This window comes from Janthinobacterium kumbetense, assembly GCF_023703445.1.
GTDB classification, from domain to species: domain Bacteria; phylum Pseudomonadota; class Gammaproteobacteria; order Burkholderiales; family Burkholderiaceae_D; genus Janthinobacterium; species Janthinobacterium kumbetense.
The window spans coordinates 57672-114482 of sequence record NZ_JAMQGR010000010.1 but is presented as its reverse complement, the minus strand read 5'-3'; the positions used below and the strand labels follow the sequence as shown (position 1 = coordinate 114482).

The window sequence follows — 56811 nt, the reverse complement described above, 5'->3', positions numbered from 1 at the left end:
AACTGTTTGTGTATGGTCGCGTGGAGTTCGACCCATCGGCGCCGTCGCCGAAGCGCTATCCGGCGCGCCAGACCCTGGAAGCGTCGCAAGCCGTGGCGCGCCTGCATGGCCTGGACACCAAACGCACCGTGTACGTGCAGCAGAATCCTGACGTGATCGACCAGGGCGTGTTCCATAACGACGTCATCGCCGTCGGCAATGGCAATGTGCTGTTCTATCACGAGCAGGCGTTTGCCGATGAAGAGGCAAGCCTGTCGCAGCTGCACCGCGCCGTCGCCGCCACGGGGGCCGATTTGCAGGCGCTGCGCGTGGACACGGGCCAGGTGCCGATCGCGGACGCCGTCAGCAGCTATCTGTTCAACAGCCAGCTATTGACGAAAGAGGGCGGCAAGATGGCGCTGGTAATACCGCAGGAGTGCCAGGAAAACCGCGCCGTGTCGCGCTACCTGGATGGCCTGGTGGCCAGCGGTGGTCCCATCGATGAACTGATACATTTCGATCTGCGCCAGAGCATGCGCAACGGCGGCGGGCCCGCCTGCCTGCGTTTGCGCGTGGCGCTGACGGAAACCGAAGCGCGCGCCATGCACCAGGGCGTGATCATGACGGAAACGCTGTACCATCGGCTGGTGCAGTGGGTGGAAAAACACTACCGCGACCATCTGGAACCGGGCGACCTGGCCGATCCGCAACTGGCGCTGGAAGTGCATGCGGCGCTTGAAGAATTGACGATCATCCTCAACTTACCGGGATTGTACGACTTGTAGGCGATAGAAAACACACAGAAAAATCCGAGACAGACTATCCGTAGCACAGACAGAATTGGACGGGCGACCCCCGTCTCTTGACACCGCTGCCGCCCAGCCACAAGCCCGAACGACAGCGTTGGACATTCACATTACCGTAATGGAGATGCAAGATGAATCACACGCCACAAGATTTGCGTACACAAACGCTGGAGTTGATTAACGCGGCTGGCAAGGCAGGCAAGGCGGCAGCGCCTGTCGTGCAACTGGTGCAGGCATGGCTCGACTCGCTCGACGCCGAAGACCTGGCCGACATCGCGCCGGACAGTCTGGCGCCCGTGCTGGTCGACGGCTTCACGCAAGCGGCCAAACGTACCGGCAATGGCTGCCAGATCGCCACCCTGCGCTATGCGGATGGCCGTGGCGGCATGGCGAGCGCCTTGCTGATCCTGAACGAAGACATGCCCTATCTGGTCGACTCCATCGTCATGGCCATGCGCCGCCAGCACCTGGCCGTGCGCGGTGTGATGAACACCGTGCTGCCCGTGCGCCGCGCCGCCGACGGCAGCGTGGAAGCGGTGCGCCAGCCGGGCGACCCGCTCGAATCGTATGTGCTGGTGCTGCTCGACGAAGAGCTGGCGCCGGAAGCTCTGGCCGCGCTGGTCGCCGCCCTGGAGACGGTCGCGCGTGACGCCGCGGTGGTGCGCCGCGATAGCGCCGCCATGAGCGAGCGCCTGGCCGCCGTCGCCACGACTGCCGCCCAGCATGGCGAAGAAGGCGCGGAAGTGGCCGCCTTCCTGGAATGGGCACGCAGCGGCGGCTTTGAAGTGTTCGGCTACGCCTACTACCGCGTCAAGCCGGGCGTGCGCGAACTCGAACGCGACATCCCGAGCCGCGTCGGCGTGCTGCAGGATACGGCGCACCCGGTCTACGGCACCTGCCTGGCGAATATCCCGGGCGACTTCGACACCCTGGCCAAGCGCGACTCGGCGCTGTCCATCGTCAAGGCTGACGTGGCAGGCACTTTGCATCGCGACCAGCAGCTCGACTTCATCGGCGTGCGCGACATGGATGCGCAAGGCGCGATCCTGGGCGAGCATTGCTTCGTCGGCCTGTTCACCCGCGCCGGCAATTCCACTCCGCTGGCGGCACTGCCATTTGCGCGCGGCCGCGTGGCCAAGGTATTGAGCCTGGCCGGCGTGCGCCAGCAAGGCTTCCGTGCCGAGAAATTCCGCGAAATCCTCGAATCCCTGCCGCGCACGGAAGCGCTGGAAGCGGACCTCGATTGGCTGGCGCAAGTGTGCGGCGCCGTCGTCTCGCTGTACAAGCAGCCGCGTACCAAGGTCTTCGCGCGCCGCGACGTGTATGCGCGCCACCTGAACGTGCTGGTCTACCTGCCGCGTGAGCGCTACAGCGCCAGCGTGGCATCGAGCCTCGCAAAAGCCCTGCAAGCCAGTTCCGGCGCCACGCATGTGAGCACGCAGACCCTGGTGGCCGACGGCCCCCTGGCGCGCGTCTACCTGATCGCCCACGCCGCGCGCTACCCGCTGGACCTGGAAACGGATATCGAACAGCCGTTGCTGGGCGTGCTCGATGGCTGGCATAACGGCTTTGCGGCCGTGGCCGACGCCGTGCCCGACGTGGCACTGCGCACCAGCCTGCGTAAACTGTGCGCTACTTTGCCGCTCGATTACGTGGCCGCCACCGCGCCCGCCATCGCCTTCCGCGACCTCGACACCATCCTGCGCAATACCGACCCGGCGCACGTGGCCGTGCGCATCGAAACGGGCGCCGTTACGACCATCCGTTTGTACTCGGCCAACAAGGTGCCGCCGCTGTCGACCATCCTGCCGGCCCTGCATAATGCGGGCGTGGCGATCGACCGCGAACAGGCGTATTCGGTTTCGCTGTCCGACGGCACGCGCTATTTCGTCACCAGCCTGACGGTCGATGCCGCCAGCGCGGCGAAACTGGCGCAGCCATCCGTCGTCGCTGTGGCGCAGGAATTGTTTGCCGCCCTGTTCAACGACACGGCCGAAGATGGCCGCCTGAACGGCCTGGTCATCGAAGGCGGCTTGTCGACGCGTGAAGTGCAACTGGTGCGCGCCTACACCAGCTACTGGCGCCAGACGGGCAGCCGCTTCTCGGTGCGCTACATTGCCGAAAGCCTGCGCAAGCAGCCGGCCCAGGTCAAAGCCCTGGTCGACGCTTTCCTGCAGCGCTTCGATCCTGCGCTGTCCGACGCGCAGCATGCGGCCGCCCTGGAGGCCATCGCTATCATCAAGGCCGGCCTGCCCTCCGTGAACCATGCGGACACCGAGGAAATCCTCGGCGCGCTGGCCGACTTGATCAGCGCCACGCTGCGCACCAGCTACTTCCAGAACAATCAAGCCGGCGACAAGATCATCTTCAAGTTCGACACCAGCAGCCTGGCGCTGGTGCCGGAACCGCGTCCTTACCGCGAGATTTTCGTCTTCTCGCGCCGTTTCGAAGGCGTGCACCTGCGCGGCGGCCCGGTCGCCCGTGGCGGCTTGCGCTGGTCCGACCGCATGGAAGACTACCGCACCGAAGTGCTGGGCCTGGTCAAGGCGCAGATGGTGAAGAATGCCGTCATCGTGCCGGCCGGCGCGAAGGGCGGTTTTGTCTGCAAGATGATGCCGAAGGACGCCGTGCGCGAAACCATCGCGGCCGAAGGCGAAGCCGTCTACCGCCTGTTCATTTCCAGCCTGCTGGAAGTGACGGACAACCGCTCGCTTGGCAATATCGTGCCGCCGGTCGATACCGTGTGCTTCGACGAAGCCGACCCGTATCTGGTGGTGGCCGCCGACAAGGGCACGGCCACGTTCTCGGACATCGCCAACGGCATCGCCGTGCAGCGCGGTTTCTGGCTCGGCGACGCGTTCGCTTCGGGCGGCTCGAACGGCTACGACCACAAGAAGCTGGGCATCACGGCCAAGGGCGCATTCGAAGCCGTGAAGCGCCACTTCTATGAAATGGACCACGACCTGAACACCACCCCGATCACCATGGTCGGCGTGGGCGACATGTCGGGCGACGTGTTCGGCAATGGCGTGCTGCTGTCGCGCCAGCTGAAACTGGTGGCCGCGTTCGACCACCGTCACATTTTCCTCGACCCGACACCGGACGTCGCCGTCTCGTTCGATGAACGCGCGCGCCTGTTCGCCTTGCCGCGCTCCTCGTGGGACGACTACAACAAGGACTTGATCTCGGCAGGCGGCGGCGTGTATCCGCGCTCCGCCCGCACGATCGAACTGTCGCCGCAAATCCGCGCCGCACTCGATATCGCCGAAACCTCGCTGCCGCCGGAAGAACTGATGCACCGCATCCTGAAGTCGCCCGTGGACCTGTTCTACAACGGCGGCATCGGTACCTACATCAAGGCTTCCACCGAGACGCACGCACAGGTGAAGGACCGCGCGAATGACCATATCCGCGTCAGCGGCAATGAGCTGCGCGTGAAAGTCGTGGCCGAAGGCGGCAACCTGGGTGCGACGCAGGCCGGCCGCATCGAATTCGCGCTGGCGGGCGGACGCATCTTTACCGATGCGATCGACAACTCGGCCGGCGTGGATTGCTCGGACCATGAAGTGAACGTGAAAATCTGGCTGGACGTGGAAGTCAATGCGGGCAAGCTGACGGAAGCCGACCGCAATCGCGAGCTGTATGCGATGACGGACGACGTCGAGCGCCTGGTCTTGCGCGACAACACGCAGCAGACGCATTTGCTGGTGCGCGAATTGCAGGCGCAAAGCGAAAGCGCCGTGCAGGATGGCTATGCCGCGCTGATCGCCAGCCTGGAAGAAGAGGGCGCCCTGTCGCGCGAACTGGAGCAACTGCCGTCGGTGGCCGAACTGGCGCGTCGCAAGGCCGACGGCCGTGGCTTGACCACGCCGGAACTGGCCGTGGTGATCGCCAACGTGAAGAACCGCTTCAAGCGCATCCTCTCAAGCCTGCCGTTGACCGGTGAAACCTGGGCCGAGCCAGTCCTGAAACCGTACTTCCCATCCTTGCTGGTGGAAACCCGTTCGGCGCTCGACCACCCGCTGGCCAATGCCATCCTGGCGACCGTGCTGGCCAATGAAGTGATCAACCGCTGCGGTCCGCTGATGATCCGCAACCTGGCGGCGGAACACGGCGTGGACGAGTCCAGCGTGATCCTGGCCTGGGGCCAGGCTTGGGTGGCGCTGAACCTGGCGCCCGTGTTCGACGCGCTTGATGCGGACGCGCTGACGATCCCACGCGACGTGTCGATCAAGGTCGATGCGCAAACGCGCGTGCTGCAGCAGACGATGATCGCCGGCGTGCTGTCGGTGCCTGCCGAACAGTTGCGCGGCGCCGGCCTGGCCGAACTCACGCGCCTGTTTGGCGCGGAATCGAAGCGCGACCTGCTGAAAGCCGTCGGCATCAAGTCGGAAGCGGCGCTGGTGCCGGGCTTGACGCCAGCCTTCGTGCAGGCGTGGGATGCGGTCGATGCGCTGGAAGTCGTCGCCGGCTTCCTGTTCCCGGCCCTGTCCGTGCCGCGTCCTGCGGCGATGGACCTGGCGGCCTTCCTGCAAGTGGGCCTGGCCCTGCGCAGCCAGGCGGGTATCGGCACGCTGGAGCGTGGCCTGAAGCTGGCCGCGCAAGGCAAGTCGCAGGAGCAGTTGCGCAACTACGCGCAGCAAGCGCTGCGCCGCACGCAACAGCGTCTGCTGACGCAGGTGCTGGCGCGCGCCGAGCAAGGCAATGCAGGCCAGGCCGTCGATGCGGTGACGGGCGCGCTGGGCCTGTCGGCCTATGTGGCGGCGACGGAACTGGAGCAAGCCATGCTGGACGTGTGGACCTTGTCGGAAGCCGTGAATAAAATCACGGCGAAACCCACAGCGGAAGCGGCGGTGTAATGACGCAAGCAGTAACGCAGGTAGTAACCCAGGTAGTAGTGGGCGCTGGCGGCTTGCCGCCAGCCGTGCAGGCGCTGGCGCAGGCCGATTTCAGCGGCGTGGCGCAGCTGTTCGCCAACGCCGGTTTCACGGTGGCCTTGCCGGCGCCCGGCATGCTGCAAGTCGTCAAGCCGCAGGCCGATGCGGGACGCGCCAGCGTGGCCGTCTCGGTGGGCGTGCATGGCGACGAAACGGGGCCGATCGAAGTGCTGGCGCATCTGCTCGACGCCCTGTCGCGCGATGCGTCGACGCTGGCCGTCGATTTGCTCGTTTGCGTGGGCAATGTCGATGCGATCCGGGCCGGCAAGCGTTTCATCGACGCCGACCTGAATCGCATGTTCCGCCCCGTGCGGGGAAGCCTGGCGCAGGCGGCGGAAAGCGCGCGCGCCGATGAAATGATCGCTGCGACAGCAGCGTTCTTTGACGCGGCGGGCCCCGTGCGCTGGCACCTGGACTTGCACACAGCCATCCGGCCTTCCGTGTACCCCACGTTTGCCATCGTGCCCGACCTGGTGGCCGACGACGCCAAGGCACAGCTGATCGACTGGCTGGGCCAGGCGGCCATCGGCGCCATCATCATGAACCCGCAGTCGGCCGGCACCTACAGTTATTACTCGGCCGAGCATTTCGGCGCGGCTGCCAGCACGGTGGAGCTGGGCCGCGTGGGTACCCTGGGGCAGAACGATTTGTCCCTGTTCGACGATGTGTCGCGGGCGCTCGATGGCTTGCTGCGCGGCTTGCCTGCGCAGCCCGTCAAGGCGCAACCGCACGTGTTCAAGGTGGCGCAGGAAATCATCAAGCACAGCGATGAATTCCGCATGGCGTTTGATCGCAGCACGCAGAATTTCACCTCCCTGCCGCAGCACGCCGTGATCGCCAGCGATGGCGACCATGTCTACACGGTGCAGCATGCGGAAGAGCTGGTGGTGTTTCCGAACCCGGACGTGCGCGTGGGCTTGCGCGCGGGCTTGATGGTGGTGCGTACCTCCTGATCGTCCCGCCATCACGCAGCATCAGGCGCCAGCCGGGGAAACCCGCCTGGCGCTTTTTTGCTAAAAAGATGCTGCACAGAAATAATTATCCATTAGGCAATCAACTGGTTTAAAATATTTTCCCTTTTGCAATTTATTGGACCGTTCATGTTGAAACGCCTGCTGACAGCCCTGCTGTGCCTGACCCTCTCCGGCCTGACGGCTGCCGCCCCCGCCGATGAGAAGGCTTCTGCGCCGGAAATGACGGCCGAACAATTCCTCGCCCAGTTGCACCTGCAGCGCGGCAAGATCACCTTGCCTGGCGGCATCGCCACCCTGGACTTGCCCGCCAACTTCCGTTATCTGTCGCCGACGGACGCCGAACGCGTGCTGGTCGATGCCTGGGGCAATCCACCGGGCATGGTATCGCTGGGCATGATCGTGCCCGCCAAGACCAGCGTGCTCGAGCGCGACAGCTGGGGTGTCATCGTCACGTATGAAAAGGAAGGGCATATCAAGGATGACGATGCGGACAGCATCAAGTACGACGAATTGCTCAAGGATATGCAGGCGTCCGTGCTGGAAAACAATGCGGAGCGCAAGAAGCAGGGCTATCCCGGCATCCATTTGATGGGCTGGGCGGAAAAACCCAGCTATGCCAAGGATACGCACAAGCTGTACTGGGCCAAGGACTTGATGGTCGATGGCGGCGAACACTCGCTCAACTACAACGTGCGCGTGTTGGGCCGCGAAGGCGTGTTGAACCTGAACGCGATCGCCAGCATGCAGCAGATCGAGGCGATCAAGAAAGAGATGCAGCAAGTGACGGCGTTCACGGAATTTACCGAGGGTAACCGCTACACGGATTTTGACAGCAAGACGGACAAGGTGGCCGAATATGGCCTGGCGGCGCTGGTGGCGGGCGGCGTGGCCAGCAAGCTGGGCCTGTTTGGCAAACTGCTGGCGCTGTTGCTGGCCTTCAAGAAAGTGCTGATCCTGGCCGTGGTGGGCGGCGGTGCGGCCATCGTCAAATTTTTCGGCGGCAAGCGCAAGGAGAAGCAGGCGCCGCAGCCGCAGCCAGTACCGCAGCCGGAAGCGGCGGAACAGCCCGGCCATGCGTCGGATGGCAAGGTAAACCTGGACAAGTAATAGCAACTGGGCCGCTCGGTGCGCTGGCGCACAGGAGTGGCGTTGCGCGCGCTGCCGGAAGACGGCGCCTCGGGTACACTGGCTCATCGTTCATTCTCAGGAGTCCGCCATGTCCGTGTCCATGTATCAGGCAACCATTCCCGTCTTCATCCGCGGCTTGCGGGTCGTTTCGGCCTTGCTGGAAAAGGCGCAAGCCCATGTGGAGGAAGATGGCATCGTGCCCGAGATTTTATTGGGCGCGCAGCTGGCGCCCGACATGCTGGATCTGACGGCGCAGGTGCAGCGCGCCAGCGACACGTCGAAGATGTCGGTCGAGCGCCTGAGCGGCGTGCCGGCGCCGAAGTTCGAGGATAACGAAGCGTCATTCGAGCAGCTGCAGGAGCGCATCGCCAACACCATCGCCTACATCGACAGCGTGAATGCGGGCCAGATGGCGGGCAGTGCGCAGAAGGAAGTGGTGCTGAACTGGACCGACGAGGGCAGGAAATTCTCGGGCGACAATTACCTGCTCAGCTTTGCTTTGCCGAATTTTTATTTCCACGTCTCCATGGTCCACGCCATCCTGAGAAACAATGGCGTGGCCGTGGGCAAGCTCGATTATCTGGGACCGTACGATTAACGCTGTGGCTGCTGCTGAACCTGATTCTGCACCGCGTTGCCCAGCATGCCGCCGCCGATCACGCCGGCCACCGTCGCCAGCGCCTTGCCGCGACCGCCACCGACCTGATTGCCGATCAAGCCGCCGATGACGGCGCCCGTGCCGATGCCCACGTAGTTCGGTTGTGCCGGCGCCGGTGCAGGCATTGGCTGCGGCTGGCGTACGGGTTCGCGGTAAGCCGTGTCGCGGTAGCCATCATTGTTATCGTTGTAGGCAGGACGCGCCTGCGCCACTTGCGTGTGGTGCACGACGCGCTTGTGCACGACGGGCGCCGGGGCTGGTGCCGGGGCGGCTTGCGCCACGACAGGCGCGGCGAGCGGGGCCGTCACAGGCGCTGCCAGGGCCGCGGCGCTGGCCGGCGTCATGGCGGCCACATCGGCAGGGATGGCTGGCGTGGCAGGCACATTGGCCCGCGAATTGGGCAGGATGCCGGCGATGGACGCCGCGCCCACCAGGCACAGGACGGTCACGGAAATGGCGGCGCCGGCCATCAAGGGGTGGATGCGGCTGGCGGTAGTTGTCGTGTTCATGTGTTCTCCTGGGGGTGGTAATGCCGGTGTTGTTGATGTGTCCAGATTAGCGTCCTCGTCTGCGCAAGGCTAGCCCTTGCGCTGTATCAAACGTAAGCAGGTGTAAGCCGCGCTTTCCAAAGCACAGTAGAATCGGTGCATTCCCCTTTCCGGAGTCCGCCATGAGCCAGTTATTCACGCCATATGCACTGGGGCCGCTGCTCGTGGCCAACCGTATCGCCATCGCACCCATGTGCCAGTACTCGGCCGACAACGGCAACGCCACCGACTGGCACATGATCCACCTGGGCCACCTGGCCCTGTCCGGGGCGGGCTTGCTGATGACGGAAGCGACGGCCGTCTCGCCCGAGGGACGCATCTCGGCCGAAGACCTGGGCCTGTGGTCGGACGCGAACCAGGCGGCGCTGGCCAACGTGGTGCAGGCGATCCGCCGCCACGCGCCGATTCCACTGGTGGTGCAGCTGGGCCACGCGGGACGCAAGGCGTCGAGCCGCGCGCCCTGGCAGGGCGGCGCCTGCGTGCACCTGGCCGAGGGCGGCTGGCAAACGGTGGCGCCGTCCGCCATCGCCCATGCACCCGGCGAAACCGTGCCCATCGCCCTCGATGAGATGGGTTTGTTGCAGATCAAGGGCGCGTTTGTCGCGGCCGCCCAGCGCGTGCATGCGCTCGGCATCGAAGGCATCGAACTGCATGCGGCGCACGGTTATCTGCTGCACCAGTTCCTCTCGCCCCTGTCCAATCACCGTACCGACGTGTATGGCGGCAGCCTGGAAAACCGCATGCGCTTTCCGCTGGAAGTATATGAAGCCGTGCGCGCCGCCGTGCCCGACAGCGTGGCCGTGGGCGTGCGCCTTTCCGCCACCGACTGGGTCGATGGCGGCTGGGAAATAGAACAAAGCGTGCGCTTCGCGCAGGAACTCAAGCAACTGGGCGCCGACTTCATCCACGTCTCCAGCGGTGGCATTTCGCCGCAGCAGCAAATTCCCGTGAGTCCCGGCTACCAGGTGGCGTTTGCCGAGCGCATCAAGCGCGACAGCGGCTTGCCCACCATCAGCGTGGGCTTGATCACGGAAGCGCAGCAGGCGGAAGACATCGTTGCGCAAGGTCAATCCGACATGGTGGCGCTGGCGCGCGCCATCCTGTTCGACCCGCGCTGGCCCTGGCATGCGGCGGCCCAGCTGGGCGCGCAAGTGCAGGCGCCACCGCAGTACTGGCGCTCGCAGCCGCGCGAGTACAAGCACCTGTTCGGCGACACGACCCTGGGGCAGCGCTAACAGGCTTGCTCTGCTACACTGACGCATCTTCCCCATTTCTCCAGGACACTTCGACATGCGCCATTGATACTGCCGTGCTGTGCACGGCCTCGCCCTTCCCGCCACAGCGCCTTTGCGCCGCGCGGGTTCGCCAGCCCTGTCTGCACGTACAAGGAGTATCCATGCCCGCATTACTACAACTCGACCGTCTTTCCTTTGTGCTGCCCGATGGCCGCACCCTGTTTTCCGATTTGCAATTCGCGTTTGCCCCGCAACGTATCGGCCTCGTCGGCGATAACGGCGTGGGCAAGAGCGTGCTGGCGCGCCTGCTGGCATGCCAGGCGCAGCCGTCTTCTGGCGCCGTGCGCTGTGACGGCGCCGTGCATTACGTGGCGCAGGAACTCGATCCGCAGCGCTATCCCACCGTGGCGGCCCTCGCCGGCGTGAGCAGCTTGCTGGCGGCGCTGGCGCGCATCGCCGAAGGCAGCATCGACGAGGCCGACTACGCCCTGGTGGGAGACCGCTGGGATGCCCATGCGCGCTTGCGCCAGGCGCTCGACGCGCTTGATTTATCTCATATCGATGCCGACACGCCGACGGCTGGCCTGAGCGGTGGCGAGCGCCAGCGCATCGCCCTGCAGGGCGCCTGGCTGTCGCAGGCGGACTGGCTGGTCCTCGATGAGCCGAGCAACCACCTTGATGTCCATCAACGTGCCCGCCTGGTGGCGCAGATGGCGCGCTGGCCGGGCGGCTTGCTGCTGATCAGCCATGACCGCGGCTTGTTGCAGCACGTCGATGAAATTGTCGAGGTGTCGCCGCAGGGCTTGCGCAGTTATGGAGGCAATTACGCCATGTTTGCGCAGCAGCGTGCGCTGGAGCAGGCTGGCTACGCCGCCGCCCTGCAAGCGGAAAAGGCCGGCGCCAGGCGCGAACAGCGCGAGGCGCAGCAGCAGGCAGAACGCCAGCAGAAACGGGTGACGCGCGGTGAGCGCGAGGGCCGCGAAGGCAATCAAAGCAAGCTGCTGCTGGACGCAAAAAAGGAGAAAAGCCAGGATAGCCAGGGCAGGCTGCGCGTGCGTGCGCAAGAGGCGCAGCAGGCGCGCCAGCAAAGGGTGATGGACGCCAGCGCCCGCTGCGCGCCCGAGGCCGAACGGCTGCTGCTGGCGCCCGGGAGTGGCGTGCCGAACGGGAAACTGATCCTGGAGCTGCGCGAATTGGTCTTGCCGCATGGCCAGACGCACGCCATCAACCTGGTGCTGAGCGGCCCGCGCCGCCTGGCCGTGACGGGAGGCAATGGCAGCGGCAAGTCGACCCTGCTGCGCGTGATCGCGGGACAGCTGGCGCCCGCCAGCGGCGCGCTGCGCTGCCATGCGCAGGTGGCCTGGCTGGACCAGCATGCTGGGCTGCAAGACGGCGAGTGGAGCGCCGTGCAACGCTTGCAGGAACGCAACAGCCTTGTGCCGGAAGGCGAGCTGCGCACGCGGCTGGCGCTGCTGGGCATTGCCGGCGCGCGCGCCACCATGCCCAGCCGTTTGCTGAGCGGGGGCGAGCGCATGAAGGTGGCGCTGGCGGCCGAACTGTATGCGCAGACGCCGCCGCAATTGCTGCTGTTAGATGAGCCCGACAATCATCTGGACCTGGCCAGCCTGCAGGCGCTGGAGCAGATGCTGCTGCAATATCAGGGGGCGTTACTTGTGGTTTCGCACGACCAGGCATTTTTGCAGGCGATAAACCTTGACCCGGAGGGCTTGACATTGCACAAGTGACAATTGAATGAAAAAATACACGCTCGATGCCTGGAGAGCATGCTTCATGAACCGATGCTGAATTTTGTTTGATTGTCGGTATAATCCACTGAATAACCGGGCCTATTTGTGAACTAAAACTGCTGGTTCACCAATATGATGACGTTTAATCTGGCACTGTTGTCGGTCACTGCCGCGCTGCCAGGGCGTCATCCTCCGTGCCCTGCCGTGCATGAATTTTGGTTTCGCTTATATTGTTTTCTTGGAGAAATAGCATGTCGTTTTACGAAAAACTCAAAGCCCTCAACATCGAATTGCCAGTCGTTGCCGCCCCAGCTGCCGCTTACGTGATGCATGCCCGCACGGGCAACACCGTCTTCCTGTCCGGCCACTTGGCCAAGAAGGATGGCAAGGTCTGGGTGGGGCAACTGGGCAAGGACGTCACCACGGAAGAAGGCAAGATCGCCGCGCGCGGCATCGCCATCGAACTGATCGCCACCTTGCAAGACGCATGCGGCGGCGACTTGAACAAGGTCAAGCGCATCGTCAAGGTTATGAGCCTGGTCAATTCCACTTCCGAATTCACGGAACAGCACCTGGTGACCAATGGCGCCTCGGAACTGTTCGTCGAAGTCTTCGGCGACAGCGGCAAGCACGCCCGCTCCGCCTTCGGCGTGGCGCAAATCCCGCTGGGCGCTTGCGTCGAGATCGAACTGATCGCCGAACTGGCCTGATCAGCTGAGCATGCCGGCGCTTGCCGCCGGCTCGCCTTTTCCTCCTTTCCAGCAAGAGCGGAACCGCCATTGGGGTGGAGGGATCGGTGTATTCAAGAAAAAAACGGAGACACGTAATGAAAACGAGTGAACAAGGCTTGCACCGCGGCCTGGGCGAGCGGCAGATTCGCCTGATGGCGCTGGGCGCCGCGATTGGCGTGGGCCTGTTTTTGGGTTCCGGCAATGCGATCAAGATGGCCGGTCCCGGCATCATGCTGTCGTACATCATCGGTGGCGCGGTCATCTTCATGATCATGCGCGCGCTGGGCGAAATGGCCGTGCACAATCCCGTGGCAGGTTCCTTCAGCCGCTATGCCCAGGATTACCTGGGTCCCCTGCAAGGCTATCTGACGGGCTGGAACTACTGGTTCCTGTGGCTGGTCACCTGCGTGGCGGAAATCACCGCCGTCGCCATCTACATGGGCATCTGGTTCCCCGACGTGCCGCGCTGGATCTGGGCCCTGGCGGCCCTCGGCTCCATGGGCGCGATCAACTTGCTGGCCGTGAAAGCCTACGGCGAGTTCGAATTCTGGTTTGCCCTGATCAAGGTGGTCACCATCATCCTGATGATTGTTGGCGGCACGGGCATGATCATCTTCGGTTTCGGCAATGGCGGCGTGGCCATCGGCATTTCCAACCTGTGGACGCATGGCGGCTTCTTCCCGAATGGCGCGCAGGGCGTGCTGATGTCGCTGCAGATGGTGATGTTTGCCTACCTGGGCGTGGAAATGATCGGCCTGACGGCCGGCGAAGCGGCGAACCCGAAGAAATCGATTCCCGACGCCATCAATTCGGTGTTCTGGCGCATCCTGATTTTCTATGTCGGCGCACTGTTCGTCATCCTGTCGATTTACCCATGGAATGAAATCGGCACCACCGGCAGCCCCTTCGTCATGACGTTCGAACGCCTGGGCATCAAGACGGCCGCCGGCATCATCAACTTCGTCGTGCTGACGGCAGCCTTGTCGTCGTGCAATGGCGGTATCTTCAGCACGGGCCGCATGCTGTACAACCTGGCGCTGCAAGGCCAGGCGCCGAAGGCGTTTGCGGAAACGACGGCCAGCGGCGTGCCGCGCCGCGCCATCCTGGTATCCGTGTTTGCCCTGCTGCTGGGCGTGCTGCTGAACTACCTGGTGCCGGAAAAAGTGTTTATCTGGGTCACCTCGATTTCCACCTTCGGCGCTGTCTGGACCTGGGGCGTGATCCTCGTCACGCAAATTCAGTTCCGCAAGACCTTGACGCCGCTGGAAATCAAGAACCTGGCCTTCCGCATGCCGTTCGCGCCCTACGGTTCCTGGATTTCGCTGGCTTTCCTGGCGCTGGTGATCGGCCTGATGGCGTATTTCCCCGATACGCGCATCGCCCTGATGGTGGGACCGGCCTGGCTGATCCTGCTGACGGTGCTGTACTACGCGCTGGGCCTGGCGCCGAAAGACCGCCGCGACGACGTGCCGCAAGGCTACGAAGCGGGCTGGCCGCCGGCCGACGTGCCGCACGGCAAGAAGTAATCCAGCCTAGTTGAGCTGAATCAAAAGCGCGCCCCTGCACTTGCAGCGGCGCGCTTTTTCTTTCATATTGGCCATTCCATGCAGCACTAGCGCCAGTGCGCGTTTGATGGCGCACGCCTGGCGTTGTTTCCTTGCATCAAAGTTCTGTTTAGCTGAACCGATGAAAGCCCTATAATCGCTTAGTTTTGAAAATGGACGCGATCTTTCCGGTTTTTTCCAGGTAAGTAATCGCCAGGAAATTATTGTGAATTTATAGCAAACAGAAGTGGATGCGATGCAAGGCGCCCGGCGCGACGCAGTGCGAGCACTGCTAGCGATGGGCAACGCAGCAGCGCGCCACTTATGGAAGCTAGAAAACACAAGAATTTATTGGGGGTTACTTAAGGCCGGGGCGCCGTTTTTAAGTGTTTTTACCCGTCATGCGAAAATACGTATGCCTCATAAAGGAAGTCTAGTGAGCCAAACCCTGGTCCAGAAACTTTGCCGCACCAAGCCGATCGATACCACGGTCGAATATGGTGAAGGCCTCAGCAGCAGTGGCTTGAGCCGGTCCATCGGCCTGTTTTCCCTCACCATGATCGGCGTGGGCGCCACCATCGGCACGGGCATTTTCTTTACCATGGTCGAAGCCGTCCCCAAGGCGGGCCCTTCGGTCGTCCTGTCTTTCCTGATCGCCGCCATCACGGCCGGCCTGACGGCCCTGTGCTATGCGGAGCTGTCGTTCCGCATTCCCGCCTCCGGCTCTTCGTATTCGTTTGCCTACGCCACCGTGGGCGAGTTCCTGGCCTTCATCATGGCCGCCTGTCTGCTGCTCGAATACGGCTTGGCGGGCAGTGCCGTGGCCATCGGCTGGTCGTCCTACCTGAATAATTTCCTGGAAAATGCCTTCGGCTGGCACATTCCCGAGATGCTGCGCACGCCGATGATCGTTTCCGGCCCGCATGGCATGGAGTTTCATGCCGGCCACATCAACTTGCCGCCCATCTTCCTGATCTGCATGTGCGGCTTTTTGCTGCTGCGCGGCGCCAAGGAATCGGCCCTGATGAACGCCATCATGGTGATCATCAAGCTGGCGATCCTCGTGTTTTTCATCGTTATCGCGTTTTCCGGCTTCAATGCCGACAATTTCTTCCCCTTCTTCAATGCCGACAATAGCAAGGGCTTTGCCGGCATGACGGGCGTGACGGCGGCGGCCGGCACCGTCTTCTTCTCCTTCATCGGCCTCGATACGGTGGCGACGGCCGGCGACGAAGTGAAAAATCCTACGCGCAATGTGCCGCGCGGCATTCTCGGCGCCTTGCTCATCGTCACCGTGTTTTATTTGCTGGTGGCCGTGGCCGCCCTGGGCGCGCAACAGGCGAAATTGTTCGAAGGCCAGGAAGCGGGCCTGGCGGTGATCCTGCAAAACGTCACGGGCAAGACCTGGCCCGCGCTGGTGTTGTCGGCCGGCGCCGTCATTTCCGTCTTCAGCGTGACCCTGGTGACGATCTACGGCCAGACGCGCATCCTGTTTGCCGTCAGCCGCGACGGTCTGATCCCGAAGTCGTTCCAGAAGATTCACCCGCGCACCCTGGTGCCGGTGAGCAATACCATCATCGTTTGTCTGGTGGTGGCCGTGGTGGCCGGTTCCGTCGATGCCACGTACCTGTGGGACATGGTCAGCATCGGTACCTTGACAGCCTTCATGGTGGTGTCGATTGCCGTGCCCGTGCTGCGCCACAAGCAGGGCGCGAACCGCATCGAAGGCTTCAGCGTGCCGTTCGGGCCATATGTGATTCCCGGCCTCAGCGTGCTCGCTTGCCTGTACATCATGCGCGATTTGCCGCATACGACGTTTGTCGTGTTCAGTGTGTGGATGGCGGTAACGGTAGCCATTTATTTCCTGTACAGCATGCGGCATTCGCACCTGGGCAAGAAGGCCCGCTAATGCAGTCTGTTCCATCCGAAACCGCCGCTCTTGCCGGCGGTTTTTTTTATTTCTAACCGGAATTTACATGATGAAAATAACTGATCTGGCCGCTTGCGGCTTGCTGGCAAGCAGCCTTCTGGGCACCCTGGCACAGGCCGCTCCTGCCACCGAACCGGCCTTGCGCGATTACCGTGCCGTCGCCCTGTCGGCCAATGGCCAGCGCATCGCCGCCATCGAATCGAGCAGGGCGGGCGAACAGCCGCAGCGTCCGCACGCGGTCATCGTCGTGCGCGACGCCGCCAACGGCGCCATCGTGCAGCAATTCGATCCGTGCGCCGTGTGTTCCTACGATAAGCCCAGCTGGTCGCCCGATGGCAGGCAGCTGGCTTTTGTCGGCTACGACGCCAAGGCGGGCACGGCGCAGCTGTACCTGGCCACGATGACACAGGCGCAAGCCCAGGTATTGACGAGCATCAAAGGTGTGGCCAGTACGGCGCGCTGGTCGCCGGATGGCAAGCAGCTGGCCCTGCTCGCGACGGTGGGCGCGCGCAAGCTGGCCGGCGCCGTGGAAGCGGGTGCGCGCCAGGTGGGCGAAGTGGGCAGCGAAGACGATGCCCAGCGCATCGCCGTCGTGCCGGCCAGCGGCGGCGAGCCGCGTCTGCTGTCCCCAGGCGACACCTATGTGTATGAATACAGCTGGACGCCCGATGGCCGCGGCTTTGTCGCCACCAGCGCGCAAGGCAATGGCGACAGCAACTGGTGGGTCGCCAAGCTCAGCCATATTGATGCGGCCACGGGCGCCTTGCGCGTGATCGCGTCGCCGGCCATGCAGCTGAACCTGCCATCGGTCTCGCCGGACGGCAAGACGGTGGTTTTCATCGGCGGCCTGATGAGCGATTTCGGCTCCATCGGCGGCGATATCTACACCGTACCGCTGGCCGGCGGCACGCCGCGCAATCTCACGCCAGACTATCGCGGCACCTTCAATGGCGTCGTCTGGCGCGGCGCCGGCTTGCTGGCAACGGCCCTGATCGATTCGCAGCTGGCGCTGGTGCCCGTCGATGCGCAAAGCGGCCCGGCCCGGCCTGTGCTGCTCGGTGAGCTCAGCAGCAGCGGCAGCGATGGCCGCCTGTCGTTCAGCGCCGATGGCCGTCACGCCGCTGCCGCCCAGGAAGATTTTACGCACGCCAGCTACCTGGTGGCGGGACCGGTGGGGCAGTTGAAAAAGATTACGCGCGACAATGACGGTTTTGCGCCGCAACTGACGGTGCAGAACGTGGGCTGGAACAACGAGCAATACAAGGTGCAAGGCTGGCTGCTGGGGCCGTTGAAGGCGGATGCAGGCAAGCGCTACCCGATGGTCGTCAATGTGCATGGCGGCCCGGGCGCCGCCGCTTCGCCCCGTTACGTGGGAGCGAGCACCCTGATCCATGAATTGACGCAAAAGGGTTATTTCGTCTTCCTGCCCAATCCGCGCGGCAGCTTTGGCCAGGGCCAGGCCTTTACGCGCGCCAACATGGCCGACTTCGGCGGCGGCGACTGGCGCGACATCCTGGCCGGCATTGATGCCGCGCAAAAAGTGGCGCCCATCGACGGGGACCGCCTGGGCCTGATCGGCCATTCGTATGGCGGCTTCATGACCATGTGGGGCGTCACGCACAGCGACCGCTTCAAGGCGGCCGTGGCGGGCGCGGGCGTGTCGAACTGGATCAGCTATTACGGCCAGAACGGCATCAACCAGTGGATGATCCCGTTCTTTGGCGCCTCCGCGTATGACAATCCCGCCGTCTACCGCAAGGCTTCACCCATCGAATCGATCAAGGCGGCCAAGACGCCGACCCTGATCTACGTGGGCGAGCGTGACGTGGAAACGCCGGCGGCCCAGTCGCTGGAATTCTGGCACGGCTTGCGCGCCATGGGCGTGCCGTCCAGCCTGTTCATCTACGATGGCGAAGGCCATTCCTTCCGCAAGCCCGAGCATCAGCGCGACTTGCAGAAGCGCACCATCGGCTGGTTTGAGCAGTATCTGAAGTAAGTTGCGCCGGCTTAGCGCGGCGCTACAATATGCACGATCGCCGCGCTATGTATCACGATCTTGTCCGCATCTGCCTGTAACAAGCGGATACGGCGCTGCACCAGAGGCCAGCCCGACCAGGTCACGTCGCTGACGGGCGGCGCGGCAGGCACTGCCAGCGGGGCGCTGATGGCGGCCTGGTTGTCGAGCTGTTCCAGCGCGCGCGACAGGGTCAGACACACTTGCGTATGGCTGTGGCCAAGCAGGGCGTTGACGGGCGCGACGGGCAGCTGGCTGGCATGCCGGCCCAGGATCGAGCGCAGCGCCGCCACGTGGGCGACCAATAAATAATTTTGCACGATGAACAGGTTGATGTCTTCCACGGCCCGCTGCTTGCTGGCCGGTTCATCGAGCATGCGCACCAGCGCCGAGCTGAGTGCGGCCAGGCTGTCCATCAGGCGCTTGCGCTCGATGCGGTAGGCGAAGTCGTCGAAACATTTCCCCTGCAGCAGCGCGAAGCTGGCCTGCATATAGCTCACATTCACATTCAGCACCTGGCGCACCAGCCGTGGCAGGCTCTGGTATTCCCAGTTGGCCAGCACGAAGCTGAACACGGTCGCCACTGCCGCGCCGATCAGGGTGTCGATCAGGCGCTCGCTGACGAGGTTCGGGTTGCTGGGCGCCACTAGGTGCATTTGCAGCAGAATCATCAGGCTCACGGCGATGGCCGTGTAGCGGTAGCGCAAATAGATGAAGGTGGGCGTGGCCACGATGGAGAGGAACAGGATGGCCATCAGCACGATATTGCTGTGCACGAAGCGGATCACGATGGCCGTGATGATGCAGCCGATGATGGTGCCGATGATGCGGTCGGCGCGGCGCTGGCGCGTCATGCTGAACGTGGGGCGCAAGATGATGACGATGGTCAATACGATCCAGTAGCTGTGCGCCGCATATGGCAGCCAGTGTCCGATCAGCAATCCCACCGAGATGGCCATCGAGACGCGCAGGGCGAAGCGGAACACGGGCGAGTCCAGGCGCAGGTTCGACAGCAGGGTTTTCAGTTCGTATTTCTGCTGCGACAGGAACGGCGCCATGTCCGCGCCGCTCCAGAACGGCACGTTGTCATACACTTTCTGGCTGGCCAGGTGCAATTCCGCGATCATTTTCAGAATGGCGCGGATCTTGTTGCGCTGCGCGCGCAGGGTGGCCAGCGCTTCCTGCGCAGCATCGCCTTTTGCATGCAGGCGGGCAATTTCCTCTTCGATATCGGCCCATTCCTTGTCGTAACTGATCTGCGCATACGAGGCACGCTTGCGCGTGACGGCGTAGGCCACGGCTTCGATGTCGCGCGCCGCCTTGTAGGCCAGGTCGTGCAAGGATTTCAGCACGTCGGAGTCCGCCAGGTGCTGGCGCAGCAGCGCGTAATCCGTGTGCGTGGAGAGTATCAGTTCGTACAGATCCAGCATGCACACGTGCACCTGCACGACGATAGCATCCTTGCTGTTCTTGTGGCTGCGCAAAATCAAGTCGCGCGATGCCTGCTGGCGGTCGGCCAGGATGCTTTGATGGCGCACAAGTTTGTTGAACTGTTCCGTCAGGTTAAAACGCGTGTCGTAGAAATCGGCCTTGATGTCGATGTAGGCGGCCAGTTCGAACAGGGCTTCGGCCAGCACTTGCTGCTTGATGCGGTGGCGCAAGACCCAGGCGATGGCCATGGCGTACGCCAGATAGATGAGGCCGCCGAGCATGAACAGGCCCGCATGGTGGAACGATTGCTGCCACGTCATCTGGTGCTCCATCGACATGGTCATGATGAACAGGGCGGCCAGCTGCAAGGGCATGGATTTCTTGCCGTACACCACCATCATGCTGGCGAGGAAACTCACAAGCACGAGCACCGTCATCAACAGCCACTGCACGGGGCCGCACAAGCTGATCAGCAAGGTGACGGCACTGCACAGCAGCACAGAAGCGAGCATTTCATTGAACTTGTGGCGCAGCGGGCTGGGCATGTCCATCAGGGTTGTGCACAGGGCGCCGATGCACACCGTCATGGCGGTGGCGCTGTCGCTGATTTCCTGGGTCAGCAAGGCCAGGCCGACGAGACCGATGGCCACGCGCAAGCCCAGGTAAAAATAATGGCTGTAAATAAAGGTGCGCAGGTTCAGTGCGTAGTGCATGGGATTACCTTGTGGGCAGGGCACAGAAAGAGGCGCCGCACCGGGGTCTCCGATGCGGCGCCAGGATGTTGCAGTCGCTACAGCCTTGATTTACATCAGGGCAATTACGGGATATCTACGCCATTCTGGCTCGGCAAAGCGCTGGCAGTGTGCAAAGATGAAATTCAGCACGGCTTCCTGATTGCTCAGCAGGGCGGGATTCGCTGCTTTCCACTCAGCAAACTTGGCGGCCAGCGCCGGCTCGTCGCGCAGCAGCTCGGATGCCATGTCTTCGAACACGTAATCGGAAAACGCTTCTTTCTTCTCCAGCACGCTGTTGAAGAAACCCCAGCGGAAGAAGCTGTCGTGCGCCTGCGGCTCCAGGGTTTCCACGGCGTAGCGGGCGTTGTCCTGGTCCAGGCTGACGACATAATCGCCTGCCTGCACGGTGAACTGGCCCGTGCGCGTTTCCAGTTCCACATTGTCGTGGAACATGTGGCCTTCGTAGGCCGTGGCCCGCGTGCCGACGTCGGTGATATGGTAGTAGCGCGCCGTTAGCGTCTGTTCGGTGGTGATGCGGTGCATTTCGACGCCGTTCCAGCGCAGCCGTTCGATGACTTCGCGCCACGCTTGCGGCACGATATAGGCTTTCGGCGCGGCCACGGTGACGTCCGCATCGAAGCGGTTGTAATACTTGATATCGCGTTCCCACGGCTGCGAGCGGTCGTAGGACAGGCGCTGGTAGTCGCCCAGCAGACTCGGCGTGTATTGCGCCGCATAGCCCTTGAAGGGGAAGGTCGACGGCTGTTCTTCATTCATGGTCCAGTGGATCGGCCATGCGGCTTGCGTGCGTCCGGCCGCCTTCGCTTGCGCGCGCAGCTGCTTGATCTGTTCGCCATGTTTGACCGTGAACGCCATGGTGATGTCGAGCAGGGCGCGCATGGAAGCGTAGCGGTCGGCAAACGGTTTCAACATGTGCGTTTCCGGCATGAAACCGATGACGTGATGCAAGGCCGCAAAGCCCGTCGAGAAACGGGGCACTTCGAGGAATTCGGCGATGCCGTGGTCGGGGCTATCCTTGACGGGGTTCACGTACGGGCAGGTGGGCCAGCCGGCTTGTTCCATCTGCGCAAAGATGTGCGGCAGCATGGTGTCTTGCAGGAAGGGACCGAGGCCATTGCCCAGCTTATCCGTCTGCGTGTGGATCAAGGTCATCGTGTACGGATAGTCGGCGCCGTTCGACGTGTGCGTGTCGACCATCACGTCCGGGTCCCAGCTGGCCAGCAGGCGGTTGAACACCTGCGCGTTCAGGCTGTCGCACTTGATGAAATCGCGGTTCAAGTCCAGGTGGCGGCTGTTGCCGCGGAAACCGAATTGCTCCGGGCCATCCTGGTTCACCCGCGACGTGTTGGCGCGGTTCAGGCTGCCATCGACGTTGTAGATCGGAATGAACAGCAATACCGTGCTGCCCAGCGCCGCCAGGCGCTCCGGCTGCGTGCAGAGGTCGCGCACGATGGCCATGCAGGCGTCGATGCCTTCCGGTTCGCCCGGGTGGATGCCGTTATTGTTGAAGAACACGGTGCGGCCTGCGCGCTTGATTTGCTCGCGGTCAAACACGCCGTCCGCGCTGACGACGCCAGCGTGGATGGGCACGCCCGAGTCGGACAGGCCGATCTGTTCGAAGTGCAGCACCTGCGGATAGCGTGCGGCAAGATCTTGATAGAAGGTGATGCATTCCAGCCAGGTCGTGGTCTGGTTGTGGTTACCGAGTTCGTAGGTCGTGCGCAAGTCTGGTGGCATAGCGGTCTGAGTCTGGGAGGGGGAAGGCGCGCTGGGTAAGTACGCCCGCTAGGGGCCAATTGTAGCACCGGCGCTCCTGCCTTGAGGCGCCGCAGGGGCTCGTTGCCATACTTGTGTTATGAATACGTTTCACGCGCAAGGGGAGGCGGCATGGGCAAGGCGGCGATGGCAGCGATGGCGGCGCTGGTGTGGGGGATAGGCCTGGCGGCGCAGGCGGCGCCATTGCGCTTGCCTGCGGGCAAGGAACCGGTGGCGCAGGGCGGATCCGTCACGGCCGTTGCGCAGGGCGCGTTGATACGCTACCGGGGCTGGTTGCTGGCCATCGATGGCGCCGTGCCGGAAGAGCGGCCTGACATCGTGCTGACGTCGGCGGATGCGCGCCACGCGCCGCTGCTGCAGATCGGCGCCACGCAGCGCACCTTGCCCCTGTGGTCGGCCTTCGAGCTCGTCAAGGGAAGCGCGCGCCTGCGCATCACGGCATTGCCGGGGCTTGAAGCGCTTCCCGCGCTGCTGCTGGACTTTGGCGAGAGCGATTACCGCATCGTGATTCCCGCCGCCCCCATCGAACGGCAAGCCTATCCGTTGCTGGCGCAGCGCTTTCCCGGCGCCGACCTGGCCCTGCTGCTGCAGGATGGCCGGCGGGTTATGTTGCCGCTGGGAAGTAGCAGCGCGCAAGTGTTTGGCGCAGAGCAAGCCGTGCCTTACCGTTTTACCAAAGTAAAACGTTAGGCGAAAAAAAGCCACTCCCGCAGGAGTGGCTCAGGCTAAAGCGCCCGTTGCCGGGTTATTGCTTTTTGTTATTCAGCGCCCATTTCTTTCAGCAGGTTATCCGCGTGGTCGATGTGTTTCATGTTCCACAACATGTAGCGCAGGTCGACCTGGATCGAACGGGTGTTGGCCTTGTTGTAGTCCCAATCGGAAATGATCGAGTCCAAGGTGCCATCGAAGGCCAGACCGATGAATTCGCCTTTCGAGTTCAGCGCAGCCGAACCGGAATTGCCGCCGGTGATGTCCAGGGTCGCCAGGTAGTCGACCGGCACGGTTTTCAGCTTCGGATCGACGAATTTACCGAAGTCCTTGGCTTTGATCGCGGCCAGTTGATTTGCCGGTGCATTGAACTCGCCCTGGCCCGTGGCTTTGGCCACGACGCCATTGACGGTGGTGAACGCGGTCCAGGTGGTGCCGTCGGCGCCATGGTCACGGCCGGCAACGCGGCCGAAGGTGACGCGCAGGGTGCTGTTGGCGTCAGGATAGACGGCTTGGCCTTTGCTCTTCATGAAGGCAATTTTTGCTTTCATGTAGTTGGCGTAGGCTTGCTGGATCTTGCCTGCCAGTTCTTCGTCTTCCGCTTCGTTTTTCAGCGAATCCGGATACATGGCGACGGCTGCCTGGATGAAGCTGTCCTTGCTGGCCTGGAATTCGGCTGGCGTGCGTTTCAGCCATGCTGCGCGCTCGGCCTTGTCGGCCAGCTTGCTGCCCGCATACAGTTTGTCCAGGGCGGCGGACAGGTCGGCTTGCGACATGCCGTCCTTGATGCCGATGGCGGCGTCAAAGCTGGCGCGGCGCTGTGCTGCCGGTTGCGCGGCGTACTTGGCCAGGCTGTTCAGTACCAGCGCCTTGTCGACTTTTTCATCGTAGGTGCGCTCGACCGACGTGATGCCCGCTTCCAGGCGTGGCAAGTCGCGCGACTGGTAGCCGGACTTGCGTTCCGTATCGGCCTTGGTGCTTTCGTTGGACAGGCGGTACAGGCTGCGTGCCGTGTTCAGCAGGCGTGGCTGTGCGTAGCCCAGGAAGAAATCGCGCTTGGTGTCGGCATCGCGCTCGGCGATCAGCTTTTCCACTTGCTCGATGTCGCCGGCAAATTCCGCCTTGCGGGCAGCATTCGCGTTGACCCAGGTTTTCAGGGCTTCATGTTCTGCCGTCTTGCGTGCCAGGAAGTCGCTGCCCGCGTACGAATCGAGCATGCCTTGGCGGTTCTTGTAGTAATTGTTCACGCCAGCCACCTGGCCCGCGTATTTCAGGGCAACATCCTTGTTGTCCTTGGTTTCGCGCGCGATGATGGCCAGGGTTTCGCCCGACGCTTTCACGAAGGCCGGGTAGTTCCAGTCAAACGTGAACGCCACTTCCGATGGCAGGCGGTGACGGTTGGTACGGCCAGGGTAGCCCAGCGCCATCACGAAATCGCCTTCTTTCAAGCCATCCTTGGCCAGTTTCAGCACGTGTTTTGGCTGGTACGGCACGTTGTCCTTGCTGAAGTCGGCAGCTTTGCCGTCTTTGCTGACATAGGCGCGGTAGAAACCGTAGTCGCCCGTGTGGCGTGGCCACATCCAGTTGTCGGTGTCGCCGCCGAACTTGCCCACGCCGGCAGGAGGCGCGTGCACCAGGCGCACGTCGCGGATTTCCAGTTGCTTGATCAGGTAGAACTCCAGGCCGCCGTAGTAGCTCGACACGGTGCAGCGGAAACCGGCTTCTTTTTCGCATTCGGCGACCAGTTTCTTCTGGTTTTTCTCGATCGCGTCGATGCGTGCCTTGCCTTGCAGCTTGGCCACGTCGGCGGTGATGATCTTGTCGCTGACATTGGTCACGGCGGAGGTGACGAAGATGCGGCTGCCTGGGGCGGCCGGCAATTCTTCAGCGAACGTCTTGGCCAGGAAACCGTTGGCCAGCAAATCGCGCTCCTTGGTCGAATTGACCGCTACGCTGTTGTAGACGCAATGGTGGTTGGTGGCAACCAGGCCTTGCGGCGAGACGAACGAGGCCGAGCAACCGCCCAGGCTGACGATGGCGCCCATCGGGAACTCGGTCAGTTTGGTCAGGGTGGTCGGATCGAGTTTCAGTCCGGCCGCTTTCAGTTCCTTGGCTACTTGTGGCAGCTGTTGGGGCATCCACATGCCTTCGTCGGCGTGTGCGAAGTTGCTCAGGATAGCGAGCGCGATTAAAGATTTTTTCATTCGAGTTCTAGTCTTTTACATGAAGGGAAGTCGGAACCAACGTGTACCCAGTGTTTTTTCTCAGCGGGCGACCTAGAGTATCCGCACCGAACTCGCACTAGTCAATCACATTTTCCCGGCGGCATGTTTGTAGTTGCTTGTTTAAATAGCACTATTTTCGACACTGCAGGGGGAGAAAGCGGCTGCCAGCGGGCATTTTCCCGTGCCGCGGCTGTGGTATTGTCCATACAATTGTCCTGGCAGCAATAAAAATGGCCGGGCGCCTGCGCGGCCCGGCCATTTGCGGATGCGCTGCTTTTGGTCTGCTTAGCGTATTTTGCCGCGGCGCAAAAGATTCACGATGCCCAGCAGGATCACGGCGCCCAGGAACGAGACGAGCAGCGACGACAGGCTGAAATTGTCGCTGTTGATGGTACCCGTGCCGAACAGGGGCGCCAGCAGCCAGCCGCCCAGGAAGGCGCCGACGATACCGACGACGATATTGAGGAAGATGCCCTGTTGCGCATCCGTTTTCATGACCATGCTGGCCAGCCAGCCGATGACACCGCCAATAACGATCCAGATAATGAAATTCATGTAATCCTCCGCGCGATGGATGAGTGGTTGTGCCAGAGCGGTGCGGCCTGCACGTCATGGCAAATTGATACTGATGCCGCACGATAGAAAAGTCCAGCGGATTCGCATGGCGCATGCAAAAGCCCGCCTGGCTGCGGGCAGCGAGGCGGGCTTGTCATGCGGCAAGGCAGTGTTTAATCGGCCTTGATGGCTTCCACCTGGATGGCCAGCTTGACTTCGGGCGAGAACGCCGGCATGCCGTAGTTCAAGCCAAAGTCGCTGCGCTTGAATTCTGCCGTGGCATCGGCACCGCACACTTCACGCTTGTAGCGCGGGTGCATGATGCACTTGAACTTGCTCACGTTCAATTTGACGGGCTTGGTCACGCCCAGCAGGGTCAGTTCGCCATCGACTTCCACCAGTTGCTCGCCGTTGAACTTGAACGACTTGCTCTTGTAGGTGATTTCAGGGAATTTCTCGACGTTGAACATGTCCGCTTTCTTCGCGTGCGTGTTCATGGCGTCCAGGCCGAAGTCGATCGAATCGGCATCGATGACGAGGTCCAGGCTGCCCGCCTTGGCGGCGCGGTCCAGGGTGACCGTCCCCTTGGTCTTGTTGAACTTGCCACGCCACACGGACATGCCCATGTGATCGGCTTCGAAGCTGGGGAAGGTGTGCGTCGGGTCGAGGTTGTAGGTGTCGGTAGCGGCCATGGCCGAACCGGCGCCGGCGGCTGCCAGCACGGCGATCATCAAGTGCTTAAGTTTCATCAATATCCTAAAGAGAACCGGTTGGTGGTGTGATTTTAATCAGTAACGGTTGAAAAACGTTCAGGGCAAGGCAAGAGCAACGCAGCCATGGACGTTTTCTCAGGTGTTACTGCGCGGCGACGTGGAACTTGATGGTGACCTCATCGGCAACCATGCTCGTGTCTTTCCACTCGCCTTCGCCGATGTTGTAGGTCAGGCGCTTGATCGGCAGGGCGCCGTCGAATGCATATTTGCCGCCGTCGGCTTTCACCGTCAGGGGGAAGGTCACGTCGGTGGTCTTGCCTTTGATGCTCAGCTTGCCGCTGACCGTCAGCTTGCCCGCGCCGGCGGCCTTGATGCTGCTCGAGACGAAGGTGGCTTTCGGAAACTGGGCCGCGTTAAACCATTCTTTCTTGGCCACTTCCTTGTTGTATTCCGGGTCGCCGATATCGATGCTGGCCGTCTCGATTTCCACCGATGCTTTCGACGCATCCGGCGTGGCCGGGTTGTAATCGATGGCGATATTGAATTTCTTGAACTTCGCTTCCACGGGCACGTTCATTTGCTTGAACACGGCCGACACGCTGGTCTTGGCGGGATCGACTTTCAGCAGGGTGGCGGCGGTGGCGGCCACGGACAGGCCCAGCAGGGAAGCGAGGACGATGCGTTGGGTGGTTTTCATCTTATTTTTCCTGGAGTTTCAGTGAGCAAAGCAGATTAAGAAGGGCTTGGAACGCCGGACAAAACCGCAAATCGCGACGCGCAGCAGGTTTGGTTCGACGTTCCTATGGCAGCATGCGTTTCAGTACGCCATCGCGGTCGATGAACTGGTGCTTCAGCGCCGCCAGCACATGGGCGGCCACGGCGGCGGCCATCGTCATGTTCAGAACATAATGAATCTCTTTTAAAAGTGGCTTAAGTTCCGGATTCGGCGCCATGATGACGGGCAGCTGGAACAGGCCCAGATAGACCACGGGAACGCCGGCGGCCAGGGTGTACAGGTAGCCGGAGACGGGCACGGCGAAGATCAGGATATACAGCAGCACGTGCATGGCGTCGGCCGCCTTCTTTTGCCAGGCCACCATGCTGGCAGGGTGTGGTGGCGGCACGTTGGCCTTGCGCCATAACAGGCGGATGGCGGCGATGGCCAGCACGGTCACGCCCAGCCACTTATGCCACGAGAAATATTTGAGTTTGGTGGGCGTCAGGCCGGGAATGTCGACCATGACCAGGCCCATGACGAAGGCGCTGATGATCAGCAGGGCGGTCAGCCAGTGCAGGATGATGGCGGTGGTGGTGTAGCGTTGCATCGACGGCTTTCTTGAAAGTAGTACGTGTTAGGACTAATTCGGCCTAATATACCAAAGAAAAGCAAATTGCGCTGCGTGCTGCAGATTCTACAAGAAAGATTGCCGGAAAAACCGCGGGGCGGGCAGCATTTGTGTGCTGGCCGCCCCGCGGGAGTGGGATCGTGAGGATCCCCATGTGGAAACTGCTTAGATGGCTTTGGCCAATTGCGCGGCGATACCGATGTAGTTAGCCGGCGTCATGGTCAGGAGCACGTCCTTGGCATCCTGCGGAATGGCCAGGCCATTGACGAAGGTTTGCAGCGCTTCTTTCGAGATGCCCTTGCCGCGCGTCAGCTCTTTCAGCTGCTCGTACGGGTTTTCGATGCCATAGCGGCGCATCACGGTTTGCACGGGCTCGGCCAGCACTTCCCACGTCGCGTCCAGGTCTTGCGCCAGGCGCGCATGGTTCACTTCCAGCTTGTTCAAGCCGCGCAGGCAGCTGTCATAGGCCAGCAGGGTGTAACCGAGGCCCACGCCGATATTGCGCAGCACGGTCGAATCGGTCAGGTCGCGCTGCATGCGCGAGACGGGCAGTTTTTCCGACAGGTGTTTCAGCACGGCGTTGGCCAGGCCCAGGTTGCCTTCCGAGTTTTCGAAGTCGATCGGGTTGACCTTGTGCGGCATGGTCGAGGAACCGATTTCGCCCGCTTTCAGTTTTTGCTTGAAGTAGCCCAGCGACACGTACGTCCAGATGTCGCGGTTCAGGTCGAGCAAGATCGTGTTGGCGCGCGCGAAGGCGTCGAACAGCTCGGCCATGTAGTCGTGCGGCTCGATCTGGATGGTGTACGGATTGAACACCAGGCCCAGGCGCTGTTCGATGACGGCCTTGGAGAAAGCCGGCCAGTCGAAGCCGGGGTAGGCGGACAGGTGGGCGTTGTAGTTGCCGACGGCGCCATTCATCTTGCCGAGGATTTCCACTTGCTCGATGCGTTTTACGGCGCGCTGCAGGCGGGCCACGACGTTGGCAAATTCCTTGCCCAGGGTGGTCGGGCTGGCCGTCTGGCCGTGCGTGCGCGACAGCATCGGCACGTCCGCATTGTCGTGCGCGATTTGCGTCAGCTTTGCCACCAGGCCGTTCAAGGCCGGCAGCATCACGCCATCGCGGGCCGCTTTCAGCATCATGCCGTGCGAAGTGTTGTTGATGTCTTCCGAGGTGCAGGCGAAATGGATGAATTCCGACGCCGCCACCAGTTCCGGCACGTCTGCCACTTGTTCCTTCAGCCAGTACTCGACGGCCTTGACATCATGGTTGGTGACCGCTTCGATGGCCTTGATGCGGGCCGCGTCGGCTTCCGAGAAGTCGGCTGCCATCTTGTCGAGCAGGGCGCTCGCTTCGGCCGAAAACGGCTTGATTTCGGCGAAACCGGCTTGCGACAGCGCTTGCAGCCAGGAGATTTCCACTTTCACGCGGTGGTGCATGAAACCGGCTTCGGACAGGATCGGGCGCAGCAGATCGGTCTTGCTGGCGTAGCGGCCATCGAGCGGAGACAGGGCCGACAGCGTGGAATACGGAGTAGTAGAAGTCATGAGAGCGGACGCAAGTTAAAGAAACGGTTGGCGTGTGGCGCGCGGGGAGGGCAGGGCTATTGCAATACAGCAACACTGACGGCGCCACAGTAAAGGGCGATTTTACCACCGCTGGCCGCTGGCCAGCCGTCCGTTGGCCGCCGGCGCAGCGCAATCTGGCCGAATCCGGCGCCGATGCGGCGTGCCTGCCACACACGAGGGGCCGCCGGGCGCGTGCTGCCAAACAGCGCTGCCGCCGATGCTATACTGCTTGCTGCTCCCTTACCTTAAAGTACCTATGAAACTGATCGGTTCCCTCGCCAGCCCGTATGTCCGCAAAGCCCGCATCGTGCTGGCGGAAAAAAAGCTCGACTATGTCTTCGAGCTGGAAAACGTGTGGGTGCCGGAAACCCGCATCGCCCAGGCCAATCCCTTGGGCAAGGTGCCCTGCCTGGTGATGGAGGATGGCAGCACCTTGATCGATTCGAAAGTCATCGTCGAATACCTCGACACGCTCACGCCCGTGTGCAAGCTGCTGCCGGCCGGCGGCAACGGCCGCGAGCGGGCCGATATCAAGAACTGGGAAGCGCTGGCCGACGGCATTCTCGACGCGGGCGTGCTGGTGCGCCTGGAGCGCACGCAGCGCCCGCCCGAGCAGCAAAGCGCGGCCTGGATCGCGCGCCAGCTGGACAAAGTCACCCTGGGCCTGGCGGCGCTGGAAGCGCGCCTGGGCGAGAGCGCATATTGCGCCGGCAAGAACTACACGCTGGCCGACGTGGCCGTGGGCTGCACCCTGGGCTGGCTCAGCTTCCGCTTCCCGGAAATCGACTGGCGCGCCGATCACCCCGCGCTGGCGCGCCTGTTCGACAAATTGTCCGAACGCCCATCGTTCAAGGATACCGTGCCGCAGTAAAGGCGCGGACGTAAAAAAACCGGCGATTGCCGGTTTTTTTATCTGCCTCGAAGAAAAATTACTCTTCAATCGCCATCTGGCTTTGCAGGTAGTTCTGGATGCCGACTTTGGCGATCAGGTCGATCTGCGTTTCCAGCCAGTCGATATGTTCTTCCGTATCTTCCAGGATCATCAGGAACAAGTCGCGCGAGACGTAGTCGCCCGCTTTTTCGCTGATGGCGATGCCTTCCTTGACGGTGGCGTGCGCGGCGCGTTCCAGCTTCAAGTCGCATTCCAGCATTTCCGGCGTGTTCTCGCCGATCAGCAGCTTGTGCAGCGCTTGCAGGTTCGGCAGGCCGTCGAGCATCAGGATGCGGTCGATCAGCTTGTCGGCGTGTTTCATTTCGCCGATCGATTCTTCGTATTCCTTCTTGCCCAGCTTCTCCAGGCCCCAGTGCTTGTACATGCGCGCATGCAGGAAGTACTGGTTGATGGCCGACAGTTCGTTGGTGAGCTGTGCGTTGAGCATGCGGATGACTTCTTTATCGCCCTTCATGGGATTTCCTTTGTTCTGTGTCGCGTTCGATGATGAAACCGGAGGCTGCTGGCGTTCACTGCCGGGTGGCGCTGGCTGCCTGGTGGCGCGCAGGTTGCCGGTTTCGCTATGCCCGCATGATAGCGCAAAATATGGGCGATTTCGGGCGGTAAACGGCATTTTTCCGTCTTTTTAACGTAAATATCGTGCGAATAAAACCCATTCTCAAATGGATTGGCACATTTTTCCGTTTTTTATTTGCTAAGGAAAATGATGGCCATTCTCATTCGCGTTCCTGGCGCTTTTTTGCTGCTGCTGGCGCGCCTGCATGGCCGCGCTGAAAAGGCGGGAAATGTTGCTCCGTTCTTGCTTTTGTGTCTTCTTGGCCGCTGCCGGCGATGCGATAATCAGGCAGCGATATTTACTGAAAAAGGATAGCAAGATGATGCTGCATATACCCGGCGTGCTGACGCCGGAACAGGTCACGCAGTTTCGCCAGCGCCTGGCGCAGACGGACTGGGTCGACGGGCGCGCCAGCGTCGGGGCGCAAGGCGCGCAAGTCAAGCGCAACCGCCAGCTGGCGGAAGGTTCGCCGCTGGCGCTGGAACTGGGCGAGATCGTCAGCCGCGCGCTGATGGCCAATCCCCTGTTCTTTTCAGCCGTGCTGCCGCTGCGCATCCTGCCGCCGTTCTTCAACAGCTATGCGGGCGGCGAGCACTACGGCTTGCATATCGACGGCGCCATCCGCACGCCGAAAAACGGCATGCAATCGATGCGCGCCGACGTCTCGTCGACCGTGTTCCTGAGCGAGCCGGACGAGTACGAAGGCGGCGAGCTGGTGGTGGTCGACGCGTATGGCACGCATGAAGTGAAATTGCCGGCCGGCGACGTGATCGTGTATCCGTCGAGCAGCGTGCATCAGGTACTGCCCGTCACCAGCGGCGAGCGCATCTGCTCCTTCCTGTGGACGCAAAGCATGGTGCGCGAGGATTGGAAGCGCAGCATGCTGTTTGAGCTCGATCAAAACATCCAGAGCGTGCGCGGAGAACACGGCGATTCGCCGGCGACGGTGGGCTTGACGGGGCATTATCACAACCTGCTCAGGATGTGGGCGGAGATGTAGCGCGCAAAAAAAAGTCTGCCTGGCCCGGGGATGTAGGCTGGCAGACTGAAACAAGCAGTTGCTTGACTGGTACAGAAAACAGGGCGCAAAAAAGCAAGCAGGGCACAGGGTGCGGTGCTTGCGGGCTGGCAGCGGCGCAAGGGCCGCCGGAAGGCTAGCTCAGTTGGAAGGTCAGCGGTACTAACACGTACACGGGAACAGGCTTGCCGTTTTCGATCATCGGCTTGAACAGCGCGCGCTGGGCTGCCTGGCGGCCCGCTTCATCGAGGTTGCCGTAGCCGGTCGATTTATGGATCAGGATTTGCTCGGGCAAGCCCTTTTCATTGATCAGGATGCGCAACACCACGGTGCCGCTCTCGCCCAGGCGGCGCGACAGATTCGGGTAGATCAGTTGCGGCGCCTTGATGTATTCGACGCTGCTGACGGTGCGCGGCGTCGACGGCGCCGGTGGCGTCGGCGACGGTGTCGATGGCGCTGTCGGCGCGGCGGTGGCAACCGGTGCCGCTTCGGCGCGCGTCGGCTGCGGCGGCGTGATCGTCGGTTCGCTCGGCGCCACGGCGATCAGCGGCAGCGGCGGGATCACGGCGCGCGGCACGGGGGCGCTCAATTCCACGGTTTTCGGTACGGACGGTGCTGGCGGCTTGGGCGGCGCCGGCGGGGCGATGATGCTGATGGTGGTGATGGTCGGCATGGCCGCCGTGACCACACGGCTCAGCAGGCCGCTCTGGATGGCGTAAAAGCCGGCGATGTGCAGGACGACGATGGCCATCAGCGGCGCGAATTTGTTGCGCTTCTTGTCGAAGTCGGCAAATTGCTGCACGGCCTGCACCGTTACGGGCGGGGGCATCATCGTCATGGCGTTCATCGCTTTCTTTAGTTTGTCAGTACAGCTCGCATCAATACGGTTTCTTGCAGCGCCACGGTGGCGTTCAGGTGATCGTTCAGCACTTCCCGCGCGCAGGTGTGGCATTTGCCGCAGCAGGTGGCCACGCCCAGGTCGCGGCGCAGTTCGGCCATGCTGGACAGGCCAAGATCGACGGCTTGACGGATTTCACGATCAGATATGTTGTTGCAGACACATACAATCATTGATACACCTTCTGGCTAGAGGATGAGCAGACACTAGTGCTGGAAAGCATTGTTGCTAGTGTTTTAATGAGAATCATTATCATTACGTTTCATTGTCGCGCAAAGCGGGGGACAATGCAAGTGATTTTGATCAAGTGTGCGGCAATTGGCGGCCTGGCGCCGCAGCTTCACAGGCCATGTTTCCGAATGACGCAGCCCTTGATGGGGGCGGCTCTCCGGGCTAAATAAAAACTATTCGCATTCATGTTTATAATGCTGGTATTGTCTCGGACGGTCACCGTCTGGACAGATTGAATGGCCGCTTGTCGGTAATGCGCAACAGTTGCGTTTTACCTCACAAACCTGGAACCGGTGCAAGGCGCCTTGCGCCGTCGCCGGTATCAGGTGTTCTTAATTTGAACGGAATTTGCTCATGACTCTAGTTCCACCCATGATGACGCTCGATGCGCTGGCAGTCGGCCAGAGCGGCACGGTGTTGCATATCACGCCCCACACGGCAGGACAGACGGAGGACGGCGTCGACCTGGCCCGCCGCCTGATGGAGCTGGGGTTCGTTCCCGGCGAACGAATCCGCATGCTCAAGCGCGGCATTCCCGGCGGCGATCCGCTGGCCATCAAGGTCGGCAATGCCACGTTCGCACTGCGCCGCTTCGAAGCGGCGCTGATTACGATTCAACCGCTGCTTCAACCGGAATGACCATGGGTGCTGTCGAAACTATCGTGGATGCAGGCGTGCACAAGCCGCCGCATCAGCCACAAATTGCCTTGCTGGGCAATCCGAACTGCGGCAAGACCGCCCTGTTCAACCGTTTGACGGGCGCGCGCCAGAAAGTGGCGAACTACGCCGGCGTGACCATCGAGCGCAAGGAAGGCCATTTCACCTCGCCAGCCGGCAAGCCCGTGCGCCTGCTCGATCTGCCGGGCGCCTACAGCCTGTCGGCCACCACGCCCGATGAAGCCATCACGCGCGACGTGGTGGGCGGCTTGCGCCGCGGCGACCCGCGTCCGGACGCCATCATCTGCGTGGTCGACGCCACCAACCTGCGCCTGAATCTGCGCCTGGTGCTGGAAGTCAAGCGCCTGGGCCTGCCCATGCTGCTGGCGCTGAACATGACGGACGTGGCGCGCAAGCGCGGCATGCTGATCGACACGGTGAAACTGTCGCAGGAACTGGGCATGCCCGTGGTGGAAACCGTGGCGGTGCAGCACGATGGCGAAAAAGCCTTGCTGAACGCCATCGACGCCATGCTGCCGCTGCCGGCCGTGGAAGCGAAACCGCTGGCGGCCATCGATGCCGTCACCGTCGAAGAAACCCAGCGCGAAGTGCGCCGCATCCTGTCCGCCGTCAGCAATGACACGAGCGACAAGGGCAACCTGACGGAAAAGATCGACGACGTGGTGCTGCACCCCGTGTTCGGTCCCATCATCCTGGCCGTGCTGATGTTCCTGATCTTCCAGGCCGTGTTTGCCTGGGCCGCCACGCCGATGGAAATGATCACCGATGGCGTGGGCCACCTGGGCGCCGTACTGACGGCGAACATGCCAGACGGTCACCTGAAAAGCTTGCTGGTGGAAGGCATCATCGGCGGCGTCGGCAGCGTGCTGGTGTTCCTGCCGCAGATACTGATCCTGTTCTTCTTCATCCTGAGCCTGGAAGACTGCGGCTACCTGCCGCGCGCCGCCTTCCTGCTGGATCGCCTGATGGGCGGCGTGGGCCTGTCCGGCCGCGCCTTCATCCCGCTGCTGTCGAGCTTTGCCTGCGCCATTCCCGGCGTGATGGCGGCGCGTACCATCCAGAATCCGCGCGACCGTCTGGTCACCATCATGATCGCGCCGCTGATGACGTGTTCGGCGCGCCTGCCCGTGTATGCGCTGATCATCGCCGCCTTCATCCCGGAACGCCAGGTATGGGGCTATCTGAGCCTGCAAGGCCTGGTGCTGTTCGTGCTGTACTTCGCCGGCATCATCTCGGCCATGGCCGTGGCCTGGGTCATGAAGCGCGGCATGGGCGTGCGCGGCAACCAGCCGCTGATGCTGGAATTGCCCGCCTATCACTGGCCGCACTTGCGCAACCTGGCCGTCAGCCTGTGGGAGCGCGCGAAGATCTTCCTCACGCGCGTCGGTACCATCATCCTGAGCCTGATGATCATCCTGTGGTTCCTCAGCACCTTCCCCGGCGCGCCGGATAACGCCATCCACCCGCCGATCTACTACAGCCTGGCCGGCATCCTGGGCCGCGGCCTGGAAGTGATCTTCGCGCCCATCGGCTTCAATTGGCAGATCTGCATCGCGCTGGTGCCGGGCATGGCGGCGCGCGAAGTGGCCGTGGGCGCCCTGGGTACCGTGTATGCGCTGTCGCAAACGGGCGACGCGCTGGCCACCACCCTGGAGCCGCTGATCGCCCATTCGTGGTCGCTGGCGACCGCGCTGTCCTTGCTGGCCTGGTATGTGTTCGCGCCGCAGTGCCTGTCGACGCTCTCCGTGGTCAAGCGCGAGACGGGCGGCTGGCGCTATCCGCTGCTGATGGCCGGCTACATGTTTGCCCTGGCGTATGCCGCCTCGTTCATCACGTACCGTGTCGCCCTGATGCTGGGCGCTTAGGAGAAAACCATGTGGCAAACCCTCATCGTCGCCCTGATCGTCGCAGCCGCGCTGTTGCATTTTTCAACCAAGTACCTGCCGGCGGGCGTGCGCCGCGCCATCGTGCGGGGCCTCGTGCGCTGCGGCCTCGATGAAGCGAAGATGTCGACCTTCTTCAAGGTGGCGCCGGGCTGCGGCAGCGGTTGCGGTTCCTGCGGCTCGTGCGACAGCCCGCCGCCGCCGTCAAGCGCGCCGCCAGCCGATGGCAGCAGCAAGCGCGTGATACTGATGCAGGTGCAGCGCTAATTGCAGTGTAGCCACGGGCGCGCCCGTGGGCTACACTGGGCTTTCCGCATGGCAAGGAGTGGCAATGGCGATACTGTTGATCTTCATGTTTTTGTTTGCGGTCGCCACCTGGCTGCTGGCCAGCCGGCGCGGCCGCCACGGGGGACTGTGGTTCGGCATCGGCCTGTTTCTCGGACCGTTTGCCTTGCTGGCGGTGGCGGCCTTGCCGCCGGTGCCGGCGCGCTGACCTTGTATGATTAAAACCCGCAAGCGCGGGTTTTTTTTACGCCTGCGCATCCGCGTGGCGCAGCCGGTACTGGCGCGGCGAGCAAGCCATGACGCGCTTGAAGGCGTGGCTGAAGGCGCTGTCGGAATCGTAGCCCAGCGCCTGCGCGATCAAGGTGACGGGTGCGCTGCCGCCCTTCAGGCGCCGCGTGGCCAGGCGCATGCGCCAGCGCAGCAGATAGTCGAGCGGCGTTACGCCCACCCGCTTCTTGAAGTGCAAGGCAAAGGCGGAGCGCGACTGCCCCGCGACGGCAGCCAGCTGCGACAAGGTCCAGCGCCGCGCCGGTTGCGCGTGCATGGCCTCGATGGCGGCGCGCAGCCGTGGATCGGCCAGCGCGAACAGCCAGCCCACCGGGTGCGAGGCCTGCGCTTCAAGATACTGGCGCAGCATTTGCAGCAGCATCATGTGGCCAAGGTGGCGCGTCATCAGCGCCGCGCCGGGCGCCGTCGCCTGCAGTTCCTGCGCCAGCCGTTGCAAGGCCCAGTGCAGCACGCTGGCCTGGTCCGTATCGCCGCGCACGTGCAGCAGCGGCGGCAGGCAGTCGAGCAGGATGGCCGCCTCGTCGCCAAAGTGGAAGCGCCCGCCGATGAGGAAGAAATCGTGCTGCGGCGCGCCGTGGCGGGCCACGCCCTGCTGCGTATGCCGGTACACTTCCAGCGCTGGCGCGGCCGGCAAGCCGGGCGTGCTGGCCAGGGTGAACGCGCGTCCCGGCGCCAGCAGGAAGCAGTCGCCCGTCTGCAGCTGCACGGGAGCGTCGATACCCGCGACCGTCAGCCAGCAAGCGCCTTCGATCACGGCGTTGAACTTGATGCCGTCCGGCGGCGGAAAATCGATGGCCCACTCGCCTCCCGCCTTCAGGCCGGCAAAGTAGGAGCTGCGCGTATCAAACAGCGAGAGTACATCGGAGAGCAAATCCATGGTGGCGGCAATTCTGGACGATAGCGATAGTATTACGGATTTTACGCCATTCACCGTCCAGAACTGCTCGCGCAAAATACGCATGTCGCCAGCCATCCCGCGCTGGCCACCCACATGCAGAGGCAGACATGACATACGGCGATCACAGGCAAATTCCCCTTCATTCCGGCTTCGGCGCGGCCACGACCGCCAGCGAGGTGCTGGCTGGCCGCGACCTGTCCGGCGTGCACGCCATCGTCACGGGCGGCGCGTCGGGCCTGGGGCTGGAAACGGTGCGCGTGCTGGCTGGCGCCGGCGCCAGGGTGCTGGTGCCGGCGCGCGACCAGCATCAGGCGCAAGCGGCCCTGGCCGGCATGGCCGGCGTGGAGGTCGCGGCGCTCGACCTGTTCGATCCGCAATCGATCGACGCATTCGCGGCCGCCTTCCTTGCCACCGGCCGCCCCCTGCACCTGCTGGTGAACGGCGCCGGCATCATGGCCACGCCCTTGCTGCGCGATGCGCGCGGCTACGAGGCGCAGTTCGCGACGAATCACCTGGGGCATTTCCAGTTGACGGCGCGCCTGTGGCCCGCCTTGCGGCAGGCGCAGGGCGCGCGCGTCGTGTGCGTGTCGTCGCTGGGACACCGGCAGGCGGGCGTCGACCTGGACGACCCGCATTTCCTGCGCCAGCCGTACGACAAATGGCGCGCGTATGCGCAGTCGAAAAGCGCCAATGCGCTGTTTGCCGTGGAGCTGGACCGACGTGGTGCGGCGCACGGCGTGCGCGCCTACTCGCTGCATCCGGGCGCCATCCTGACGCCGCTGGTGCGCCACCTGGACCAGGATGATTTGCGCAGGGTGGGAGCGCTCGATGAGACCGGCCAGGTGAATCCGCCGCCGCAGTCGGGTTTCAAGAATGTGGCGCAGGGAGCGGCCACCACCGTCTGGTGCGCCACCAGCGCGCAGCTTGAGGGCATTGGCGGCGTGTATTGCGAGGATGGCGATATCGCCCCCTTGGTGGAGGACGACAGCATGGGGCCGGGCGTGCGGCGCTGGGCCATCGACCCCGGGCAGGCGCGCCGGCTATGGACACTGAGCGAACAGATGACGGGCGTGCGCTTCGATTGCGACGCGGCATAAAAAATGCCGGGCAAGGCCCGGCATGTGCAGGAGGGGGCGTGGCTTTACGCCTTGCCCGCCAGTTTTTCCACCACGGGCACCAGCGCGGCCGGGCGGCAGCCGAAGGCGGCCAGGCGGCCTTGCGCCTTCGGCGCCAGGTCCAGGTCATACGGCAGGCGGCCCGCCACCAGCCACAGTTTATCCTGCGGCAGGGCGTCGACGAGGCGGCGCTGGCCATCGACGAACATGGCGTTATATGTTTGCAGCACGATCTGCTGCGCGCCTTGCGCAAAGGCGATGGCCGCATTGACTTCGTCGTCCAGCGCCTCGGCCGACAAGGCGTACTCGCGCACGTCCAGGCCCGCTTCGAGCAGCGCCGGCAGCATCGAACTGCGCGCTTCCTTGTTGCGGCCCAGCGCCACTTCGTCGATTTCGCTGCGCGAACGCACTTCCACCGTCAGCAGGGTCACGGGCAGGCTGGCGTCGAGCGGGCGGTAGTCGCCCTGCACGCGCAATGCCGCTTTTTGCAGCAGCTGCGACAGGGCCATGGCGGCCGGCTGCATCAGCGCCGGCGGCGTGAGCGGGCGGGCGCGCCAGTCGCGCACGGCGCGGTTGCGCTTGAGTTCAGCCACGCGGGCACAGGCCGCGTCGATGCGGGAGAGCGCAATGTCGCCGCGCTCCACGGCGGCGATGACGGCGTCGATGGCGGCAGTCTGCTGCGCTTCGCGGTGCGAAATGAGGACGATGTCGGCGCCTGCCTGCAGGGTGGCGATGGCGCCCTGGGCGATGCCGATGCCGTCGGCGATGGCTGCCATTTCCAGGCAGTCGGTAATGACGACGCCCTGGTATTTCAACTCGCCGCGCAGCAGGTCCGTCAGCACGCCTTTCGACAGGGTGGCCGGCACGCTGGTGTCGGACTCGAAGGCGGGGAAGACCACGTGCGCCGTCATGATGGCGTCCACGCCGCCGGCAATGGCCGCGCGGAAGGGCGCCAGTTCCACGGCGCGCAGGCGTTCCTTGTCGTGCGGTACCAGGGCCATGGCGTAATGCGTGTCGATGGCCGTGTCGCCGTGGCCGGGGAAGTGCTTGGCGGTGACGGCCATGCCGCTGGCGCGCTGGCCGCGCATGGCCGCCATGCCGTAGTCGATGACGGTGGCGGCATCCTCGCCATACGCGCGCACGCCGATGACGGGGTTGTTGCGGTTGTTGTTCACGTCCAGCACGGGGGCGAGCAGCAGGTTGATGCCCACCTGGCGCATTTCATCGCCGCTGATCTGGTTCATGCGTTCGCAATCGTCGATGGAGCCGGCCGCCTGGAAAGCCATCGCGGCGGGAATCGGCGTGACGCCCTGCTCGATGCGCATCACCATGCCGCCTTCCTGGTCGATGGAGATCAGCAGCGGAATGTCGGATACTTCCGCGTTGATCTCCTGCAGTTCGCGGCACAGGGCGGACACTTGCGCTGGCGTGTGCACGTTGCGGCGGAACAGGATCACGCCGCCTACCTTTTTGTCGCGTATCAAGGTCTTGATATGCTCGTCCGCCTGCAGGGCGTCGAAGCCCACCATGAATAGCTGTCCTACTTTCTCGCGCAAACCCTGCTCCATGCTGCAACTCCTCCGGTATTCATTCTGATGACGACAAGTCCGTATTGTGGCCCGCGGCGGCGCAATGGAGCGCTCACCGGAAAGCTGCCTTGGTTTTGACCTTATTTTGGTATTGTATTGGATTTGGGTTTTTGCGCAAGTGGTTATTAAGTGGTATTGCTCCACTTGCGCAAGGACGGGTTCAATCCAGGCGCTGGAACGATGCCGATTGCGCCTTCGGCCAGTACAGGCCGAATACGGGCGGCAGCTGCGGCAGCTGGCTCGGGTCGAGCAGCTGGCCCGCTTCGAGGAAGGGCAGCAGGGCCGAGGCCAGTTTCACCTGGTTCGGCGAGATGCGCCGCACCAGGTGGTGCGGGCGCAGTTCCTGCGGATGCGCCAGGCCGGCGGCGGCGATCAGTTCGGCCAGCGCCTTCATGGTGTTCTGGTGAAAGTGCGCCACGCGGGAGATCTTGTCCGATACCACCAGCGCGCGCTGGCGCTGCGGGTCTTGCGTGGCCACGCCGGTGGGGCAGCGGTCCGTGTGGCAGCTTTGCGACTGGATGCAGCCCAGGGCGAACATGAAGCCGCGCGCCGAATTGCACCAGTCGGCGCCCAGCGCCAGCAGGCGGGCGATGTCGAAGGCCGTGATGATCTTGCCCGAGCAGCCGATCTTGATCCTGTTGCGCAGGTTGGCGCCCACCAGTGTGTTATGCACGAGCACCAGCGCTTCCTGCAGCGGCGTGCCCACATGATCCGTGAATTCCAGGGGCGCGGCGCCCGTGCCGCCTTCGCTGCCGTCGACGACGATGAAGTCGGGCGTGATGCCCGTTTCCAGCATGGCTTTGACGATGGCGAAGAATTCCCACGGGTGGCCGATGGCCAGCTTGAAGCCCGTCGGCTTGCCGCCGGAGAGCGTGCGCAGGCGGTCGATAAAGTGCAGCATTTCCAGCGGCGTGGAAAAGGCGCTGTGCGCGGCCGGCGAGACGCAATCCTCGCCCACCATCACGCCGCGCGTGGTGGCGATCTCGATCGTCACTTTCGGCCCGGGCAGCACGCCGCCGTGGCCCGGCTTGGCGCCCTGCGACATTTTCAGCTCGATCATTTTCACCTGCTCGGAGCTGGCGTTGGCGATGAAGCGTTCCTCGGAAAACGTGCCGTCCTGGTTGCGGCAGCCGAAGTAGCCGGAGCCGATTTCCCACACCAGGTCGCCGCCGTTTTCGCGGTGGTAGGGGCTGATGCTGCCTTCGCCCGTGTCGTGCATGAAGCCGCCGCTGCGCGCGCCGCCGTTCAGGGCCAGGATGGCGTTGGCCGACAGGGCGCCAAAGCTCATCGCCGAGATGTTGAAGACGCTGGCCGAATACGGTTTGGCGCGCGGGCAGTCCGGATGGTTGCCGATGTCGATGCGGAAGTCGTGGCCAGTCACCTTGGCGGGGGCGATGGAATGGTTGATCCATTCATAGCCCGCTTCGTACACGTCGAGCTGGGTGCCGAACGGGCGCTTGTCCGTCTGCTCCTTGGCGCGCTGGTAGACGATGCTGCGCTGGCTGCGCGAGAACGGCGTCGCTTCGCTGTCGCTTTCCAGAAAATACTGGCGGATTTCGGGGCGGATGCTCTCAAAAAAGAAGCGGAAATGCGCGAGGATGGGGTAATTGCGGCGCAGGGCGCGCTTCGTTTGCAGCAGGTCGCTGATGCCGACCAGGGTCAGCGCGCCGGCCAGCACGGGCAGCCAGTAGTGATCGTAGTAAAACAGGGACAGGACAAAGATGGCTGCCGTCGCAATGAAGGTCAGGTAGCGAAATGGTACTAGGTGCATGGGCACTCCGGTGAAGTCAGGCTGATATTGCTGAGTGTACCGGTGATTTGTAGATCTTGCTGACTGGCAAAGTGTACTGTCAGAGTGACGCTATCCATACGTGCGATACCTGACAAAACCGTAGCGAGCGGCAGCGATTTGTGGCCGAGAAGCGCAACCGTACTTTAGTACGGTGAGCATCGCCGGCCGCAAAGCGCGACGCGCAGTAGGTTTGGTCAGGTGTTTACCGTTGTGCGGCGCGGATGCGCTCGACCCGTTCGGCGCTGGCCGGATGGCTCGACAGATACGGCGTGCCGTGGTCCAGCTTGCCCAGGGCGACAAACACTTGCGCCAGGTGTTCCAGCGGGATGCCGTTCTGGCGCAGCATGGCGATCGCGTAGTCGTCCGCATCGCGTTCCACGTCGCGCGAATACTTCAAGTCCAGCAGCAGCGGCGGCAGGGTCGCCACCACCGTCGACACGTCGCCGAACAGCAGCGCGGCGCCGGCGCCCACGGCCGAGGTCTGGATGATGCGCCGCGTCAGGTGGCGCTGCTGCAAGTGTCCCAGTTCATGCGCCAGCACGCCCATGATGGCCTGGTCGTCCGGCAGCAGTTCGATCATTTCATCGGTCAGCACGATGTCGCCGGACGGCAGGGCAAACGCGTTCGGGCCGATCTTGCTCTTGCGAAACACGATGCGGTGCTCGGGCGTGCTGTCGCCGGGCGTGGCCAGGCGCGCGAACTGGGCGCGCAAGGCTTGCTGGCGCGCGCCATCGAGCTGGCTGGGCGCGAATACATGGCGGTCCAGCATGTCGAGCACGCCCTGGCCCAGCTGCCGTTCGACCGACTGCGGCAGGGCATACGCGATGCCCTTGGCCGCCAGCGGCAGCAGGTATTGATAGCTGAGCCACAGGGCCACGATGGTGGCCACCGTGGCCAGCAGGGCGCCGCGCCAGCTTTGCTGCAGCCGCACCACCCAGCCGTCGCGGTGGCCCGTGTCGTGCAGCAGGCTGTTGAAGGCTGCCTGGTCGGCGATTTCCAGGTAGGCGCCGTCGGCAAAGCTGACCTTGCGCACGGCGTGGCTGCTGCGTTCGGACACGTGCAGTTCGCCCAGCGGGCAGCTGCGCTCGATGTCGCCGGCCAGCACGGCCTGGCCATCGCGCACGCTGAGCGTCACGTGGTACAGGCGCGAGGTCTGGCCGTCGAAATAGCGCGCGGGCACGGGGGCCGCACCCGGCGCGTGGTGATCGAGCGTCATGCTACAGCGACAGGTCGAAGTCCAGCAGGTCGACCACGCCTTCGCCCGTGGCCGATACTTGCTGGCCCGTGGCGGCGACAAATTCGTCCAGGTTGCCGTGCACCAGCATGGACGTCGCTTCCAGGCGGTACTTCAGCCAGCGCACATGGGCGAATGGCGTAAACAGGCCCAGGGTGACGACGATGCCCAGCAGGTTGCTCAGCATGACGAAGGTGGTGCGGCCCCACGTCAGCTGCGACTGGAACTGGTGCTGCTGCAGGCGCGTGTGGTTCCAGATCAGGTTCTGGATCATGGTCAGGAACAGCGGCAGCACGGTGAACGCCCACAGGTACAGGGCGCCGATGGCAAACAGCAGGCTGCCAACCTTGGTCTTGTCATTCGCATTGGCCGCAAACGAGGCGAACACGCTGCCGAAGACGACGAAAATCAGGACCAGCAAGCCGCCCAGCAGCAGGGCGAAGAACAGCAAATAGGTCTTGTAGAAGCTGCCGACCGTGGCGTCAAAGCTGAAATGGGTGGCGCCGAAACGGCTTTGCGTGTGCTGGAAGCGCTTCAGGCGCTGGTGCAGGAAAGGCGTCATCAGGCCGCCCGTGAAGGTATTCAGGATGGGCAGCCACAGGAAGTACTTGTAGGCTTCCTTGGCGCTGCCGCCAAAGCCGAAGCGGATGCCGCGGTAGCTGGTGTTGTACAGCTTGAATTGCAGGCTTTTCCAGACCAGCCAGGGCAGGATGGCGGCCAGCAGCACGAACATCAGCAAGCCCACGATGGGCGAGACCTGGAAGGCGATGTTGTAGCCGGCGATCAGCACCACGGCGGCGATGCGGCCTTTCAGGATGGCGACGGCGTTGCCGTGGTATTCGAAGCTGCCGCCCGCCAGGTGGGTGCTCGAATAAAAGTAGCGATTGCGGCGCACCTTGGCCCAGGCGGAATAAATGCCCAGGGTGACGATGCTCAGCAGCAGGTTGACGATCCAGATACGGAAGTATTCGCTGCCGGTGGCACTGAAGGTGATGGCTTCTTGTCGGGGAGTAGTGTTGTTTGCGTCGAAATCCACAGGGGTTTCCTTACTTATTGGAAACAAAACAAGATAAGGGATTATTGAAAAGTTATCAATTGAAAATACTGTTTTTCGCAATATTTTCGTCGATTCGCTTGCGCTGACCCGATCCGGCCATCCCCGGCTATACTGGAACTCAACCATTGTTACCGGGAAAACCATGATCGTCGTCCACCATCTGAACAATTCGCGCTCGCAGCACGTGCTCTGGCTGCTCGAGGAACTGGGCCTCGACTACGAGGTCAAGCGCTATCAGCGCGACCCGAAGACCATGCTGGCACCCGCTTCGCTGAAGGCCGTGCATCCGCTGGGCAAGTCGCCCGTGATCACGGACGGCGCCAACACCATCGCCGAATCGGGCGCCATCATCGACTACCTGGTCGAGCGCTACGGCAATGGCCGATTGATCCCGGCGGCGGGCACGCCGGACAAGCTGCGCTGGACCTACTGGCTGCATTTCGCGGAAGGCTCGGCCATGCCGCCGCTGCTGCTGAAGCTGGTGTTCGACAAGGTCGAGTCGTCGCCGATGCCGTTTTTCGTCAAACCCATCGCGCGCGGCATCGCCAGTAAGGTCAAGAGCAGCTTCATCATGCCCAATATCAACAGCCAGCTGGCCTATATGGAAGCGGAGCTGGAAAAAACCAAATGGTTTGCCGGCAATGAATTCACGGCGGCCGACATCCAGATGAGCTTTCCGCTGGAAGCGGCGGCCATGCGCGGCGGACTCGACGAGCGCCTGCCCAAGCTGACGGCCTTCCTGCAGCGCATCCATGCACGCCCGGCCTACCAGCGCGCGCTGGAAAAAGGCGGGCCCTACGATTTCGTCAAATAAGCGGCATTCAAGGCCGATATGCGGGGAACCATACGGTAAAATGCCCGATTCAACCTGTATCCACTTACCGCATGGCCAGACTCCTCGCTATCGACGGCTTGAATATCGTACGCCGCGTCTACGAAGCCAGTCCTGAACCCGATTCCGACCTGAAGGCGGAGATCGCGCTGCGCCATGCGCTGTCGTCGTTCCGCACCCTCATCAACGACCACGAGCCGACGCATATCCTGCCGGCCTTCGACTTTGGCGGCCCCACCTGGCGCCACGCCCTGTATGCCGGTTACCGCGAGGGGCGCCAGCCCATGCCGCAGGTGCTGCGCGACGCCTTGCCCGGCTTTTACGCCACGCTGGCCAGCTTCGGCATGCACGTGGTCAGCATTCCCGAGGTCGAGGCCGATGACGTGATCGGCACGGCCGTCATGCGCTGGCTGCACGAGGGGCGCGGCGCGGCCGTCATCGCCACCACCGACAAGGATTTGCACGGCTTGATCGCCCACGGCGCGCTCGTGTGGGACCATTTCAAGGGCGTCTGGCACGACCACGCCTGGGTCGAGAAAAAGTTCGGCGTGCCGCCGGAACTGCTGCCCGACCTGCTGGCGCTGATGGGCGACGTCACCGACAGCATCCCCGGCGTGTCGAAGATTGGCCTGAAGACGGGCGCGAAACTGTTGCGCGCCTACGGCAATATCGATGCCGTGATGGCCGGCGCGGGCATTTTGCCGGGCGCGCTGGGCGAAAGCCTGCGAAAAGAGCGGGAAATACTGTATCTTTCAAGAAAGTTAGTGGCGCTGAAAACGGATGTCACGTTAGGCGTGACCTGGAACAAGCTCGTGTGGGAAAAATAGAGCTCTTTTGGCCAGAACACGGAATAAATCAAGCAAGGAAAGTAATCATGATGTTAAAGACAGTCCTGATCGATAGCAGCGCCGTGGCGCGCGGCCTGCTGAACACGGTCCTGACCGATGGCGGCTACGATGTCTGCGGGCAGACGCATACCAGCGCGCTGGGGCTGGCGCTGCTGGTCAAGCACCACCCGCATTTCGTGTGCATCGCGCGCGAGCAGGTGGAAGACGGGAGCAACGTGGTGCAGACCATCCGCGCCCAGTATCCGAAGACGCTCATTTTCATGGTTTCGGGCGGCATCGACGCCGCCTCGCTGCAGGCGGCCCACGCCATGGGCGTGTCGGGCTTCATCGTGAAACCGTTCATGGCCGACACGGTCCTGAAAACCGTGCGCAATACGGTCATTGCCATGGTGCGCAAGCAGCAGGCACTCGCTGCCGCCGCGCAAGGCAATTCCTAGACGCCGCTCAGGCCTGTGGCGCTGGCGATGATGCCGCCGCCAAGGCACACGTCGCCGTCATACAGCACGGCCGACTGGCCTGGCGTGACGGCCCATTGCGCCTGGTCAAATGCCAGGCTGAACAGTTCATTCCCGTCCGGCAGCAGCTGGCAAGCCACGTCGGCCTGGCGGTAGCGCGTCTTGGCGCTCAAGGCGCCCGCCTGCGGCGCGCTGCCTGCCACCCAGCTGGCCTGGTCTGCCGTCAGGGATGGCGACAGCAGCCACGGGTGGTCATGGCCCTGCACCACCCACAGCGTGTTGTTGGCGATATCCTTGCGCGCCACATACCAGGCGTCGCTGCTGCCGTCCGCGTTCTGGTACGACTTCACGCCGCCGATGCCGATGCCCTTGCGCTGGCCCAGCGTATAAAAACTCAGTCCCACGTGTTCGCCCACGGTCTTGCCGTCGGCCGTCTTCATGGGGCCAGGCTTGTACGACAGGTAGCGGTTCAAGAATTCGCGGAACGGGCGTTCGCCGATGAAGCAGATGCCCGTCGAATCCTTCTTTTGCGCGTTCGGCAGGGCCAGTTTCTCGGCGATCTGGCGCACTTGCGTCTTCGGGATTTCACCGAGCGGGAACAAGGTCTTGGACAGCTGCGCCTGGTTCAAACGGTGCAGGAAGTAGCTTTGATCCTTGCTGGCGTCGACGGCTTTCAGCAGCTCGTAGCGGCCCGCATCGGTGGGTGCCTGGCGCACGCGCGCATAGTGGCCGGTGGCGATCAGGTCGGCGCCCAGGGTCATGGCGTGGTCGAGGAAGGCCTTGAACTTGATTTCGGCGTTGCACAGCACGTCCGGGTTCGGCGTGCGGCCGGCCTGGTATTCGCGCAAAAAATCGGCGAACACGCGGTCCTTGTATTCGGAGGCGAAATTGACGGCTTCGATATCGACGCCGATGACGTCGGCCACGCTGGCCGCGTCGATCCAGTCCTGGCGCGTGGAGCAGTATTCCGAATCGTCGTCATCTTCCCAGTTTTTCATGAACAGGCCGATGACTTCATAGCCTTGTTCCTTCAGCATCCATGCCGCGACCGAGGAATCGACCCCGCCCGACATGCCGATAACGACTTTCTTCTTGCTCATCTTGCTTTCCAGTTACTTTAATAATATGGCAATGCGTGTAGCTATGCGCTATTGAAAACGGACGCATGCGTGTGCAGCAGGGCCAGCGGCGCGCGCCGGCCAGCCAGGTATTCGTCCACGCACTGCAGCACCAGCGGGCTGCGGTGGCGTTCCTGGCACGCCGCCAGCTCGTCGCGCGTCATCCACAGGGTGCGGATGATGCCTTCGTCCAGCGGGCGGTCATGCTCGGCGCCGGCCGTGCCGCAAAAGGTGAAGCGCAAATAGGTCACGTCCTCGCCCGTGCGCAGTGACTGATAGCGCGACATGTACATGCCGACCAGTGCCGTGGGGATGAAATCGTAGGCCGCTTCTTCCAGCGTTTCGCGGATCACCGCCTGTTCCAGCGACTCGAACGGGTCGAGGTGACCGGCCGGCTGGTTGAGCTTGATGCCTTCGCTGGTCTCTTCTTCAATCAGTAAAAACAGGCCGTCGCGCTCGACGATGGCGGCAACGGTGACAGAGGGTTTCCAGATTCTCGGCATGATTCCATCCTTGAAAGAGCCGACATTTTATCTTGTTCTGCGCGCGCGGTTTGAACCCGGCCTTCTGTTGCGCGGACATATTGATAAATGACAACGTTTTAGCAAATAGCGGTGGGAGGTACTTACGTCTTTCCCGGGGAGCGCACTAGCATGGGGGCTTAGTCGCCAAGATGGCAGGAAACGCCCGCTAATATAGGCTTTCCCTGTGGCCAAAACAAGCGCGCACGCACGCTCGACTGTGGTGAGATTGACACACCTTTCCCACAATATGGGCGCCGCGCCGCATGGTGAAACGAATCGTGGGATGCTGGTGAAATTAGTGTCGTACGACTAAAAGTTGCTGGTTCACAAACGTTTAACGCGCTGCTTTCCGTGTTAGATTCTAGTCAGTTTATCAATTAGCGGAGGCATCATGAGGATAGGCATACCGGCCGAAACACGGCCTGGTGAAACACGGGTGGCAGCAACGCCCGAGACAGTCAAGAAGCTGGCAGCCAAACATCAGATCGTCGTGCAATCGGGAGCGGGCCTGCAAGCGTCGATTCCCGACGACGCGTATGCCGCCGCCGGCGCGCAGATCGGCACCGCCCAGGAAGCCTATGGCTGCGCCATCGTGCTCAAGGTGCGCGCGCCCGATGCCGATGAACGGGCCCTGATGGCCAGCGGCACGGTGCTGATCGGCATGTTGAACCCGTTTGACGCGGACAATATCGCCGCCATGGCCACGGCCGGCCTGTCCGCCTTCGCCCTGGAAGCCGTGCCGCGCATCACGCGCGCGCAGTCGATGGACGTGCTGTCGTCGCAGGCGAATATCGCCGGCTACAAGGCCGTGCTGGTGGCGGCCAACACTTACCAGCGCTTCATGCCGATGCTGATGACGGCGGCCGGCACCGTCAAGGCGGCCCGCGTGCTGATCATGGGCGTGGGCGTGGCAGGGTTGCAGGCGATCGCCACGGCCAAGCGCTTGGGCGCCGTCATCGAGGCGTCCGACGTGCGCCCGCCCGTCAAGGAACAAGTGGAGTCGCTGGGTGCCAAGTTCCTCGACGTGCCTTTCCTCACGGATGAAGAAAAAGAGATCGCCAAGGGTTCGGGCGGCTATGCGCGCGCCATGCCGGCCGACTGGATGCGGCGCCAGGCCGAACTGGTGCATGAACGGGCGAAACTGGCCGATATCATCATCACCACGGCGCTGATTCCCGGCCGCGCCGCGCCCGTGCTCATTTCCGAAGAAACGGTGAAAGCCATGAAACCCGGTTCCGTCATCGTCGACCTGGCCGTGGAGCAGGGCGGCAATTGCCCGCTCTCGGAACTGGGCAAGACGGTGCTCAAGCACGGCGTCTACATCGTGGGCGAACCGAACCTCTCGACCCTGGTGGCGGCCGACGCTTCGGCCCTGTATGCGCGCAACGTGCTGGACTTCTTGAAGCTCATCATCGACAAGGACGACCAGTTGCTGATCGACCGCGAGGATGAAATCATCAAGGCCAGCCTGGTGTGTGCGGGCAGCGAAATCTTACGTAAATAAGTTACAAAAACAACGCGGCACCGGGAGAGAACCACATCATGGAAATCAGTCACACCATCATTAACCTGATCATCTTCGTGCTGGCCATTTATGTCGGCTACCACGTCGTCTGGACCGTCACGCCGGCGCTGCATACGCCGCTGATGGCCGTCACCAATGCCATTTCCGCCATCATCATCGTCGGCGCCATGCTGGCGGCCGGCCTGACGCAAGGCCCGCTGGCGCAGGCGGCCGGCACCCTGGCCGTGGCCCTGGCCGCCGTCAACGTGTTTGGCGGCTTCCTCGTCACGCAGCGCATGCTCGAGATGTTCCGTAAAAAAGAACCGAAAGCCAAGCAAGGAGCAAAAGAATGAGTCACGCCATGAGCTTCGTCACCCTGAACCTGGTGACGATGATGTACCTGATCGCCTCGGTGTGCTTCATCCAGGCCTTGAAAGGCCTGTCGTCGCCCTCGACGGCGCGCCGCGGCAATGCCTTCGGCATGAGCGGCATGGCCATTGCCGCCGTCACCACCGTGGCGCTGATCCTGAAACTGAAGGAGCAGCAAGCGGGCGGCATGGGCCTGACCCTCGTCATCATCGGCATCGTCACGGGCGGCGCCATCGGCGCCTACCTGGCGAAAACCGTGGAAATGACGAAGATGCCGGAACTGGTGGCGGCCATGCATTCGCTGATCGGCCTGGCGGCCGTGTGCATCGCCGTGGCGGCCGTCTCCGAGCCATGGGCCTTCAATATCGCCAAACAGGGCGAGGCGCTGCCCATCGGTAACCGCTTCGAGCTGTTCATCGGCACCTTTGTCGGCGCCATCACCTTCTCCGGTTCGGTGATCGCCTTCGGCAAGCTGTCGGGCAAATACAAGTTTCGCCTGTTCCAGGGCGCGCCCGTCAGCTTCAAGGGCCAGCACATGCTCAACCTGGTGCTGGCGCTGGTGATGATCGCGCTGGGCCTGGTGTTCTGCTTTGCCGACGGCGCCGAGCCGGCCTGGACGCCGTTCATCGTCATGGCCGTCATCGCCTTTGCGCTGGGCGTGCTGATCATCATTCCCATCGGCGGCGCCGACATGCCGGTGGTGGTGTCCATGCTCAACAGCTACTCGGGCTGGGCCGCGGCCGGCATCGGTTTTTCGCTGAATAACTCGATGCTGATCATCGCCGGTTCGCTCGTCGGCTCGTCCGGCGCGATCCTGTCGTACATCATGTGCAAGGCCATGAACCGCTCGTTCTTCAACGTCATCCTCGGCGGCTTCGGCGGCGATGCGCCGGCCGCCGGCGTGGCGGGCGTGCAGGAACAGCGTCCCGTGAAATCGGGTTCGGCCGACGACGCCGCCTTCATCATGGGCAATGCGGAAACCGTCATCATCGTGCCCGGCTACGGCCTGGCCGTGGCGCGCGCGCAGCACTCGCTGAAAGAACTGGTGGAAAAGCTCACGCACAAGGGTGTCACCGTCAAGTATGCGATTCACCCCGTGGCGGGGCGCATGCCGGGCCACATGAACGTGCTGCTGGCCGAGGCGGAAGTGCCGTACGACCAGGTCTTCGAGATGGAAGACATCAACGGCGAATTCGGCCAGACGGACGTGGTGCTGGTGCTGGGCGCGAACGACGTGGTCAACCCGGCGGCGAAAGACCCGAAATCGTCGATCGCCGGCATGCCGATCCTGGAAGCCTACAAGGCCAAGAGCATCATCGTCAACAAGCGCTCGATGGCGTCCGGCTATGCGGGCCTGGACAACGATTTGTTCTATCAGGCGAACACGATGATGGTGTTTGGCGACGCCAAGAAGGTGATCGAGGATATGGTGAAGGCAATCGAGTAAGGCAATGCCTTGGTCAACTGAAGATGGCCCGCCTTGCGCGGGCCGTTTTTATTGGCCGGCCGCTGCCGCGACGACCTGGTTGCGTCCCTGGTGCTTGGCGACATACAGGGCCTTGTCGGCATCCGACATGGCCGCGTCCAGGCTGGCGCCTTGCACCAGCGGCGCCACGCCGATACTGATGGTGACGTGCAGCGGGGAACCGTCGGGCAGCACGGTGACCGCCGCCGCCACGGCTGCGCGGATGCGTTCGGCCACCTGGTGTGCCTGCTGCAGGCTGGCGTCGGGGAACAGCAGGCCGAACTCCTCGCCGCCGAGGCGCGCCGCCACGTCGGTGATGCGTCCCGTGTCGCGCAGCGCCTGCGCCACCGTGCGCAGCACGGCGTCGCCCACGGCATGGCCATAGCGGTCGTTGATCTTCTTGAAGTGGTCGAGGTCGGCCACGCCCACGCTCAGGGCGGCGCCGCTGCGTGCCGCGCGCGCCATCGCCTGCTCGGCTTGCGCTTCATAGGCGCGGCGGTTCGGCAGCGACGTCAGCGCATCGTGCAGCGCCTGCTGTTCCAGCTGCGCCAGCAGGCTGGCGTTTTTCGCCGCCAGTTCGCGCCGTTCGCGCACGTCGAGCAAAAAGGCGCCGAAATAGCGCATGCCGTCGACCACGCCCAGGTCCATCGCCTTCATTTCGATGGGGATCATTTGCGTGTCGCGGTGGCGGATGGCGAATTCGCGTATCTTGCCCAGCACGCTGGAGGTGCGCGAGCTGCGGATGTAGTTGAGCACGTGGTTGTCGTGCTGCGCGCCGACGGCGTCGGGCAGCAGGCCGTTCAGGGTCTGGCCCAGCAATTCCCCGCTGGCATAGCCCGACAGCGTTTGCATGGCGCCATTGATATAGCGGATGCGGCACTGCTCGTCGATGATGATGACGGCGTCGAGGGCGTCTTCCAGCAGGCGGGAAAAGAGGACTTCGGGAAGAGCGGCAGGCGGTGCTGCGGGCAATGCATCTGTCATGGAACGGTCGCCAAAAGCCAGGTGACAGCCATTGTCGCATCCGCGGGCCGTTTACTCCATGCCGGATCGCCCGCCTGTTTCTTTTTCGCCCGTGCCCTTTCCTTATTGCTAAGACTCAGCGGCGGCCGTACATCATCAGCTCGGCCAGCGTCTTGCGCGCAGGGGGAAATGCGTCCAGCAGGCCCAGCGACAGGCCCAGCAAGCCTTGCGTGGGCGCGTTGCCCGTGAAGATGCGCGCCATGGTGTCGGTGACGCGCACGGTCAGCCCCCGGTCTGCCTGGCGCAGGCTGGCGTAGCGTTCCAGCCCGGCCGGGCTGCGGTCCTGCGCCAGCACGCGGGCCAGCACGGCGGCGTCGCGCAAGCCCAGGTTCAGCCCCTGTCCCGCCACCGGATGCAGGGTTTGCGCCGCATTGCCGATGGCGACCGTGCGCGCCGTGCCGCCCGCCTGCGCGTTCAGGCCCAGCGGATAGGCCAGGCGCGGCGTCGTGTGGGTAAAGCGTCCCAGGCGGCTGCCGAAGGCGGCGCCCAGGCGCGCCAGGAAGGCTGCCTCGTCGAGCGCCAGCAACTGTTCCGCGCGCGTGGGCGGCACGCACCAGACCAGCGCGTAGCCATCGTCCTGCGGCAGCAGGGCCAGCGGCCCTTCGTCGGTGAAGCGCTCGTACGCGCGGTGGGCGACGGGATCGCTGGTGCGCACGTGGGCAATGATGGCGCTTTGACCATAATCGCGGCTGACGGCGCGTTCCGGCTGCTGGCCGAACAGACCGCCCTCGGCCTGCACCAGCAGGCTGGCGCGCAAGCTGGACGCGGCGCCCTCCTGCTCCAGCTGCACGCTGACGCCATCGGCGTCTTCCACGCTGCCCGTGACCAGGGCCGGGCGCAGGCTGGCCACGCCCAGGCGTTCGCACACGTCGGCCAGCGCGCTGACGACGGCGCCGTAACGGGCCACATAGCCGAGCGCCTCGACGCCATGCTCGCCGCGGTCCATCAGGCTGCGCCCGAACTTGCCGCGCCGCGAAACGTGGATCTGGTGAATCGGGGTCGCCGCCACGGGCCAGGCGCCCGCTTCCTCGAGAATCTGGCGGCTGCCGTGCGACAGGGCGATGGTGCGCGGGTCGCGCCTAGCTTGGTCGAGGGATTTGGCGTCGAGCATGGCGATGCCGGCGGCGCGGCAGCCCCGCTGCACCAGCAGGGCGGCCAGCGCCATGCCGACGGGGCCGGCGCCGCAGATGGCGAGATCGAAAGTGGACGGTGTATGCATGCGGCGGCGTTAATCCTGTGACATCAGTTGTTCGATTTCAGCGACACCCTTGGGCGCCGTGCTGAAGACTTCGTGGCCTTGCGGCGTGACCAGCACATCGTCTTCGATGCGGATGCCGGTATGCCAGAACTGCTCCGGCACGCCCGCGCCGGGACGCACATAGATGCCCGGTTCCACCGTCAGCACCATGCCCGCTTCGAGCGGGCGCCATGGCTTGCCGGGCGCGTCCGTGTCGCGGTAGGCCCCCACGTCGTGCACGTCCATGCCCAGCCAGTGGCTGGTGCCGTGCATGTAGAAGGGCATATAAGCCTTGTCGGCGATGACGTCCTGCGCGCTGCCGCTTTTCTGCCGGTCCAGCAAACCCAGGTCCAGCATGCCTTGCGCCAGTACCTGCACGGCCGCCTCGTGGATGGCGCTGTGCGGCAAGCCGGGGCGCACCATGTCCAGCGACGCCTGTTGCGCGGCCAGCACCAGTTCATACAGGGCCCGCTGCGGGCCGCTGAAACGGCCGTTGACGGGCCAGGTGCGCGTGATGTCGGAGGCGTAGCCATCGAGTTCGCAGCCTGCGTCGATCAGTACCAGCTCGCCGTCCTGTAATACCGCGTTGTTGGCGCTGTAATGCAGGATGCAGGCATTGTCGCCGCCGGCTACGATGGAGGAATACGCGGGGAATTGCGCGCCGCTGCGCCGGAATTCGTACAGCAGCTCCGCTTCCAGCGCGTATTCGTGCATGCCGGGCCGCGTGGCGCGCATGGCGCGCGCGTGCGCCGTGCTGGAAATGGCGGCCGCGCGGCGCATCAACTGCTGTTCCTGCGTGTCTTTCAGCAGGCGCATGGCGTCGAGCATGCCATGGATGTCATGCGCGATGGCGGGCGCCGTGACGCCGCTGCGGGCCTTTTGCCGCACATTGTGCCGCCAGACCTTGACCTGCGCATCGAGGCTGCCGCCCAGCGCATAGTAAATGGCGGGGACGTCGGCCAGCAGGCGCGTCATTTCCACATCGAGTTCCTCGATGGGGAAGGCGGCGTCGAAGCCGAAGCTGGCGCGCGCCGCCTCGGGGCCGTGGCGGAAACCGTCCCAGATTTCGCGCTCCGTATTCTTGGCGCGGCAAAACAGGATGGCGCGCGCCGGCGCCGTGGCGCTGGCGGCCACGAGTGCCACGGCGCTGTCGGGCTCCGTAAAGCCGCTCAGGTAATAGAAATAGCTGTCGTGGCGGTACGGATAATCGCAATCGCTGTTGCGCGGCACTTCGGGCGCCGTGGCGAGGATGGCCACGCTGCCCGGCAGCATCTGCGCCAGCAGCGCCGCGCGCCGTGCCGCGTAGTTGGCCATCATGTTGCGCTGGCCTTGGCCGTGACGCCGTTGAGGGCATCGAGCTGCGCCGGCGTGCCCACATTCGTCCATTCGCCCGGATAGACTTCGCCGCCCACGCGGCCCTGGTCCGCGTACTGGCGCAGCAAATCGCCCAGTTTGGCGTGGCTGCCGGGCGCGATGCCGTCGAACATCTCGGGACGGTACACGCCGATGTTGGCGAAGGTCCACTTGGTGTCGTCCGTATTGTTGATCGCGAACAAGGTCAGGCCGAAGTCGCCTGTGGGATGGAAGTCGGGATTGGGCACCAGGTACGTCCAGGCGATGTCGCGCTGGTCGGCCGGATACGGCGTGCCCAGCACGTCCTTGTCGGCCAGCACATCGAGTACTTGCTTGAAATCAAAGTAGGGGCAATAGATGTCGCCGGAAATGGCGAGGAATGGTTCCTCGCCCAGCAGGTGGCGCGCCTGGGCGATGCCGCCCGCCGTTTCCAGCGGCGTGCTCTCGGGCGAGTACGTGATGCGCGCGCCATACGCGCTGCCGTCACCCAGGGTTTCCTCGATCAGGTGGCCCAGGTGGGAATGGTTGATGACGATGTCCGTGATGCCGGCGCGCACCAGGTTCAGCACATGCCAGACGATCAGTGGACGGCCGCGCACTTTCAGCAGCGGTTTGGGACAGGTATCGGTAAGCGGACGCATCCGTTCACCGCGGCCTGCGGCAAAGATCATGGCTTTCATGGGTAGTCGTTTTCTGTATCGGTAAGTCGGCTGCGCGGGCACGCCGCGCAGCGGGAAGGTGCCTAGAATGTATAGCCGACTTGCGGCGTCTTATTCTCCAGGGCATCGAGCAGACGCACCAGCGGCTTGAGTTCCGTATAGCGGTTGGCCGTCTTGCGCACGTAGTCGAGCACGGTTGGCAGGTCGCCCATGTACAAATCCTTGCCGTCGCGGTAATTCAGGCGCGCGAACAGGCCGAGGATTTTCAAATGGCGCTGCAGGGCCGTGAATTCGAAATCGCGGTAGAAGGCGTCGATGTCGGGATTGACTGGCAAGCCCAGCTGCTTGGCGCGCTGCCAGTAGCGGATCACCCAGTCGAGCACCAGTTCTTCGTCCCACTGGAGATACGCATCGCGCAGCAGCGAGGCGATGTCGTAGGTGACGGGGCCGAAGACGGCGTCCTGGAAATCGAGAATGCCGGGATTGGGAATCGAACCATCGTTGATGTGCATCAAATTGCGCGAATGGTAGTCGCGGTGCATGAACACTTGCTGCTGCGACAAGATATTCGCCGTGATGGCTTCGAAGACCTTGTCCAGCTGGGTTTGTTGCACATCCGTCAAGGTGGCGCCCAGGTGCTTGCCAATAAACCATTCCGGGAACAAGTTCATTTCGCGCAGGATGAAGGCGCGGTCGAATTCGGGCAAGACGTCCGGCTGGCTGGCCAGTTGGATTTTCATCAGCGACTCGAGCGCTTCCGCGTACAGCACGCTGGCATTGTCGTGGTTCAGGGCGTCGAGGTAGGTGGTCGTGCCCAGGTCGGAGAGCAGCAGGAAGCCGTTGTCCAGGTCTTGCGCGATGATTTCGGGCACGGATACGCCGGCGCCTTTCAGCAAGCCGGCCACCTTGACGAAGGCGGGCACGTTTTCGCGCTCGGGCGGCGCATCCATGGCAATCAATGTACTTCCTGGCAAGGTTGTATTGCCTGGCAGCACATCGAGACGGTAGTAGCGGCGGAAGCTCGCATCGCTGGAAGCGGGGCGGGCGGAATCGGGCGCAACGAGGTTCAGCGGGGCCAACCAGGCTTTCAACAGGGTCAGGCGAGCGTCGGCGGAGGCCGGCGCGGCAGGGGAATTGGGGGAGAATGACATTAAGCGGCCTGTGGAATCGGGTTGATGGTGCGGAGGGTAGGAGAACCCCATTGCTGGAAGCTCTCCCCCCTAAGAACCGTGCGTGCGACTTTCACCGCACACGGCTCAAGCATAATAAAAGTCCCTATACAGGGACCGGCTTCGCAACATGTAAATCGTTTGCGTGCACATTTATATGGCAATTTGGGTGCAATAATACGCGATTTCCAAGGGCCTCGGAACCACCTGCCACACGGTATTCCATGTGGTGGTCATGCCATCCGGTTTCCATGTTCATCTCGTATCCACACAGAGCGCACAAGCCACGTTGGTCGAGGTAGAGCTTGGCCCACTCACGCCGGTAAGACATGTTTTTCAACATGCGTTCCTGCCGAAGGGTTTCGCCGTACAGTTCCCATTGCGGATCGTAGGGGTGATAGCCGCCCTTGATTTTCGTGTGACGCAGAATCGCTGTACCTGGTAACGAGTACAGTTCCTTCATGGCCTTATTGC

General features: G+C 63.0%; 51 protein-coding genes (2 of these 51 running past the window's edge). 26 read left to right on the top strand and 25 right to left on the bottom strand.

All coding sequences use genetic code 11. The annotated features are described in order from the left end of the window. The 5 genes from astB to NCG91_RS22970 all read left to right on the top strand — a co-directional run. A protein-coding gene (astB, locus tag NCG91_RS22990; RefSeq protein ID WP_251351337.1) for an N-succinylarginine dihydrolase crosses the window boundary here: on the top strand, positions 1–764 show its 3' portion. The gene continues 577 nt to the left of window position 1, outside the view; only the last 764 of its 1341 coding nucleotides appear in the window; its start codon lies beyond the left edge, outside the window; its stop codon occupies positions 762–764. Between the two features lie 152 nt (positions 765–916). Continuing rightward, positions 917–5644 carry an NAD-glutamate dehydrogenase domain-containing protein gene (locus NCG91_RS22985; protein WP_251351336.1) on the top strand — a complete coding sequence of 1576 codons (4728 nt, stop codon included), beginning with the start codon at positions 917–919 and terminating at the stop codon, positions 5642–5644. After that, positions 5644–6675 (top strand): succinylglutamate desuccinylase, encoded by a 1032-nt coding sequence (locus NCG91_RS22980; protein WP_251351335.1) that lies wholly within the window; start codon positions 5644–5646, stop codon positions 6673–6675. The genes NCG91_RS22985 and NCG91_RS22980 overlap by 1 nt, the downstream gene beginning before the upstream one ends. Before the next feature lie 147 nt (positions 6676–6822). After that, positions 6823–7803 carry a DUF2167 domain-containing protein gene (locus NCG91_RS22975; RefSeq protein WP_251351334.1) on the top strand — a complete coding sequence of 327 codons (981 nt, stop codon included), beginning with the start codon at positions 6823–6825 and terminating at the stop codon, positions 7801–7803. Positions 7804–7912: 109 nt separating this feature from the next. Further along, the gene (locus NCG91_RS22970) at positions 7913–8422 is read left to right on the top strand and encodes a DUF1993 domain-containing protein (protein ID WP_251351333.1); all 510 of its coding nucleotides are present in this window, start codon (positions 7913–7915) and stop codon (positions 8420–8422) included. On the opposite strand, the gene NCG91_RS22965 is transcribed toward NCG91_RS22970, so the two are convergent. Next, positions 8419–8991: a glycine zipper 2TM domain-containing protein gene (locus NCG91_RS22965; protein ID WP_251351332.1), complete on the bottom strand. Its 573-nt coding sequence runs from the start codon at positions 8989–8991 to the stop codon at positions 8419–8421. The two genes, NCG91_RS22970 and NCG91_RS22965, sit on opposite strands and share 4 nt — an antisense overlap. A 161-nt stretch (positions 8992–9152) precedes the next feature. On the opposite strand from NCG91_RS22965, the gene NCG91_RS22960 reads away from it, so the two are divergent. The 6 genes from NCG91_RS22960 to NCG91_RS22935 all read left to right on the top strand — a co-directional run bounded on the left by NCG91_RS22960 (position 9153) and on the right by NCG91_RS22935 (position 18214). Further along, positions 9153–10265, top strand: a complete 1113-nt coding sequence (locus tag NCG91_RS22960; protein WP_251351331.1) for an NADH:flavin oxidoreductase/NADH oxidase — start codon at positions 9153–9155, stop codon at positions 10263–10265. Positions 10266–10426: 161 nt separating this feature from the next. Further along, entirely contained in the window at positions 10427–12010 is a 1584-nt protein-coding gene (locus tag NCG91_RS22955) for an ABC-F family ATP-binding cassette domain-containing protein (RefSeq protein ID WP_251351330.1), read from the top strand. A 254-nt stretch (positions 12011–12264) separates the two neighbouring features. After that, positions 12265–12723, top strand: a complete 459-nt coding sequence (locus NCG91_RS22950) for a RidA family protein (protein ID WP_034745569.1) — start codon at positions 12265–12267, stop codon at positions 12721–12723. Between the two features lie 116 nt (positions 12724–12839). Then, positions 12840–14270 (top strand): amino acid permease, encoded by a 1431-nt coding sequence (locus tag NCG91_RS22945; RefSeq protein WP_099666226.1) that lies wholly within the window; start codon positions 12840–12842, stop codon positions 14268–14270. A 454-nt stretch (positions 14271–14724) separates the two neighbouring features. Next, a complete protein-coding gene (locus NCG91_RS22940; protein WP_099666227.1) occupies positions 14725–16197 on the top strand; it encodes an amino acid permease in 1473 nt (490 codons plus the stop codon). Positions 16198–16264: 67 nt separating this feature from the next. Next, positions 16265–18214 (top strand): S9 family peptidase, encoded by a 1950-nt coding sequence (locus tag NCG91_RS22935; protein ID WP_251351329.1) that lies wholly within the window; start codon positions 16265–16267, stop codon positions 18212–18214. A gap of 11 nt (positions 18215–18225) precedes the next feature. Here NCG91_RS22935 and NCG91_RS22930 read toward each other — a convergent pair whose 3' ends face one another. After that, the gene (locus NCG91_RS22930) at positions 18226–20376 is read right to left on the bottom strand and encodes an FUSC family protein (RefSeq protein ID WP_099666228.1); all 2151 of its coding nucleotides are present in this window, start codon (positions 20374–20376) and stop codon (positions 18226–18228) included. Between the two features lie 90 nt (positions 20377–20466). Further along, complete coding sequence (locus NCG91_RS22925; RefSeq protein ID WP_251351328.1) at positions 20467–22155, bottom strand: M14 family zinc carboxypeptidase; 1689 nt, start codon at positions 22153–22155, stop codon at positions 20467–20469. A 150-nt stretch (positions 22156–22305) separates the two neighbouring features. Between NCG91_RS22925 and NCG91_RS22920 the strand changes: the two genes are divergently transcribed. Next, on the top strand, positions 22306–22884 hold the full coding sequence (locus tag NCG91_RS22920) for a hypothetical protein (RefSeq protein ID WP_251351327.1): 579 nt from the start codon (positions 22306–22308) through the stop codon (positions 22882–22884). Positions 22885–22952: 68 nt separating this feature from the next. Here the strand turns inward: NCG91_RS22920 and NCG91_RS22915 are convergent, their stop codons facing one another. From NCG91_RS22915 to purB, 6 genes are all read right to left on the bottom strand, one after another. Continuing rightward, complete coding sequence (locus NCG91_RS22915) at positions 22953–25106, bottom strand: S46 family peptidase (protein ID WP_251351326.1); 2154 nt, start codon at positions 25104–25106, stop codon at positions 22953–22955. 306 nt (positions 25107–25412) lie between these two features. Continuing rightward, positions 25413–25682: a GlsB/YeaQ/YmgE family stress response membrane protein gene (locus NCG91_RS22910; protein WP_071075198.1), complete on the bottom strand. Its 270-nt coding sequence runs from the start codon at positions 25680–25682 to the stop codon at positions 25413–25415. A 173-nt stretch (positions 25683–25855) separates the two neighbouring features. Further along, complete coding sequence (locus tag NCG91_RS22905) at positions 25856–26431, bottom strand: YceI family protein (protein WP_251351325.1); 576 nt, start codon at positions 26429–26431, stop codon at positions 25856–25858. 106 nt (positions 26432–26537) lie between these two features. Beyond that, on the bottom strand, positions 26538–27092 hold the full coding sequence (locus NCG91_RS22900) for a YceI family protein (RefSeq protein ID WP_034778891.1): 555 nt from the start codon (positions 27090–27092) through the stop codon (positions 26538–26540). A 103-nt stretch (positions 27093–27195) separates the two neighbouring features. Next, positions 27196–27720, bottom strand: coding sequence for a cytochrome b (locus tag NCG91_RS22895; protein ID WP_046684510.1), 525 nt, complete (start codon positions 27718–27720; stop codon positions 27196–27198). 186 nt (positions 27721–27906) lie between these two features. Continuing rightward, positions 27907–29286, bottom strand: coding sequence for an adenylosuccinate lyase (gene purB, locus NCG91_RS22890; protein WP_128141671.1), 1380 nt, complete (start codon positions 29284–29286; stop codon positions 27907–27909). Positions 29287–29563: 277 nt separating this feature from the next. On the opposite strand from purB, the gene NCG91_RS22885 reads away from it, so the two are divergent. Then, a complete protein-coding gene (locus tag NCG91_RS22885) occupies positions 29564–30178 on the top strand; it encodes a glutathione S-transferase N-terminal domain-containing protein (protein ID WP_099666233.1) in 615 nt (204 codons plus the stop codon). A 58-nt stretch (positions 30179–30236) separates the two neighbouring features. Here NCG91_RS22885 and bfr read toward each other — a convergent pair whose 3' ends face one another. Further along, positions 30237–30713, bottom strand: coding sequence for a bacterioferritin (bfr, locus tag NCG91_RS22880; RefSeq protein ID WP_034745609.1), 477 nt, complete (start codon positions 30711–30713; stop codon positions 30237–30239). Between the two features lie 252 nt (positions 30714–30965). Between bfr and NCG91_RS22875 the strand changes: the two genes are divergently transcribed. Both NCG91_RS22875 and NCG91_RS22870 read left to right on the top strand, forming a co-directional pair. Continuing rightward, positions 30966–31130 carry a hypothetical protein gene (locus tag NCG91_RS22875; protein ID WP_251351324.1) on the top strand — a complete coding sequence of 55 codons (165 nt, stop codon included), beginning with the start codon at positions 30966–30968 and terminating at the stop codon, positions 31128–31130. Between the two features lie 4 nt (positions 31131–31134). After that, on the top strand, positions 31135–31815 hold the full coding sequence (locus NCG91_RS22870) for a Fe2+-dependent dioxygenase (RefSeq protein ID WP_077408815.1): 681 nt from the start codon (positions 31135–31137) through the stop codon (positions 31813–31815). 154 nt (positions 31816–31969) lie between these two features. Here the strand turns inward: NCG91_RS22870 and NCG91_RS22865 are convergent, their stop codons facing one another. Both NCG91_RS22865 and NCG91_RS22860 read right to left on the bottom strand, forming a co-directional pair. Then, positions 31970–32671 (bottom strand): energy transducer TonB, encoded by a 702-nt coding sequence (locus NCG91_RS22865; RefSeq protein WP_077409313.1) that lies wholly within the window; start codon positions 32669–32671, stop codon positions 31970–31972. 17 nt (positions 32672–32688) lie between these two features. Then, entirely contained in the window at positions 32689–32904 is a 216-nt protein-coding gene (locus NCG91_RS22860; protein ID WP_034745611.1) for a (2Fe-2S)-binding protein, read from the bottom strand. A 412-nt stretch (positions 32905–33316) separates the two neighbouring features. Between NCG91_RS22860 and NCG91_RS22855 the strand changes: the two genes are divergently transcribed. The 4 genes from NCG91_RS22855 to NCG91_RS22840 all read left to right on the top strand — a co-directional run bounded on the left by NCG91_RS22855 (position 33317) and on the right by NCG91_RS22840 (position 36016). Next, entirely contained in the window at positions 33317–33601 is a 285-nt protein-coding gene (locus NCG91_RS22855; protein WP_077408814.1) for a FeoA family protein, read from the top strand. Positions 33602–33603: 2 nt separating this feature from the next. Further along, positions 33604–35505, top strand: coding sequence for a ferrous iron transporter B (feoB, locus tag NCG91_RS22850; RefSeq protein ID WP_251351323.1), 1902 nt, complete (start codon positions 33604–33606; stop codon positions 35503–35505). A 9-nt stretch (positions 35506–35514) separates the two neighbouring features. Beyond that, positions 35515–35790 (top strand): hypothetical protein, encoded by a 276-nt coding sequence (locus NCG91_RS22845; protein ID WP_099666235.1) that lies wholly within the window; start codon positions 35515–35517, stop codon positions 35788–35790. 64 nt (positions 35791–35854) lie between these two features. Further along, the gene (locus NCG91_RS22840) at positions 35855–36016 is read left to right on the top strand and encodes a hypothetical protein (RefSeq protein ID WP_161784184.1); all 162 of its coding nucleotides are present in this window, start codon (positions 35855–35857) and stop codon (positions 36014–36016) included. 36 nt (positions 36017–36052) lie between these two features. On the opposite strand, the gene NCG91_RS22835 is transcribed toward NCG91_RS22840, so the two are convergent. Further along, entirely contained in the window at positions 36053–36973 is a 921-nt protein-coding gene (locus NCG91_RS22835) for an AraC family transcriptional regulator (RefSeq protein ID WP_251351322.1), read from the bottom strand. 128 nt (positions 36974–37101) lie between these two features. Here NCG91_RS22835 and NCG91_RS22830 point away from each other — a divergent pair, with 128 nt between their 5' ends. Further along, positions 37102–38091 (top strand): oxidoreductase, encoded by a 990-nt coding sequence (locus tag NCG91_RS22830; RefSeq protein WP_251351321.1) that lies wholly within the window; start codon positions 37102–37104, stop codon positions 38089–38091. Between the two features lie 44 nt (positions 38092–38135). On the opposite strand, the gene nagZ is transcribed toward NCG91_RS22830, so the two are convergent. From nagZ to NCG91_RS22810, 4 genes are all read right to left on the bottom strand, one after another. Next, on the bottom strand, positions 38136–39677 hold the full coding sequence (gene nagZ / locus NCG91_RS22825) for a beta-N-acetylhexosaminidase (RefSeq protein WP_251351320.1): 1542 nt from the start codon (positions 39675–39677) through the stop codon (positions 38136–38138). A 181-nt stretch (positions 39678–39858) separates the two neighbouring features. Then, positions 39859–41469, bottom strand: a complete 1611-nt coding sequence (locus tag NCG91_RS22820) for an FMN-binding glutamate synthase family protein (RefSeq protein ID WP_251351319.1) — start codon at positions 41467–41469, stop codon at positions 39859–39861. A gap of 223 nt (positions 41470–41692) precedes the next feature. Beyond that, the gene (locus NCG91_RS22815) at positions 41693–42706 is read right to left on the bottom strand and encodes a M48 family metallopeptidase (RefSeq protein WP_251351318.1); all 1014 of its coding nucleotides are present in this window, start codon (positions 42704–42706) and stop codon (positions 41693–41695) included. 1 nt (position 42707) lies between these two features. Next, positions 42708–43760: a YjgN family protein gene (locus tag NCG91_RS22810; protein WP_251351317.1), complete on the bottom strand. Its 1053-nt coding sequence runs from the start codon at positions 43758–43760 to the stop codon at positions 42708–42710. A gap of 163 nt (positions 43761–43923) precedes the next feature. Between NCG91_RS22810 and NCG91_RS22805 the strand changes: the two genes are divergently transcribed. The 3 genes from NCG91_RS22805 to NCG91_RS22795 all read left to right on the top strand — a co-directional run bounded on the left by NCG91_RS22805 (position 43924) and on the right by NCG91_RS22795 (position 45898). Continuing rightward, entirely contained in the window at positions 43924–44595 is a 672-nt protein-coding gene (locus NCG91_RS22805) for a glutathione S-transferase (RefSeq protein ID WP_251351316.1), read from the top strand. Between the two features lie 71 nt (positions 44596–44666). Further along, positions 44667–45440: a 5'-3' exonuclease gene (locus tag NCG91_RS22800; protein ID WP_034778849.1), complete on the top strand. Its 774-nt coding sequence runs from the start codon at positions 44667–44669 to the stop codon at positions 45438–45440. Positions 45441–45490: 50 nt separating this feature from the next. Further along, on the top strand, positions 45491–45898 hold the full coding sequence (locus tag NCG91_RS22795) for a response regulator (protein ID WP_034779039.1): 408 nt from the start codon (positions 45491–45493) through the stop codon (positions 45896–45898). Here the strand turns inward: NCG91_RS22795 and mnmA are convergent. Together mnmA and NCG91_RS22785 are read right to left on the bottom strand one after the other, a co-directional pair. After that, positions 45895–47016 carry a tRNA 2-thiouridine(34) synthase MnmA gene (gene mnmA, locus NCG91_RS22790; RefSeq protein ID WP_251351315.1) on the bottom strand — a complete coding sequence of 374 codons (1122 nt, stop codon included), beginning with the start codon at positions 47014–47016 and terminating at the stop codon, positions 45895–45897. The two genes, NCG91_RS22795 and mnmA, sit on opposite strands and share 4 nt — an antisense overlap. 41 nt (positions 47017–47057) lie before the next feature. Continuing rightward, a complete protein-coding gene (locus NCG91_RS22785) occupies positions 47058–47537 on the bottom strand; it encodes an NUDIX hydrolase (protein WP_010401817.1) in 480 nt (159 codons plus the stop codon). A 412-nt stretch (positions 47538–47949) separates the two neighbouring features. Here NCG91_RS22785 and NCG91_RS22780 point away from each other — a divergent pair, with 412 nt between their 5' ends. The 3 genes from NCG91_RS22780 to NCG91_RS22770 are packed head-to-tail and all read left to right on the top strand — an operon-like array spanning position 47950 to position 50878. Then, the gene (locus tag NCG91_RS22780; RefSeq protein WP_251351314.1) at positions 47950–49062 is read left to right on the top strand and encodes a Re/Si-specific NAD(P)(+) transhydrogenase subunit alpha; all 1113 of its coding nucleotides are present in this window, start codon (positions 47950–47952) and stop codon (positions 49060–49062) included. A gap of 38 nt (positions 49063–49100) precedes the next feature. Further along, a complete protein-coding gene (locus tag NCG91_RS22775; RefSeq protein WP_034778841.1) occupies positions 49101–49415 on the top strand; it encodes an NAD(P) transhydrogenase subunit alpha part 2 in 315 nt (104 codons plus the stop codon). An 8-nt stretch (positions 49416–49423) separates the two neighbouring features. Continuing rightward, positions 49424–50878, top strand: a complete 1455-nt coding sequence (locus tag NCG91_RS22770; protein WP_251351362.1) for an NAD(P)(+) transhydrogenase (Re/Si-specific) subunit beta — start codon at positions 49424–49426, stop codon at positions 50876–50878. A gap of 48 nt (positions 50879–50926) precedes the next feature. Here NCG91_RS22770 and NCG91_RS22765 read toward each other — a convergent pair whose 3' ends face one another. The 6 genes from NCG91_RS22765 to ltrA all read right to left on the bottom strand — a co-directional run. Continuing rightward, the gene (locus NCG91_RS22765; RefSeq protein WP_077408800.1) at positions 50927–51880 is read right to left on the bottom strand and encodes a GGDEF domain-containing protein; all 954 of its coding nucleotides are present in this window, start codon (positions 51878–51880) and stop codon (positions 50927–50929) included. Between the two features lie 115 nt (positions 51881–51995). After that, entirely contained in the window at positions 51996–53138 is a 1143-nt protein-coding gene (locus NCG91_RS22760; protein ID WP_251351313.1) for an FAD-dependent monooxygenase, read from the bottom strand. 9 nt (positions 53139–53147) lie between these two features. Then, on the bottom strand, positions 53148–54470 hold the full coding sequence (locus NCG91_RS22755; protein ID WP_251351361.1) for an aminopeptidase P N-terminal domain-containing protein: 1323 nt from the start codon (positions 54468–54470) through the stop codon (positions 53148–53150). Then, positions 54470–55189 (bottom strand): N-acetylmuramate alpha-1-phosphate uridylyltransferase MurU, encoded by a 720-nt coding sequence (murU, locus tag NCG91_RS22750; RefSeq protein ID WP_251351312.1) that lies wholly within the window; start codon positions 55187–55189, stop codon positions 54470–54472. Before murU ends, NCG91_RS22755 begins: the two co-directional genes overlap by 1 nt. 62 nt (positions 55190–55251) lie before the next feature. After that, positions 55252–56319, bottom strand: a complete 1068-nt coding sequence (locus NCG91_RS22745) for an aminoglycoside phosphotransferase family protein (RefSeq protein WP_099666250.1) — start codon at positions 56317–56319, stop codon at positions 55252–55254. 124 nt (positions 56320–56443) lie between these two features. Then, positions 56444–56811: the 3' end of a group II intron reverse transcriptase/maturase gene (gene ltrA / locus NCG91_RS22740; protein WP_251351311.1), read on the bottom strand. Its footprint extends 1336 nt past the window's final position; the window shows 368 of its 1704 coding nt (coding positions 1337–1704); its start codon lies off the right edge, out of view — the gene reads right to left on this strand; its stop codon occupies positions 56444–56446.

Coding starts and splice junctions, on each gene's coding strand:
- NCG91_RS22985 (WP_251351336.1), top strand. CDS start 917: ATGAATCACACGCCACAAGATTTGCGTACACAAACGCTGGAGTTGATT.
- NCG91_RS22980 (WP_251351335.1), top strand. CDS start 5,644: ATGACGCAAGCAGTAACGCAGGTAGTAACCCAGGTAGTAGTGGGCGCT.
- NCG91_RS22975 (WP_251351334.1), top strand. CDS start 6,823: ATGTTGAAACGCCTGCTGACAGCCCTGCTGTGCCTGACCCTCTCCGGC.
- NCG91_RS22970 (WP_251351333.1), top strand. CDS start 7,913: ATGTCCGTGTCCATGTATCAGGCAACCATTCCCGTCTTCATCCGCGGC.
- NCG91_RS22965 (WP_251351332.1), bottom strand. CDS start 8,991: ATGAACACGACAACTACCGCCAGCCGCATCCACCCCTTGATGGCCGGC.
- NCG91_RS22960 (WP_251351331.1), top strand. CDS start 9,153: ATGAGCCAGTTATTCACGCCATATGCACTGGGGCCGCTGCTCGTGGCC.
- NCG91_RS22955 (WP_251351330.1), top strand. CDS start 10,427: ATGCCCGCATTACTACAACTCGACCGTCTTTCCTTTGTGCTGCCCGAT.
- NCG91_RS22950 (WP_034745569.1), top strand. CDS start 12,265: ATGTCGTTTTACGAAAAACTCAAAGCCCTCAACATCGAATTGCCAGTC.
- NCG91_RS22945 (WP_099666226.1), top strand. CDS start 12,840: ATGAAAACGAGTGAACAAGGCTTGCACCGCGGCCTGGGCGAGCGGCAG.
- NCG91_RS22935 (WP_251351329.1), top strand. CDS start 16,265: ATGATGAAAATAACTGATCTGGCCGCTTGCGGCTTGCTGGCAAGCAGC.
- NCG91_RS22930 (WP_099666228.1), bottom strand. CDS start 20,376: ATGCACTACGCACTGAACCTGCGCACCTTTATTTACAGCCATTATTTT.
- NCG91_RS22925 (WP_251351328.1), bottom strand. CDS start 22,155: ATGCCACCAGACTTGCGCACGACCTACGAACTCGGTAACCACAACCAG.
- NCG91_RS22920 (WP_251351327.1), top strand. CDS start 22,306: ATGGGCAAGGCGGCGATGGCAGCGATGGCGGCGCTGGTGTGGGGGATA.
- NCG91_RS22915 (WP_251351326.1), bottom strand. CDS start 25,106: ATGAAAAAATCTTTAATCGCGCTCGCTATCCTGAGCAACTTCGCACAC.
- NCG91_RS22910 (WP_071075198.1), bottom strand. CDS start 25,682: ATGAATTTCATTATCTGGATCGTTATTGGCGGTGTCATCGGCTGGCTG.
- NCG91_RS22905 (WP_251351325.1), bottom strand. CDS start 26,431: ATGAAACTTAAGCACTTGATGATCGCCGTGCTGGCAGCCGCCGGCGCC.
- NCG91_RS22900 (WP_034778891.1), bottom strand. CDS start 27,092: ATGAAAACCACCCAACGCATCGTCCTCGCTTCCCTGCTGGGCCTGTCC.
- NCG91_RS22895 (WP_046684510.1), bottom strand. CDS start 27,720: ATGCAACGCTACACCACCACCGCCATCATCCTGCACTGGCTGACCGCC.
- purB (WP_128141671.1), bottom strand. CDS start 29,286: ATGACTTCTACTACTCCGTATTCCACGCTGTCGGCCCTGTCTCCGCTC.
- NCG91_RS22885 (WP_099666233.1), top strand. CDS start 29,564: ATGAAACTGATCGGTTCCCTCGCCAGCCCGTATGTCCGCAAAGCCCGC.
- bfr (WP_034745609.1), bottom strand. CDS start 30,713: ATGAAGGGCGATAAAGAAGTCATCCGCATGCTCAACGCACAGCTCACC.
- NCG91_RS22875 (WP_251351324.1), top strand. CDS start 30,966: ATGGCCATTCTCATTCGCGTTCCTGGCGCTTTTTTGCTGCTGCTGGCG.
- NCG91_RS22870 (WP_077408815.1), top strand. CDS start 31,135: ATGATGCTGCATATACCCGGCGTGCTGACGCCGGAACAGGTCACGCAG.
- NCG91_RS22865 (WP_077409313.1), bottom strand. CDS start 32,671: ATGACGATGATGCCCCCGCCCGTAACGGTGCAGGCCGTGCAGCAATTT.
- NCG91_RS22860 (WP_034745611.1), bottom strand. CDS start 32,904: ATGATTGTATGTGTCTGCAACAACATATCTGATCGTGAAATCCGTCAA.
- NCG91_RS22855 (WP_077408814.1), top strand. CDS start 33,317: ATGACTCTAGTTCCACCCATGATGACGCTCGATGCGCTGGCAGTCGGC.
- feoB (WP_251351323.1), top strand. CDS start 33,604: ATGGGTGCTGTCGAAACTATCGTGGATGCAGGCGTGCACAAGCCGCCG.
- NCG91_RS22845 (WP_099666235.1), top strand. CDS start 35,515: ATGTGGCAAACCCTCATCGTCGCCCTGATCGTCGCAGCCGCGCTGTTG.
- NCG91_RS22840 (WP_161784184.1), top strand. CDS start 35,855: ATGGCGATACTGTTGATCTTCATGTTTTTGTTTGCGGTCGCCACCTGG.
- NCG91_RS22835 (WP_251351322.1), bottom strand. CDS start 36,973: ATGGATTTGCTCTCCGATGTACTCTCGCTGTTTGATACGCGCAGCTCC.
- NCG91_RS22830 (WP_251351321.1), top strand. CDS start 37,102: ATGACATACGGCGATCACAGGCAAATTCCCCTTCATTCCGGCTTCGGC.
- nagZ (WP_251351320.1), bottom strand. CDS start 39,677: ATGGAGCAGGGTTTGCGCGAGAAAGTAGGACAGCTATTCATGGTGGGC.
- NCG91_RS22820 (WP_251351319.1), bottom strand. CDS start 41,469: ATGCACCTAGTACCATTTCGCTACCTGACCTTCATTGCGACGGCAGCC.
- NCG91_RS22815 (WP_251351318.1), bottom strand. CDS start 42,706: ATGACGCTCGATCACCACGCGCCGGGTGCGGCCCCCGTGCCCGCGCGC.
- NCG91_RS22805 (WP_251351316.1), top strand. CDS start 43,924: ATGATCGTCGTCCACCATCTGAACAATTCGCGCTCGCAGCACGTGCTC.
- NCG91_RS22800 (WP_034778849.1), top strand. CDS start 44,667: ATGGCCAGACTCCTCGCTATCGACGGCTTGAATATCGTACGCCGCGTC.
- NCG91_RS22795 (WP_034779039.1), top strand. CDS start 45,491: ATGTTAAAGACAGTCCTGATCGATAGCAGCGCCGTGGCGCGCGGCCTG.
- mnmA (WP_251351315.1), bottom strand. CDS start 47,016: ATGAGCAAGAAGAAAGTCGTTATCGGCATGTCGGGCGGGGTCGATTCC.
- NCG91_RS22785 (WP_010401817.1), bottom strand. CDS start 47,537: ATGCCGAGAATCTGGAAACCCTCTGTCACCGTTGCCGCCATCGTCGAG.
- NCG91_RS22780 (WP_251351314.1), top strand. CDS start 47,950: ATGAGGATAGGCATACCGGCCGAAACACGGCCTGGTGAAACACGGGTG.
- NCG91_RS22775 (WP_034778841.1), top strand. CDS start 49,101: ATGGAAATCAGTCACACCATCATTAACCTGATCATCTTCGTGCTGGCC.
- NCG91_RS22770 (WP_251351362.1), top strand. CDS start 49,424: ATGAGCTTCGTCACCCTGAACCTGGTGACGATGATGTACCTGATCGCC.
- NCG91_RS22765 (WP_077408800.1), bottom strand. CDS start 51,880: ATGACAGATGCATTGCCCGCAGCACCGCCTGCCGCTCTTCCCGAAGTC.
- NCG91_RS22760 (WP_251351313.1), bottom strand. CDS start 53,138: ATGCATACACCGTCCACTTTCGATCTCGCCATCTGCGGCGCCGGCCCC.
- NCG91_RS22755 (WP_251351361.1), bottom strand. CDS start 54,470: ATGGCCAACTACGCGGCACGGCGCGCGGCGCTGCTGGCGCAGATGCTG.
- murU (WP_251351312.1), bottom strand. CDS start 55,189: ATGAAAGCCATGATCTTTGCCGCAGGCCGCGGTGAACGGATGCGTCCG.
- NCG91_RS22745 (WP_099666250.1), bottom strand. CDS start 56,319: ATGTCATTCTCCCCCAATTCCCCTGCCGCGCCGGCCTCCGCCGACGCT.